General features: G+C 37.7%; 39 protein-coding genes. 19 read left to right on the top strand and 20 right to left on the bottom strand.

Annotated elements, in window-relative coordinates:
* Positions 1–74: 74 nt before the first annotated feature.
* Positions 75–494, bottom strand: a complete 420-nt coding sequence (locus ASE55_RS05680; RefSeq protein WP_056216499.1) for a winged helix-turn-helix transcriptional regulator — start codon at positions 492–494, stop codon at positions 75–77.
* A 131-nt stretch (positions 495–625) separates the two neighbouring features.
* Here ASE55_RS05680 and ASE55_RS05675 point away from each other — a divergent pair, with 131 nt between their 5' ends.
* On the top strand, positions 626–1,756 hold the full coding sequence (locus ASE55_RS05675; RefSeq protein WP_056216497.1) for an alkene reductase: 1,131 nt from the start codon (positions 626–628) through the stop codon (positions 1,754–1,756).
* A gap of 152 nt (positions 1,757–1,908) precedes the next feature.
* On the opposite strand, the gene ASE55_RS05670 is transcribed toward ASE55_RS05675, so the two are convergent.
* Entirely contained in the window at positions 1,909–2,349 is a 441-nt protein-coding gene (locus ASE55_RS05670; RefSeq protein WP_056216495.1) for a hypothetical protein, read from the bottom strand.
* A 199-nt stretch (positions 2,350–2,548) separates the two neighbouring features.
* Entirely contained in the window at positions 2,549–3,037 is a 489-nt protein-coding gene (locus ASE55_RS05665; RefSeq protein ID WP_056216493.1) for an STM3941 family protein, read from the bottom strand.
* A gap of 1,245 nt (positions 3,038–4,282) precedes the next feature.
* On the opposite strand from ASE55_RS05665, the gene ASE55_RS05660 reads away from it, so the two are divergent.
* Together ASE55_RS05660 and ASE55_RS05655 are read left to right on the top strand one after the other, a co-directional pair.
* Positions 4,283–6,277: an ATP-binding protein gene (locus ASE55_RS05660; protein ID WP_056216491.1), complete on the top strand. Its 1,995-nt coding sequence runs from the start codon at positions 4,283–4,285 to the stop codon at positions 6,275–6,277.
* 494 nt (positions 6,278–6,771) lie between these two features.
* The gene (locus ASE55_RS05655) at positions 6,772–7,368 is read left to right on the top strand and encodes a Crp/Fnr family transcriptional regulator (RefSeq protein WP_056216490.1); all 597 of its coding nucleotides are present in this window, start codon (positions 6,772–6,774) and stop codon (positions 7,366–7,368) included.
* A 182-nt stretch (positions 7,369–7,550) separates the two neighbouring features.
* Here the strand turns inward: ASE55_RS05655 and ASE55_RS05650 are convergent, their stop codons facing one another.
* Together ASE55_RS05650 and ASE55_RS05645 are read right to left on the bottom strand one after the other, a co-directional pair.
* Positions 7,551–8,078 carry a hypothetical protein gene (locus ASE55_RS05650; RefSeq protein ID WP_056216488.1) on the bottom strand — a complete coding sequence of 176 codons (528 nt, stop codon included), beginning with the start codon at positions 8,076–8,078 and terminating at the stop codon, positions 7,551–7,553.
* A 28-nt stretch (positions 8,079–8,106) separates the two neighbouring features.
* Positions 8,107–9,258: a zinc-dependent alcohol dehydrogenase gene (locus ASE55_RS05645; protein WP_056216486.1), complete on the bottom strand. Its 1,152-nt coding sequence runs from the start codon at positions 9,256–9,258 to the stop codon at positions 8,107–8,109.
* Positions 9,259–10,018: 760 nt separating this feature from the next.
* Here ASE55_RS05645 and ASE55_RS05640 point away from each other — a divergent pair.
* The 6 genes from ASE55_RS05640 to ASE55_RS05615 all read left to right on the top strand — a co-directional run bounded on the left by ASE55_RS05640 (position 10,019) and on the right by ASE55_RS05615 (position 18,110).
* Positions 10,019–10,588, top strand: coding sequence for a 3'-5' exonuclease (locus ASE55_RS05640; RefSeq protein WP_056216484.1), 570 nt, complete (start codon positions 10,019–10,021; stop codon positions 10,586–10,588).
* A 292-nt stretch (positions 10,589–10,880) separates the two neighbouring features.
* On the top strand, positions 10,881–13,385 hold the full coding sequence (locus ASE55_RS05635; protein ID WP_056216482.1) for a PIG-L family deacetylase: 2,505 nt from the start codon (positions 10,881–10,883) through the stop codon (positions 13,383–13,385).
* Positions 13,386–13,485: 100 nt separating this feature from the next.
* Positions 13,486–15,177 (top strand): sodium:solute symporter, encoded by a 1,692-nt coding sequence (locus tag ASE55_RS05630; protein ID WP_056216480.1) that lies wholly within the window; start codon positions 13,486–13,488, stop codon positions 15,175–15,177.
* Positions 15,178–15,239: 62 nt separating this feature from the next.
* Complete coding sequence (locus ASE55_RS05625; RefSeq protein ID WP_056216478.1) at positions 15,240–15,758, top strand: DUF2911 domain-containing protein; 519 nt, start codon at positions 15,240–15,242, stop codon at positions 15,756–15,758.
* 193 nt (positions 15,759–15,951) lie between these two features.
* Positions 15,952–16,224 carry a hypothetical protein gene (locus ASE55_RS05620; RefSeq protein WP_056216476.1) on the top strand — a complete coding sequence of 91 codons (273 nt, stop codon included), beginning with the start codon at positions 15,952–15,954 and terminating at the stop codon, positions 16,222–16,224.
* A gap of 662 nt (positions 16,225–16,886) precedes the next feature.
* A complete protein-coding gene (locus tag ASE55_RS05615; protein WP_056216475.1) occupies positions 16,887–18,110 on the top strand; it encodes an SIR2 family protein in 1,224 nt (407 codons plus the stop codon).
* Positions 18,111–18,262: 152 nt separating this feature from the next.
* Here the strand turns inward: ASE55_RS05615 and ASE55_RS05610 are convergent, their stop codons facing one another.
* The 4 genes from ASE55_RS05610 to ASE55_RS05595 form a co-directional block, all read right to left on the bottom strand.
* Positions 18,263–19,207 (bottom strand): hypothetical protein, encoded by a 945-nt coding sequence (locus tag ASE55_RS05610; protein ID WP_056216473.1) that lies wholly within the window; start codon positions 19,205–19,207, stop codon positions 18,263–18,265.
* A gap of 477 nt (positions 19,208–19,684) precedes the next feature.
* Entirely contained in the window at positions 19,685–19,957 is a 273-nt protein-coding gene (locus tag ASE55_RS05605) for a hypothetical protein (protein ID WP_128414506.1), read from the bottom strand.
* A 95-nt stretch (positions 19,958–20,052) separates the two neighbouring features.
* Positions 20,053–20,694 (bottom strand): hypothetical protein, encoded by a 642-nt coding sequence (locus ASE55_RS05600; protein WP_056216469.1) that lies wholly within the window; start codon positions 20,692–20,694, stop codon positions 20,053–20,055.
* Between the two features lies 1 nt (position 20,695).
* Positions 20,696–21,607 carry a hypothetical protein gene (locus ASE55_RS05595; protein ID WP_238584999.1) on the bottom strand — a complete coding sequence of 304 codons (912 nt, stop codon included), beginning with the start codon at positions 21,605–21,607 and terminating at the stop codon, positions 20,696–20,698.
* 214 nt (positions 21,608–21,821) lie between these two features.
* On the opposite strand from ASE55_RS05595, the gene ASE55_RS05590 reads away from it, so the two are divergent.
* Positions 21,822–22,625, top strand: coding sequence for a trypsin-like peptidase domain-containing protein (locus ASE55_RS05590; RefSeq protein ID WP_056216465.1), 804 nt, complete (start codon positions 21,822–21,824; stop codon positions 22,623–22,625).
* 420 nt (positions 22,626–23,045) lie between these two features.
* Positions 23,046–23,762 (top strand): hypothetical protein, encoded by a 717-nt coding sequence (locus tag ASE55_RS05585; protein ID WP_056216463.1) that lies wholly within the window; start codon positions 23,046–23,048, stop codon positions 23,760–23,762.
* Positions 23,763–24,089: 327 nt separating this feature from the next.
* Here ASE55_RS05585 and ASE55_RS05580 read toward each other — a convergent pair whose 3' ends face one another.
* Positions 24,090–24,449, bottom strand: a complete 360-nt coding sequence (locus ASE55_RS05580; RefSeq protein ID WP_056216460.1) for a helix-turn-helix transcriptional regulator — start codon at positions 24,447–24,449, stop codon at positions 24,090–24,092.
* A gap of 556 nt (positions 24,450–25,005) precedes the next feature.
* Here ASE55_RS05580 and ASE55_RS05575 point away from each other — a divergent pair.
* Positions 25,006–25,578, top strand: coding sequence for a hypothetical protein (locus ASE55_RS05575; RefSeq protein WP_128414505.1), 573 nt, complete (start codon positions 25,006–25,008; stop codon positions 25,576–25,578).
* 114 nt (positions 25,579–25,692) lie between these two features.
* On the opposite strand, the gene ASE55_RS20735 is transcribed toward ASE55_RS05575, so the two are convergent.
* From ASE55_RS20735 to ASE55_RS05530, 9 genes are all read right to left on the bottom strand, one after another.
* A complete protein-coding gene (locus ASE55_RS20735; RefSeq protein ID WP_262483810.1) occupies positions 25,693–25,827 on the bottom strand; it encodes a hypothetical protein in 135 nt (44 codons plus the stop codon).
* The gene (locus tag ASE55_RS05570; protein WP_128414504.1) at positions 25,827–26,768 is read right to left on the bottom strand and encodes a hypothetical protein; all 942 of its coding nucleotides are present in this window, start codon (positions 26,766–26,768) and stop codon (positions 25,827–25,829) included. The genes ASE55_RS20735 and ASE55_RS05570 overlap by 1 nt, the downstream gene beginning before the upstream one ends.
* A 153-nt stretch (positions 26,769–26,921) precedes the next feature.
* The gene (locus tag ASE55_RS05565; protein ID WP_056216456.1) at positions 26,922–27,803 is read right to left on the bottom strand and encodes a tetratricopeptide repeat protein; all 882 of its coding nucleotides are present in this window, start codon (positions 27,801–27,803) and stop codon (positions 26,922–26,924) included.
* A gap of 5 nt (positions 27,804–27,808) precedes the next feature.
* Positions 27,809–28,297, bottom strand: a complete 489-nt coding sequence (locus ASE55_RS05560; RefSeq protein WP_056216454.1) for a DUF3828 domain-containing protein — start codon at positions 28,295–28,297, stop codon at positions 27,809–27,811.
* A 17-nt stretch (positions 28,298–28,314) separates the two neighbouring features.
* Entirely contained in the window at positions 28,315–30,666 is a 2,352-nt protein-coding gene (locus ASE55_RS20530) for a hypothetical protein (RefSeq protein ID WP_202967104.1), read from the bottom strand.
* 2 nt (positions 30,667–30,668) lie between these two features.
* Positions 30,669–31,373, bottom strand: a complete 705-nt coding sequence (locus ASE55_RS19835; RefSeq protein WP_082474355.1) for a DUF4280 domain-containing protein — start codon at positions 31,371–31,373, stop codon at positions 30,669–30,671.
* Complete coding sequence (locus ASE55_RS05545; protein WP_056216452.1) at positions 31,357–32,400, bottom strand: LysM peptidoglycan-binding domain-containing protein; 1,044 nt, start codon at positions 32,398–32,400, stop codon at positions 31,357–31,359. The genes ASE55_RS19835 and ASE55_RS05545 overlap by 17 nt, the downstream gene beginning before the upstream one ends.
* Before the next feature lie 1,379 nt (positions 32,401–33,779).
* Positions 33,780–34,280 carry a hypothetical protein gene (locus tag ASE55_RS05535; protein WP_056216448.1) on the bottom strand — a complete coding sequence of 167 codons (501 nt, stop codon included), beginning with the start codon at positions 34,278–34,280 and terminating at the stop codon, positions 33,780–33,782.
* Positions 34,281–34,589: 309 nt separating this feature from the next.
* The gene (locus ASE55_RS05530; RefSeq protein ID WP_056216445.1) at positions 34,590–35,420 is read right to left on the bottom strand and encodes an MBL fold metallo-hydrolase; all 831 of its coding nucleotides are present in this window, start codon (positions 35,418–35,420) and stop codon (positions 34,590–34,592) included.
* 569 nt (positions 35,421–35,989) lie between these two features.
* Between ASE55_RS05530 and ASE55_RS05525 the strand changes: the two genes are divergently transcribed.
* From ASE55_RS05525 to ASE55_RS05495, 7 genes are all read left to right on the top strand, one after another.
* Positions 35,990–36,457: a hypothetical protein gene (locus ASE55_RS05525; RefSeq protein WP_056216443.1), complete on the top strand. Its 468-nt coding sequence runs from the start codon at positions 35,990–35,992 to the stop codon at positions 36,455–36,457.
* A gap of 6 nt (positions 36,458–36,463) precedes the next feature.
* The gene (locus ASE55_RS05520) at positions 36,464–43,108 is read left to right on the top strand and encodes an RHS repeat-associated core domain-containing protein (protein WP_056216441.1); all 6,645 of its coding nucleotides are present in this window, start codon (positions 36,464–36,466) and stop codon (positions 43,106–43,108) included.
* Positions 43,109–43,112: 4 nt separating this feature from the next.
* Positions 43,113–43,643, top strand: a complete 531-nt coding sequence (locus ASE55_RS05515; RefSeq protein ID WP_056216440.1) for a hypothetical protein — start codon at positions 43,113–43,115, stop codon at positions 43,641–43,643.
* 736 nt (positions 43,644–44,379) lie between these two features.
* On the top strand, positions 44,380–45,420 hold the full coding sequence (locus tag ASE55_RS05510; RefSeq protein ID WP_056216438.1) for a YhcG family protein: 1,041 nt from the start codon (positions 44,380–44,382) through the stop codon (positions 45,418–45,420).
* Positions 45,421–45,685: 265 nt separating this feature from the next.
* Positions 45,686–46,501: a GLPGLI family protein gene (locus tag ASE55_RS05505; RefSeq protein ID WP_056216436.1), complete on the top strand. Its 816-nt coding sequence runs from the start codon at positions 45,686–45,688 to the stop codon at positions 46,499–46,501.
* A gap of 336 nt (positions 46,502–46,837) precedes the next feature.
* On the top strand, positions 46,838–48,667 hold the full coding sequence (locus ASE55_RS05500; protein WP_056216435.1) for a T9SS type A sorting domain-containing protein: 1,830 nt from the start codon (positions 46,838–46,840) through the stop codon (positions 48,665–48,667).
* A gap of 239 nt (positions 48,668–48,906) precedes the next feature.
* Entirely contained in the window at positions 48,907–50,121 is a 1,215-nt protein-coding gene (locus ASE55_RS05495; protein ID WP_082474354.1) for an alpha/beta hydrolase-fold protein, read from the top strand.
* Between the two features lie 627 nt (positions 50,122–50,748).
* Here the strand turns inward: ASE55_RS05495 and ASE55_RS05490 are convergent.
* Positions 50,749–51,297: a hypothetical protein gene (locus ASE55_RS05490; RefSeq protein WP_056216430.1), complete on the bottom strand. Its 549-nt coding sequence runs from the start codon at positions 51,295–51,297 to the stop codon at positions 50,749–50,751.
* Positions 51,298–51,686: the final 389 nt, after the last annotated feature.

The raw sequence follows: 51,686 nt of genomic DNA, 5'->3' as shown, positions 1-51,686 counted from the left end.
TTATTATTATTATTATTATTATTACCAAACGGGCAGGTCTGATCATGTTATCCTTAAATTCAGGTCAGAATTTATTAACTTTTTTGATCTGTATCCATCATCTGAAGCATATTGCAGACTGATTTTGAGGTTTGGGTTACCCTGGGATTTTGTGTAATGACATTCTCTAAAAAATCCCGGTTTGTATCTCCCCACACATTCATCGCGTCAATGATGGGCATCAGCGACCATCCGATTTCTGTTAATGCGTATTCCACTTTAGGGGGCAACTGATGGTAAATTTTCTTTTCAATCATCCCATGATCTTCCAGTTCCTTTAGCTGCACATTCAGCACACGGCGTGTTGCATCGGGCAAAAGCCTCTGGATCTCACTCGGGCGCTTTACATTCATGGCTATGGCATTCAGCAGTGCTGGCTTCCATTTGCCGTTAAGTACTTCTCTGGTCAGGTGCAGGCCGCAATCTATTGTAAGTGGGATCTTCCTTTCGTACATAACATATTTGTTTATACAAAAATACACATTTAACAGAATCGGTGAATAGGGATAAATTTATCCCTACGGTATTAGTTTACCCTATATTGCTTTAGCCCGGCAGATATCGGAGATTTGCTGAAAAAAAAATAATGGAAGATACAACACAGCCTTTATTGGAAGGATATCAGTTAGGAGACCTGCAATTGAAAAACAGGATCGTGATGGCATCGCTCACCCGTGGGCGTGCCAACAATGCAGAACTCATACCTACGCCTTTAATGGCCCGGTATTATGCCCAGCGCGCTTCTGCCGGTCTAATTATTAGCGAAGGCACCTGGGTAAATGCAAAGTCTATAGGTTTCATTAACGTTCCGGGAATTTATACCCAGCAGCAGGTAGAAGGGTGGAAGCTGGTGACCCGGGCAGTACATGATCAGGGCGGATTGATTTTTTCACAGTTAGGCCATATCGGTTCCGCATCGCACCCGGATTTCTTTAACGGGGAACTTCCTGCAGGGCCGTCAGCCGTCAATCCGCAAACCCGTTCTTTTACGCCCGAAGGCTTTAAAGATTCCCTGGTGCCGCGTGAATTGGCGGCTGCCGAAATTAAACAGATCGTGCAGGATTATAAACAGGCTGCAAAAAATGCCCGGGAGGCAGGGTTTGATGGTGTCGAAGTGCATGCAATAGCCGGAATGCTGATCCCGCAATTTTTAAGCCTTGCTACAAACCGGCGTACCGATGAATATGGCGGAAGCATACAGAACCGTTCGCGTATCGTATTTGAGATTTTAGATGCAATAACCGAAGTGTGGGAGCGTACCCGTGTCGCTGTTAAGTTTGCGCCGGCCGCATTAAGCAGCGTAGGAATTATGACTCCGGATGAAGAAACCATCCCGCTTTTTCAATATATACTGAAGAAACTGAGCGGATATAATCTGGCGTATTTACATATTGCAGGACCTGCAGAAGATCTGAGCGGCACACCTGTAGCAGAATTAGAGGACAATTACTTCAGCCATTTCCGTCAAAACTACAGCGGCCGGCTCATGGCTAACCTGGGTTTTACACAGGAAAGCGGCAATGCAATCCTTAAAGAAGGTACAGCTGACCTGGTATCTTTTGGCGCACCATTTATTGCTAATCCCGATTTACCGGAACGTTTCAGGTATCATGTTCCACTGTCAGAAAGCAATCCGGACACCATCTATACCGGTGGTAAAAATGGATATGCTGATTACCCAAAAGCGGAATACAGCAGTGATATTGATGAGGCTTGAAATAATTGGTAAGGATTATCTGAAAAACCCATTATCATTGACTGCAGTTTAAAATAACCGATGTCCTGAAATCTTCTATGGTCATAACGATCAGAAGAAGGCCAGAGAAGACAGAATAAAAATATTTTATAATTATCGGAAAGATTTTAAAATTAACGGAGAAGAGACCAGATACCCACCCCGATTGCTGCATACGCGGTAATGGTGATAATATCTGCGATGGGTTGTGAAAAGCGCTTTTCTGCAATTCTCTCGCTATTAATCTGGTTCTTGTGGAATTTCAGTGTTTTTTCAGGATGATGAACCGGGTGTGCAACCAAGCTGTCATTTTCCCATCTGTCCACTATTATTTTGTACGACTTACCATCAACATCAATTTTAAAATTTTTGCCGGCTGCAAGTTTTTCCCGGACATTAATCGGGGTGGGTACCTGTTGTACGTTAGAATTCTGAGGAGGGGTATTAACAGAAGCTGTATTTTTTTTAGCGTCTTGTTTATTGTCAGCCGCTGGATCCGGTTGCTTTTTAACCTGGTACGTATAACAGCTGCTGAGAGAAAATAATATAAGGATGAGGTAAAGATTCTTTTGCATGAGCCAAATTTAAGAATTAAACGGAATATTCAGTATTTTCTTTTGAAAGATGCCGTTTTTATATTTTATTTACCCCTTTAATCTGCAGTCATGCACGGGAAAACAGTTCGCGGTTTGGCGTAAAAATAAAATCCTGTCTAATTCAGGATTTTTTCCGTCTGCTTTTGGTTAGATCAGTTAGTATGCCTGCATGCTTTCATTAATTATTGATTCTGTAATGATCCCAGTACCTGTTTACCAGGACAAAAAGCTCTTTATGGGTCATGTTAATTTCATCATTGGAAAGGTATATTAACAGGGTTTTGCGTCCGGACCTGTATTTTCCGTTAATCCTGGAATTGTATCGTTCTGCTACTTCTTCGCCAGTGTGAAGTTCAATACCGTTTATGACCCAAAACCTCTTTGTTTCACGGATTTCGGTAATGTCTGACCAGTAAATGAGTCCTATTTTCCCGGCGTTAATAGTCATTTTGGAAAAGATACCGGCTTCAGATAACATCAGAACGGGTTCGCGATTGAACAGGCGGACGACGCAATAACAGAAAGCAGCCAGGGCGAGGCCGAAAAAGAGTGTAAATGAGCTGCTAAGAAAGGGAGCAATGACTGTTACTGCAATGCCGAAAGCAATGACCAGGCTGAGCAGGATCAGTCTTTTTCTGAGGCTGGGTAATAGTTCTATGGGTTTCATGATGTAATAATAATCCGGATTTAAAAGGGTTCTCCGGATGTGGATTTTTTATTGTTATGCTGATTTGATTGTGATGAGAAGCTTATGTCAGGCTCTAATGTTCAAATATACTTCATAATGTTTATCGGTAATAATGATGGCTGCTTATTTCGGTCTGCATTGTAATTACTTCTTCCTGTATCATTATGTTTGGTTTATCGCTATGTCTTATAGGTCCCGGATTTTTATCTCAATCGGATAAATTGTTTTTTCGTAAGTTTTTATTTTTCTAATAATAGCTGCTTTTTTGATGGATTCTGATTTAACCAAATCTACCAAAAGCAAATGAGAAATAAAAACCACAACATTTATGCTGTGGTTTTAACATTGAATTATTCCTTGTTTTCTTTTGGTATTGGGATTTCCTGGCTTTGGATCAATAGTATATTTTGATGATCAAAGTAATGTTCATTATCCGTATCTGAATTTCTTTTATTGTGAGCAATATTAGCTGTTATTCCTAATTCCAAATCTTTTGAATGCAAATTTTCATCATCAAACCCGGTATCAAAGTTTAAAAGTTAATGATCTCATGGACAGGAGCCTTTGATCTGAAGCCTCTTTTTTCAAACGGGAATATAAGGTGCGATTCTTATTCTATTGTACCTTTCAATACTTTGTACAAAGGATAGGATTTTTTTGGTTTATCGACCTAATTTCCTAATCCCTTTTTTATTTCATATAACTGATATAAATTTATTAAAGTCAGGATGACTTCTGTAAAAATAAAAATCCTCAACTAAAAAGCCAAGGATTTTATTTTCAAAATAGTATTGTGATTGGTATTTTATAATATGCAATTAGTATGCCATACATAAATTATTTTCAATAGATCTGAAATATTTTTCAATTGTCTATTGTATTTGTAGACTAATTGCTTATATTTGCACCCGATTCTCATGTTTAATTGAGTTTTCATGGTTATTAGTTTTTATCCTCGGCTGTGGCCGGGGATTTTTATTTTAGATTAGTCACTCATTTGATGATCAATATTCTTTCTTCTGACAATCATTTTGCAGCATACGGATCAACTTTTCCTTTTCTCCAGTTTGGTTGTTAATATGCTTCCGAAAGTTGGATCAGAATCTTAAAATGAATAAAAAGATTTCCATAAAGAAAGGATATACTGCTTATTTAACTTATCAGGAATTTCATATACCACTGATTAAGGACAATAAAATTACTTTGCATACATTTGTTTAATTTATGATTACCCAAGAAAGTTTGTCCGATAAAAGCTTCAGCATAGATTTAATTCTCCAGGCATTAGCTTCATCGCCGTCACCCACTGCCATTTATTCAGGTGAAGATATGGTCATCCGTTTTGCAAATGCGGGCATGTTAGCATTATGGGGTAAAGACCCATCTGCCATAGGTAAACCGTTGATGGAAGCAATTCCGGAACTGGAAGGACAGCCATTTTTAGAGTTATTGCAAAAGGTCTGGCGTTCCGGTGAAACGTATTCTGTACATGAGGCGCCTGCAAAACTGATCAAAAACGGAGTGGAAACGCTTGATTATTTTGATTACGAATATAAGGCGCTTACTGACCATAATAATGAGACATGGTGCATTCTTAATACGGCACTTAATGTTACCTCGCGCCGTGAATTTGTACAGCAGATACAGCAGAAAGAAGAAAGGGAACATGCGCTCAATGAAGAAATGGCTGCAACACTTGAAGAACTGACTTTCACTAACGCAGAGCTCAGCAATTCTCTAAGACAGCTTGACCAAAGCAGGGAGCATATCCGGACCATCATTGAGCAGGCTCCTGTAGGAATTGCCATGCTGAAAGGGCCGGAACATATTATTGAAATCGCCAATCCGGCCATTCTTGATATTTGGGGCCGTACAGAATCAGAAGTAATCGGCTACCCGCATGAGGATGCGCGGCCGGAACTGCGCGGCCAGTCTGTAAATAAGTGGCTCAAAGAAGCTTATCAAAGCGGAAAGCCTAAAATCAATAATGAGTTCACGGTCAGATTGCATCACCATGGGGGACTGAGGGAAGCTATCGTGAATTCCGTATATCAACCCATATTTTCTGATCGTGGCAATATTTCAGGTGTTCTTATCATTCTTGAAGAAATCACTGAGCAGGTTTTGGCCCGTCGGAAGAATGAGAATGACCAGCAAATGCTGGCGCTGGCTATAGATGCAGGACAGCTTGCCACTTTCTATTACCAACCCGCAACCAATCTCTTTTCCGGAAATACCCTGCTTAAAACCTGGTTCGGCCTGTCTTCTGAAGAACACTTAGACCTGTCTCTTGCGTTAGAGATGATTGTGCCGGAAGATCGGGACCGGGTTACTGCAGCGATTATGAAATCGCTGGATAAAGATGCTGACGGTCATTATTTTATAGAATACAGAATCCAGAATAAAACGGATAGAAAAATAAGGCTGCTCCAGGCCAATGGCCGGGTTTTTTATGATCAGAAAGGAGATCCGCTGAGCCTTAACGGTACGCTCAGGGATATTACGGAACAAAAAAAAGAGGAAGAGCGGAAAGATGATTTTATGGGCATGGTCAGCCATGAGCTTAAAACACCACTCACATCGCTTAAGGCCTATATTCAGATTTTACAGCGATTACCCGTAAATGCAGAAAACTCCAGGCAGGAAAATATACTGGAAAGGTGTTTAAAGCAGACGGATTATATGAACAGTATGATTAATGGCTTTCTCAATGTGTCAAGACTTGACTCCGGACAGCTGCACATGGATAAAAAAGCTTTTGATTTCCAGTTATTATTCTCGGAAATTGAAGATGAAGTACTTTCAATTAACCATAACCGTAATTTTATTTTTAAACCCTCTACACAAACTTCAGTACTTGCAGACCGTGAAAAGATATCGCAGGTGCTCCACAATCTGATCGGAAATGCAATCAAGTATTCTCCTTTTGAATCCGTTATTACCGTAGAGTATTTAACAATTGGGGATAACAGTTTAAAAGTCAGCGTGCAGGATGAGGGAATAGGAATATCTGCAGATGATCAGCAGCGGATATTTGACCGCTATTACCGGGCAAAGGATCTTCACAGTAAATCTATTGCAGGATTTGGCATAGGACTTTATCTCTGTAAAGAAATTATTGAGCTCCACGGCGGTACGATTCAGGTGCAAAGTACTAAAAATAAGAAGACTGTATTCTCTTTTGTTTTGCCGATAGACGGGCAGAAGCTTTTTAACTGATATAACAATAAACATTCTGATGCCTGGCTTTAAATTTTCCTCGCTTTTTTAATTTTCAGAGCAATTCTTTATGTTGTAATGTAAATAAAGGGTTTAACGGTAAGGTTAATCTACAATTCAATTAAAAAATTGAGTAAAGGTCTCATAAAAAATGATCTGTTATATATTTGGTTATATCATTTTATATTCTTTTAATGTACATTCGTGGCCTATTACAAAATGAATCTGGTGAAGTCGTTAATTATAAAGTCAGTTATTTTATTTTTAATAGAAAGATTATTTGAATAAACACGGTTTTTTTTATTGGCTTACTGACCTGCATAAAGGTTTCTGTTGGAATTAATGACTGTTATTTCTACTTAATATAAGCTGTGGGGGAGGGTGCATAAAAGCAGGATTTTATGATGCTGCCTATCAGCTTTAAAATAAGCTTAAAATTAAAATCATAAAAACTGATCATGATTTATATCTAACTTTAATTAAATTTTTTAAACATGGTGATATGTGAGGATTTGTTATTTTCTCATGGTGCTACGGCACAAATTATTAATTCACAGGAATATATTTTTCAGGAAGGAACAACTTCAAAATTTTATTTTCAGATAAAAAAAGGAACTGTAAAGATTAATAATTTTACAGTAGACGGAAAAGAATTTATACATGGTCTCCCTTTTGACGGGCACTGTTTTGGCGAAAGTTATATATTTACCCAGACACCCTATGGTGTTAATGCCATTGCGGTAATTGAATGTGAGGTAATAAAACTTGAAAAAGAAAAATTTGTACAACTCTTATTGTCAAGCCCGCATCTCTTTCTAAAGATAAACAAATACACTGCAGAGCGTTTGCATTTCAGATACTTAATATCTACATTCTTATGTGAAACAGATCCTTTAATAAGAATTACAAAACTCTTGAATTATATGAAAGGATATTTTAAGTGTGTAGATAAATACAGCTTTATTGTCCCGTACACCAGAACCCAACTCGCCAGTTTAACAGGATTAAGAATTGAAACAGTGATCCGGACAATTAAAAAAATGGAGATTTATGGACATGCTAAAATAATAGACAGAAAAATTTATTATTAAGCGTGTTAGTCTCTCAAAATAAGCTGTAAATAGGCATACAATCTGGATTATAAAACATCAGAAGACATATTGTAATAGAACTTCGGAATATAATAACCGCTATTCGCCGTGTTTGGAGCGTGTAATCCGGATAAGGATTTAAAACATAAAAATGGCCGGAATTTATTCCGACCATGAATCGATCAATCGTCGTTTTTCTTTTTAGACGATAGTACGCTTACGGCGACGGCTGTCACCGCAGCAGCTACCGCCACTTTCAGCAGAAAATTCTTTTTATTGTACTTCCATTCGGCTCCCCAACCACGCTCGGCAAAGATATTGGGAAGATGGCCTTTTTTTAAGTCGTCAATAATTCCCTCAAATGCGCCCACGCGGTCTGCCAGTACAAGCGGAAGCCATCTGCCATAGCTGGACTCACTGTAACGGAACGCAAATTTCCGGATGGCTCCGTTAACGCCTTCCGGCGGCGATGCAGTGCCGAAAACAGCGGTTAAGTTCGGACGCTCTACGGATTTCAGAATTTCAACGTCTTCAGGCTGCTGTTGCGGCCGTTCCCATGCATAACCCTCATGTTCTTCATTGGTGCGTTTCTTCATAGGATAAACGGGATCGTTTTCAGGGTCGGCATCTATTCCCCAACCTTTTATATGACTGTAATCTGCCTGTTCGCTTTTTTTAAAGTCGGAAGGCTTTGTTTCGTCTGTAAGCATGTCGTAATATTTTTTTAGTTAAAACTCGTTAAGCGGTCGGCGGAATAAGCACTGTCTTTATGCAGCCGTCCAGCTTGCGCGAAAATATATGATAGGCATCGGCTACTTCTTCCAGCGGAACCCGGTGGGTAATGATTTGTTTCGGGTCAAGAACACCGTTTTTGATATGCTCGATAAGCTTGGGCAGGTGGCGTTTCACGGCTGCCTGGTTGGCCCGGATCGTAATCCCTTTATTTACCACGTTTCCTATCGGTACCAAGGCATCTGTTGGGCCGTAAACCCCTACAATTGACACGATGCCGCCTTTCTTTACCCCATTAATGGCCCAGTGGAGCGCTGTGGTAGAACCACCCTGCAAAAGCAGCTTCGTGCCCAGAACCGTATTCGTCAAATTTCCTTTTGCTTCGCAGCCTACAGCATCTATACAGACATCCGCACCCAGAGAATCGGTTTGGGTTTTGATGAAGACCACGGGGTCGCCGATGCTGTTAAAATTATAAGCTTCACATTGCGCATATTTGGCTACAAAATCAAGCCGGTATTCCAGATGGTCAATCACGATCACTCTTCCTGCACCGAATAGCCACGCAGATTTCGCCGCCATAATACCAATGGGCCCGGCGCCGAAAATTACTACGGTATCGCCTTTCTGAATGCCGGCCATCTCTGCGGCCTGATAGCCGGTAGGCACTACATCGGTAAGCAGCACGGCATCATCGGGATCCATCCAGTCCGGGATTACGGTTGGTCCTACATCTGCGTAAGGGACGCGGGCATATTCTGCCTGCCCGCCCTGAAAGCCGCCTGCCGTGTGGGAATAGCCAAAAATACCTCCTACTGCAGTGGCCATTGAATTGGATTCATGGCAGTTTCCGAAAAGTTCCTGTTTACAGAAGGCGCATTTTCCGCAGGCAATGTTAAAAGGTACCATTACCTTGTCGCCGACTTTCAGTTTTTGTACAGAAGAGCCGATTTCAACCACTTCTCCGATGAATTCATGCCCAAACGTAGTCCCCACACGGGTGTCCGGCACAAGGCCATGATAAAGATGCAGATCAGATCCGCAGATACAGGATCTTAAAACCCGCACGATGGCGTCTTCTGGATGTTCTATTTGCGGCTCCGGCATATTGCGGTCAGCGCGCACGCGGAAGGGTCCGCGGAAATTCATTGCTAACATAAGCGTTTATTTATGATTGGTAGTGCAAAGAGTAAAGCAAAATAAATACCGCCATAAAGCGCTTGGCCATAATTTATGGTTTTTTATATGAGGGAAGACGGGTTTGGTCATGAAGGTAAAGGCTTGTGTTTCGTTACCATAGCAGTTAACATAAATTAATCTGATTTAATTTAAAGTTTCTTTTTACAGTCTTTAATAACAGAATATTTCCTGACGGCAGATTATATAATTGTCATTGATTATAGCATACGTATTGTGCTCAGAAGTGAATCGGAGTTGGTGTATGGAAGAAAAAACAGGAATATATCTTCATTAACCATTTGCTATCAGGTGATGCCGGGAGCGTAGTTCACCCTATGGCATAAAATAAAATCCTTAACTAAAAGTCAAGGATTTTATTTTCAAAATATTAATGTGATTGGTATTATACGGTATGCAATTAATATGCCATACATAATTTTTTTTTATTATAGCTGAATTTAAGTTGTGCAATCCACACTGTCATAACTTTATTTGTAAGGAACAGAAACAGCTTATGTATACCTTTCCAATTATTTATTGGGAGTAAATCAGAAAAAGTATGGATCGATCAATCATTTATCCAGGGAATAGTTATAATGACTTAACAATCAAATCTTAAAAATAAATTTTAAATTAGCAGCTGAAAGATAGCTTTACCAAAGGTTTTATAATCGAATGGGCGCAATTCGTAAATTTGAACGTTAATGGCAGGCAAACTTAAAATACCTAAAACTATAATATGAAATTTTCAAGTGATTTAGTAATTTATGATTTAGAAGGAAGTTGCAGAACTTTTGGGAAAAATGAAATACAGGAAACGAATATCATAGAAATAGGGGCTGTAAAAGTAGATAAGAAAACGGTTGAAATAAAAAGTGAATTCTCAATTTTAATTAAACCGAAACATTTTCCAATTCTACCTGAAATCACTGAGATTACAGGTATTACAAATGAAATGGTTGAAAATGAAAAGTATTTTGATGAAGCAGTTCCCCTGTTCTTAGATTGGTACGGAGAAAAAAATAAATCAACTTTAGCGGGTTGGGGACTGTACTACGATTTACCGCTTCTAAGGAAAGAATTCACGGAATTCGGATTTGATTATAGTACCTATTTTGTAGGTGGGGGTTTTGACATCAGGGCACTGGGTGTTTACTGGCTGGCAAAAAAGAATATTTCTACATCTGGAATCTCATTAGAAAGAGTTTTAGAAAAAATGAATATAAAAGAAGATTTTAAATTTCACAGGGCATTAGATGATGCAAAAGCAACAGCATTAATATTGCAACACATTCTTAATGAAAAATAATTGCCTGCTATTTAAGATTGTTTGTCAATAGAGGACGGAAGTCTAATCCACGTTTTGTACTTCGGTAGTTATTTGTATTTCAGTTAAGCGCTTCGGCTTGAAATATCTGTCATCGCAAAACTCCCAGATATTAGCATTATTTTCCAAGACCCCTCTGAACTGCGGCAACAGACGTTCCGACAGTCTTAATTGCTTCTTTCAACCGCTTTAAATCGTCAGCAAAAGCGTGTTGCTTTTTTTTAAGGCTGAAAGAAAAACGATTTACTTATATTTGCCCCCAAAGCAAATTCAAATGTTCAAAAAAGTATTCATTGTATTGATCCCTGGCTTTTTTACGGTTTTCTGTTCGGCCCAACAGGTCCGGCCCTCAAAATCATCTGAAATTTACCGCGAACTCAAAACCCTTAAACACCTGCCCAAAGTTTTATACCTTGCGGCTCATCCCGATGATGAAAATACAGGATTGCTTTCCTGGCTAATCAACGATCAGAATGTGGAAACAGGCTATCTGTCGTTAACCAGAGGAGATGGCGGTCAGAATTTATTAGGCACGGAACAGGGTGCTGCATTGGGTTTGATCAGAACACATGAGCTTTTAGAGGCACGGAAGTTAGACGGTGCCCAACAGTTTTTTACCCGGGCCATTGATTTCGGGTTCTCTAAAAATACCACCGATACCTTTAAACAATGGGATGCAGAGGTCATTACAGCAGATGTCGTTTGGGTCATCCGTAAATTCCGTCCGGATGTGATCATCTGTCGTTTTCCGCCTACTGCGGCGGCAGGGCACGGACAGCATGCGGCTTCGGCGGTGGTTGCAGAAAAAGCTTTTAAACTGGCAGGCGATAAAAATGCTTTCCCGGATCAGCTGAAATATGTCAATGTATGGCAGCCAAAACGCGTATTGTGGAATACTTTCAGATTTGGTGCCGTCAATACCACTGCCGAAAATCAACTGAAAGTCACGGTTGGGCAATACGATGCGCAGCTGGGAATGGGTTACGGTGAACTGGCAGGATTAAGCAGAAGCTTACATAAAAGCCAGGGCGCAGGAACACAGTCTGTAGCCGGGATCAGAACTGAATATTTTTCCCATATTGACGGCGAGCCTGCCAAAGCAACCCTTTTTGATGGCGTAGTTAAAAGCTGGACTGCAAAAGGAAACACGGATATTGACCAGTCATTAGATAAAATCATCTCAGCTTTCAATTTTAATCAGCCTGATCTCAGCTTGCCTGCTTTGCTTGCTTTGCGAAAAAAGGTCATGGCGCTAAAAGATGCAGACCTGAAAAAGGATAAAATTACGGCACTCGATCATATCATTTTAAGCTGCGCCGGGTTTATGGGTGAGGCAGTCACCAGTCAGGCTGAAGCGGTTGCCGGAGACCGTTATAATTTCAGGCTGAATCTGATTTCAAGGGCTGAAAATCCTGTTGTTTTAGAAAATGTAAAATGGTTAAATCAATCAGAAAGCTTCAACAGAAAACTGTCAAAAGATTCTTTAATTACCATTCAGCATGAGATTCAGATTCCTGCCGATGCAGCACTCACAGAACCTTACTGGCTGGCAAAACAAGCCAAGGACGCGGCAACTTTCTCTGTTCCAAATGATACTTTAATCGGCCTGCCGGAGGCAGAATCACCACTGAATGTTTTGCTCAGCTTAAAAATCGGTTCGGAAAAGTTTCAGGTTCAGCTGCCTTTATCTTTCAAGAAACTAGACCCGGTGCGGGGTGATGTGGTTGAAGCCCTGCGTATTGTTCCTGCATTGGAACTGAAATTTACACAGCCTCTGTATCTGGTTAAAGAAAATGAAGATCTACATTTGAGTTTAAATTTTAAGGTTAATTCCGGTAAAAAATTCAACAATGGTAAAGTAAACCTGATGTATAACGGAGAACGGTTAGGCGGCGGCGAAATAAATGCGATCAGCGGGAAAGACTTTACCGTCGATTATGTTATTCCAAAAGCGAAGCTTGCCTCAATCAAATCGGCCCGTTTACAGCTGGATGCCAATTATGCTGCAGATGGAGCAATGTACAATAAAAAACAGGTATTGATTCAGTACCCGCATTTGCCTTCCTTACAATATTTTGCGCCTGCCACGGTAACGGTAATGAAAGGCGATATTCAGGCAAAGGTTAAAAAAGTGGGGTATATAGAAGGTGCGGGCGATTTCATTCCTGAGTTCTTACGTATTGCAGGCATTCAGGTCGAGGTTCTGAAAGACGAAAATTTTTATGGCAGCTTAGATCAATCCGGCGCAAACGGCAGTCAGAACAGGCTGTCGCAGTATGATGCCATTGTACTGGGTGTCCGTGCCAACAACACAGAGAAAAAGCTGGGCCGCTGGATGCCTTTTTTATATTCTTATGTAAAAGCCGGGGGTAATCTGGTGATGCAGTATAACACCAACCAGGATACCACCGTTAACCAATTGGGGATGTACAGTTTCAGCATTGCCAATAAGCGGGTGACCGAAGAAAATGCTGCGGTTACGTTTTTAAATCCGAATCATAAATTACTCAACTTTCCGAACAAAATTACGGCGGATGATTTTAAAGGCTGGGTACAGGAGCGCGGCGCCTATTTCCCGGACCAATGGGATGCAGCGTACGAACCGCTTTTTGAAATGCATGATACCGGAGAAGAGCCTCTGCAGGGATCCACTTTATATGCAAAATACGGAAAGGGTAATTTTATTTATTCGCCGCTGGCCTTTTTCAGGCAGCTGCCTGCAGGAAATGCGGGTGCGGCACGTTTATTTTTAAACTTTTTATCTGCACAGAAAAACTGATGAACAATCAATTTAAAAACTGGAATACCTGGTACATCCTATTGGCCGTTGCATTGGCAGCCCAGATCGCATTTTATTATCTGTTTACTAAATTCTGGGCATGAGCACTATAGACTGGACCGTTCTTATTTTTACCCTTATTGCCGTGGTGGTGTACGGCGTATATATCGGCCGTGGCCAGAAAAGCAACGCATCATACCTGAAGGCAGATAATAAAATGCCCTGGTATATTGTGCTGATCGGTATTATGGCTACGCAGGCCAGTGCCATTACTTTTCTTTCGGCACCGGGCCAGGCGTATACAGACGGGATGCGTTTCGTTCAGTATTACTTTGGCCTGCCTTTGGCGATGATTGTCATCTGCATCACGTTCATCCCGATTTTCCAGCGCTTAAATGTCTACACGGCCTATGAATACCTGGAAAACCGTTTTGATAAAAAAACAAGGGTGCTCACTTCACTGCTTTTTCTTTTTTCCAGAGGCTTATCAACCGGAATCAGCATTTATGCGCCGAGTATCATCTTATCAAGCGTTCTCAACTGGAATATTTATGTAACCAATGTTTTAACGGGTGGCATTCTGTTGATTTATACCTATGTCGGCGGTGCAAAAGCAATCGCCCACACCCAGAAATTACAGTTTCTTATTATTCTGGGAACCATGGCTTTTGCCGGTTATCTGCTGATTCAGAATATGCCGAACGGAATCGGTTTTAAGGATGCGCTTTATCTTGCTGGGAAATCCGGAAAGCTCAATGTCATCACCACAGAATTCGACTGGAAAGACAAATACAATATCTGGAGCGGACTGATCGGCGGTTTTTTTCTGGCACTTTCTTACTTCGGGACCGACCAGAGCCAGGTAGGGAGGTATATTACAGCGAAAGACAATACCAATGCAAAAATGGGCCTGCTTTTGAATGGATTGGTTAAAATCCCGATGCAGTTTGCGATTCTCCTGATCGGTGCCTTGCTTTTCGCTTTCTTTTCCCTGAAACCGGCTCCGATTTATTTTAACGAACGCTCTTATCAGCATTTAAAGGAAACAAAACCTGAACAGGCTGCGGCTTTTGAAAAAGAGCATCAGGATCTGCAGGTAAAATTCAATGCAGAATCAAAAGAAATTTTAAAGCTGAAAGAAACGCATTCACCGGAGCTTAATAAAACCGTTCAGGATTTTAAAAACACGCAGACCCAGGTAAAGGTACTTCACGGAAGGGTAGAAGAGGCCATCAACCATTCAAACTACAATGCGGAGAAAACGGATACCAATTACATTTTCCTGTATTTCGTAAAAAATACCCTGCCTGTAGGGATGATCGGTCTCCTGTTTGCCGTCATCTTCCTGGCCAGCTGGGGCTCCATTTCCGCGGCGCTGAATTCCCTTGCCGCCTGCTCATTAAAAGATGTCCATCTGATCTTTAAAAAAGAAATTCCTGATGATGCCACCGAACTGAAGTACAGCCGACTGCACACCTTAGCCTGGGGGATTTTCTCCATCGGTGTCGCCATGTATGCCACCCAGATGGGTTCCCTTATAGAAGCGGTTAATGTATTGGGCTCTCTTTTCTACGGCCCGATCCTGGGGATTTTCCTTGTCGCCTTCTACTTTAAAAAAATCAACGGGGCGAATGTATTTGTTTCTGCCATCCTGTCGGAAATTACGGTGATTGCCGTGTATCAGTTCGATATCGTTTCTTTCCTCTGGCTCAACGTCATCGGGGCAGCGGCCGTTATTATATTTTCTGCAGTCGGATTGATTTTTTATAAGCCGAAAGCAGTAACTTCGTAAACGGACAACAATAACAATAACAATAACAATAAACAAAAAAATAAACAATAAATAAAAATAGTATGAATACAATCATTAAGTCTGCTACCGTCCTTGTGGCTGCCATGACGCTTTCCGTAAATGCCTTTGCACAGGACACTAAAAAACCGGCCAGCCCTGCGGCTACTGCTACCGGAAAAATTAAGGATGCCACCATTACCATCGCCTACAACAGCCCTTCTGTTAAAGAGCGTAAAATCTGGGGTGATTTGGTAGCGTACGGTAAAGTCTGGCGTGCGGGTGCCAATGAAGCCACCACGTTTGAAACCAGTAAGGACATTACCGTTCAGGGCAAAAAACTGCCTGCAGGTAAATACAGCTTTTTCTTAATCCCTAAAGAAAGCGGAACCTGGACTGCCATTTTTAACAAAGAGCCAAAACAATGGGGGGCTTATAAATACGAAGAAACCAAAGATGCTTTACGCGTTGATGTTAAAACAAAAGCTTTACCGGCAACACAGGAAACTTTGGTTTACAAAATCAACAAAAATGGATTCACGATGGATTGGGATAAAATCTCTGTTCCTGTGGAGATTAAGTAATTCTAGATATGAAGAATGAAATCCCGGTGAGCCGGGATTTTTTTTGTTTATAATTTTGAGTAGGTATTAAAGATGACTAGGGTAAAATATTCTTTCTGGACAGCCAATTTTTAATTCTCTGTGAAATTGGAAGGCTTGTAAAAACACGACACGTTTTGTCGCATTACTGTAATAGCTTAGCAAAAAATGGTCAATGAAACTCAAAGCAATGATACGGGAAGAAGTACAGGTCAAAGCCAAAAGCATTATTGTAGAATTTTTAGGGGACTCTAAAAAGCAATATTTTGAAGTCCAATGCAGTTTCAGCCCTTATCAAAAGGGGATGAGAAAATGGGATAGCTGGGAACTGAAGATCCGGTTTGAATCTGAAATTTTCACGGAAGCAAAAACAGGAGATAAATCCTATTTTACCCATCTGGTCTGCGATCAAGCTTGGGAGCACAGTTCATTGTTTGGCGTAAAATAAATCCTTTATCGAGAATTGAGTCATCTTGCCTTCAATACCACTTAACAGACTTGAGAACGCTTCATTTACCCCAGACTTTTTGCTGAGTGTAAAACCAAACGTGAAAATCTCAACAGGAGAGGGATGTCTATTTTTCTCCGGTCGTGTTTGATCCAGGTAATTGGAAAAAACGGAAGTTTCAGAAATAAAACCGATACTCGTATAGCTATGGGCAGGAATATTATCGGCTTTCCTCTGTTTTCAAGCAATGGTCTCTGCAATTCCTTTTAAAATAACTGAAAATACGTTCTGCTTTTTGAGTTTTCAGAGCTGATTGTAGAATGGGATTTTGCTCTGATTATAGGAGTAGAACTTACCATTATTCCTATAGACTACCACACATTTATTACCCCTCAAAAGAATAGGATTCTATATTTGCTGTCGATGTAGATGGCTTGGGATTAAGTGGTGAAGTGTTATTTTTGTGCATTGGCTGGTAGTTCAGTACAAATATAATAAAAGGTTAATAAACTTAAAATAAGTCAGAAAACTTCAGAGAGCTGGGATAAGAAAGCAGAATAACTGGAACTAAGATCAGATTTTTTTAATTATAATATCCAATATAGTGCAAAACAGTCTAGAGTCTCGCATTTTTATTTTTCTTACTTTTGTGAAAAACTGAGATGGCTAAAAAGAAAACTCCACAAGAACTTATTGATCAACTGACCAATCCTGTTTGGAATCCTGCAATTCCTGATTATAAAGCATTATATCCAGATTTCTCAAATATTGCAAGAATTCTGGATGTGTCTGAAAATACACGAAAAATCATGGAAGCAATGACAAGTTCCAGTACTTTAATTGACTTGCAAAAAACCTTGAAACAAACTAAGGAAATTTCATTGGCTTCTGAGTATGTAGTAAATAAAAAAGACAGAAGTGTAGATATTAAGGATGTTAATAAAGATTTTAAAGAAGGTAAGTTAGTTTTAGTTTTAGGAGCCGGGGTTTCGATGACATATGGTCTTCCCAATTGGCAGCTATTACTGCAAAAGTTAATGGTTACAACATTAAATAAAAAAGAAAATTCATCATTGATCGCCGAGTTATTTTCATTTATCTTTAGTCCAAATCCTTTGATTGCTGGAAGATACCTTCAAAAATACTATGATGAGAACGAAATTTTATTTGAAGAAGAAGTTAGAAAAATTCTATATAAAGAGATAGATTCTATGAAAGAATCTAAACTCATGGATGAAATTGTTAAGTTTTGTATAGCGGCAGGAAAGAGTCCTAATTTAAATTCTATTATTACTTATAATTTTGATGATTTATTAGAACAAAATATTGATAAACTTAAAATGGATTTGCCATACAAATCAATTTTTGGTAATGGGCAGGAGATTTTGCCGTCAGACTTGCCGATTTATCATGTTCATGGGTATCTTCCTCACAAAGGAGATTTAACCGAACTTAATAGAATTACATTTGGTGAAAATTTTTATCATCAGCAGTATGGAGATACTTATAGTTGGAATAATATCGTTCAAATAAATAAATTTAGAGAGTTTAATTGTTTATTTATAGGAACATCTTTAACGGATCCTAACACAAGACGACTCTTAGATATCGCAAATGAGCAAAGATTTGAAAGGAATGGAAGTCATTATTTAATCAAATCGAGATATAATAGGGAATACATTATAAAAGGTTTAACAAAATGGATTAAAGAAAATGATAAAGAAGCTATTAAGGAAGAACAATTTGATGAATTTGTTCAGAATTTAACAGATTTAATTGAGGTTTTTGAGGAAAATGATTTATTATCTCTAGGAATTAAAACAATTTGGATAGATTCGTATGACGAAATACCTACTATACTTTCAAACATAAGGATTCAAAAATAATAATTTAAACTATAATGAAAATGCGAAGCAGTCAAGACTTTCGCATTTTTTGTTCTTACATTAGGAAAAAACTGATATGAAATGTAACATAAAATTCCAAATCATGTCAATATTAGAGGCTGTCTATTTTAGTATTTAAAAGATAATTTGCTTTAGTTTTTATTTATTTCCTTAATGACCTTTTTATATCGGGGTTTTTCTAAAAATGGATAAGTTTTCTTTCCATCAATTATTTCTCCTTTAAAAATTTGATAGAGAGAAGTTATTTCATCCGATGTATCTTTTTTCTTAGTTTTTTTTATATCGAATAGATTACATAACGAACTCACAAACAATTTCAAGTTACCTTCTTCAAAATCTTCAACCCACTTATTCTCCTTCAACTTTAGAAATAACTCGCAAAGCTGTTGCTGGTTTCCATTCCATATTATTTTATTTTGAAACTCCGGAAAAACACTATTTTTATTTTCGAAAATGATATCTTTTGTTTTTATATTCAAAATTGCAACTCTTTGTTCTAAATACTCAATTAGTAAAAGAATTAATTGATCGTTTATTTTCTTAGGCAATTGTATTGCCCAAAAGAAATCTATCTGTATGCTTTCATTTGAAAGTGTTGATCTATAATGTTTTATTAAATTTAGTAATATGATTTGTTCATCATTAATACCGAGGAAAGAAGGAAATGTTTTTGCGCTTTCTATGAACTTATCAAATTGAAAAACTAACTTAATGAAGTATTCATCTATAAAGAATTCTACAGTTTCTAAACAGTTTTTTGGATCAAAAGATTTTCGTCTTTCAAAAAATTCTTGAATTTGGAAATCGTACAGTTTATTTTTATCCTGATGTTCATCAAATGAACTACCCCCATCTAAAACTTCAAGAGCATTTATAGATATACCAATAAAATCATTTTTGGGAATTATTCTATATGGAAATTCATAGAAAATAGAGCAGTAGACATTATACATTTCTTCTCTAGTAAAGCTTCTAAACAAAAATTTTTCTGCAATTATAGCATCATCCATTTCATTTTCTATTTGCTGAATAATAGGATAAGTTTTTTGGGTAAAATAAATATTATCTGTAATCATAATTTTTTCTTGCAATTTTGAGAATTTATTTCATGTAAACCAATTATTTTCTAATTACGGTAAGTTGTTTTGAAGGTAATTTACAGATATCAGCTTACTTGGATTATAATTTCCAAATATCAAAAAAATCCCAACTTTTGTCAGGGTTTTAATTCTATTTTATTAATAGGATTAATCATCTTCTTCTCGGAGCACTTCTTGTATGTGGGCTTACATAGGTTCCATTTTTTCTTGTGTAGCCTTTTACATGCACTATTCTCCCGCTGCTTTTGCTTGGAGTGTAATTGTACGAAAATGTTGATGTATTGTAGCTTTTAGCCGGTGTGTAAGTGCTATAAGAGGTATAACTTGGGTTATAAGCCAAGCCGGAATAGTTTCGCCATTTTATTTTTTTGTAATTTTTTTTATTCTCTTTAATGGAGATATAGACTTGAGTGTCTTTGGGTATTGTGGTTACAATATTTTCATTATTACGACTTATGGTAATTCTACATATTCATTAAGTTTTGTTTCTAAATCGTAGATTTCCATCTGCTGATATTTTTTCGGAAAATCTAATAATGGACCGGTTATAGATTCAATATTGCTGATTTGCTTTCTTGATAGAAAAACATTTTCAAACTTAATTTCGTCTTCTATTTCTACCAATTCAAGATAATCTGAATCTTTCTTATCATCATAATTTTGTTTAGCTATATTAATAGCTGCGAGTATTAACTCTTTCTCTTTTGTGTCAAAAACTAAAGACATATATCGTTTCTTTATTTTAATTAATATGATAAAGTTACGAAACATGTCAAAAATAGTATTAATGTATTTTAAAATGAGTATGTAAAGAAAGTATTTTAAGAAAATTCTAAATAAGTAGATACCTCTTCTTTTTTTGAATTAATACTTTCTTTTTTTATTGGTAAATCTGAAAAATATGCAGAGCATATCAGATCTAAGGGTGAAATTCTGCGATGAGATTCTGCAATATCTTCAACATTCAAACCATGATCGTCAGCAAAATTTTGTAAATAATTATACTCCTGATGGGTTTCTTCAGTCCACTCAGTATAATCAATATAATTCTCTTCTAAGAATCCTTTGAGAACATTCAGGCAAAACCCTGTACATGTCATTGTTTGACCAATCTCCTTTTCAGAAAAATGTTGACCATTCAAGTCAAAATATTCACCTGTATAAAAGAAACCATATCTAGGATTTGCCTTTTTTTGAATTTGTTTGCACATCATTATAAATGAAGGAATGATGTGTGGATGAATCGTAAAAGTAATTTTATGAAAACAATTTGATCTTATATCTTTATCGTATTTGATAGCATCAGTATCTTCCCCGGTGTAATGATACTGATATGTTTCATTATTATACTTTATAATAAATACAGAATGAAAAGGGTTTCCATCGCCATCTTTCCAACAACCTATTGCAATGAAATCGCTTTTATAATTTTTTTCTGTGGCAGTATTTATGAGCTCCAACATATTACAGTTTGTTCATTTGAAGTTCAAAATTACTTAGTACACTATTTCGTATATTTTTTATGTGTTCATTATCTTTCATGCCCTTACTTATAATCAGTAAGGTTTTTAATTCATTGATATCATCAAATAAATTTATGGAGGCTTTTAACATGGCAGCCATATCAGCAATTACTGAAGGAGAGCTATCAAAAAAATCATATATTAAATCTAATCTATCAATAATATCGTCTTTCTCATGTAATAGATCAACAAAATTTCTAAAACGTGAAATTTGATCTGCAGCTAAAAATGTGCAATGAATAAAAGTTGGTTTTGCTATATCATTTTCAGCAATCTTCTTTTTTACTAAACATGATATATTTTGAAATAAAAAATCTTTAAGTTCTAAAGCTTCAGAAATTGTACAATCAATAGTTTCCTGACCGCCACCAGGATATTCTAAATGATAATTGATGGTTTGCCCACCTACCTCATTAAATTTACCGGTAAGAATTCTAAATTCATTTCTATAAGATTTGTATTTAGATTTTTTTTTGATCTTAGTGGCGTTCTTAATTCTTTCCTCTAGCTTAATATTGGAATAAAAAAATTGATATTGTAAAACATCGTTCTTAATTTCATTCTGAATATCACGAAGATTTTTAGTAATAATTCCATCGTCTGATTTACCTTCTATGGCTTCATCTATTTTCCCATAAATCGTCTGAATTTCATATTTAGAACCATGAACTACAGCCGCCGCAGAACCTTTTTCAATTGAGAAGACAACATTTTCAGATACAGCAGCTGCAATGTTTTTTAACGCATTAGTGACTTTCAAAAACGACTCTAAAGCCGTTATTGACATCTTATCTAACTCGACATCAACATTTTCTGCTAAGTCTAATTTGATCTTTATATTAGTATCTTCCATTGCAATGGTAAATTTATAATAATTTTTCATCCGTAAGACATTTATAATAAAAAACTATAAAAAACTTACATCGTATCAGGAATATATGAGTAACCTTTCACTATGAAGCATGCGGAAAAGGCGTTCGAATTCCTGCAAACTCTCTACGGAAACCTCAACAAGTTGACTATTGAGTGGATAATCTTTTGTATATTGAAAGTAAATAACTAAACACATGAATTATTTAACAAAATGCTCTGTATTTATAGAGTGTTTTTTACATGAAGGATCTGAAAATCCGATCGCGATAGGAACTGCATTTACTGCAAGATATTATAATGACTACTTTCTTGTAACTAACTGGCATTGTGTAACGGGTAAAAATCCAGAAACAAATGCTGATCTAGGCAAGTTCTCAGAACCAGAATATCTTATAGTGCACTTTTTGAAAAAAGGAAGTATAAGTGAATGGGAGCCAAAAAGAATAGATTTAATTGATGAAAATTTCAAACCGACTTACTTGATGCATCCAAGAGGTAATGAAATAGACGTTGTAGCTATAAAGCTTCCTACCTTCAAAGATGTTGAATATTTTAATATTTGGGAAGGTGTTTGGGAAAAGCAGTTTGATAAAGACATTACAGATAATTGTTCAATTGTGGGATTTCCAAAAGGAATTAGTACTTCGGGGAAACTACCTATTTGGAAAACAGGTCATATTGCAAGCGAAATGCAAGTTGACCATGATGAAAAACCTCAATTTTTAATTGACGCTTCTACAAGAGAGGGAATGAGTGGCTCACCTGTATATTCTGTAAAAACAGGTATGATTAATATGGATGGTAAAATGATGGGAGGGCCAGGAGTTGCTGTAAACTTTCTGGGAATTTACGCTGGAAGGTTAGGTGATGACATTGAAATAGGAAGAGTCTTTAAAGAGAAGTGTTTGGAAGAAATAATTGATAATTATTATAAAAAACGAATTTTGAAAAATCCATTTATAAATTATCCCACATCCACATTAAGGTGGTTCAAGTAATGACTTTGCGAATACAACACAATAATAGAATGACAAAAACAATGAATCGTACCTCTTAGCTCTATTACTACTTTTATCGGATATTTAACACATGGGGCTTCGGAGAAGAAGAAAAAGATTCGCGAAATCAATGTTTTCACTTCTGCATCGATTTTTATTGGTCATACATACTTCAAAGGCATTATGTCATATTAAGAGTCTATTGAAGAGAACACAGATGAATGGATGTCTAGAGATTTCCGGACCTCACAAACGGCTTTATTAATCTTTTACTTATTTGAAAGAACCAATAGTCAGGGAAAAGATGAGAAATATTTGTATTGGAGAAATGTAGTTATTGCAAATCCAGAATTGGCTTACAATTCAAGTTTTAGAAAATTTTCGATTACTATTTAATACATTTGTTTGAAAATTAATAATATGTTTGAAAATTTAAATATCTCGCCTGAAATAATCCGGGGTCTTTCCACTGGTATTGGTGGTGCTATTGTATCTGGCATAGCTGTGTATATTATTGAGAGTGCAAAGCAAAGAAGACTAAAGAGAGATAATAAAAAGCTTATACAAGAAGCGGAAGAAATAAAATCTAACTATAATAGACAACTTGAGGAACTAAAACGAGATCATCAATTAGATATTACTAAAAGAAAAAATAGGTATGAAACTAAAACTAAATCTTATATCGAATTTTTTTCCATGTTGGATACTTTAAACTCAAATTTAAATACTAATGGAATTGATAAGTTGAAAGATGTTTTAGAAGAGTATAATAGAAATGCAACTAACGCTAATACAGTGGGCGCAGAAAAAAAAGCATTGATTGTCTTTCAAAAAAAGACTCAAGCATTAATTATTGACTCAAACAAAGATTTAGTTAAACTTAGACACGAAACCAATAGTATTAAAATAACCGCAAGTGACGAAGTTGTAATGAAGTTAGATTATTTGGAAAAAGGTTTTGAAATGCTTCTGAATGAAAGTAATAAATTAGTAAGTAAAATGGCTGTACTAATTATTAACAACAATGAAGAAGCTATAAATATTGCGAAAGAAGCGGTAATGGGAATGGGGATGCAAGTAGAAGAAATAAAAAAAGACCTAATTCGGACAATGAGAATTGAATTAAATGATATATAAGAAGCACGACCTAAGAAAGCTTCATTCGGGAAACAAAATATATGAAGTTAAAATTCTCCAATTCAAGTGAAAGAAGCTCAACATCTTCTATTGTTGTCGACTGAGGAATCCGCTTACCATGCTTTGAAAAAATCCACAAAAAAATGGTCTAACCCTATTCACAATTGTGGCATTGTTCTCAACCAATTTATGCTTATTTTTGAAGAAAGGCTCAGATTATAAAATCCAAGCCCTGACTTTTTGACTTACAGACTTTGTGGTACAGTTTCATTAATTTTAATGTGTAAGGCATTCTTTACATTTATTGTTCTTCAGTTGGATCTAAGATTATAAAAATTTAAATAGTTTTTTAGCTTCTTTTTCGAGGTCTTGATAATACCGTGCTTTTTCAATTGTTAGTTTATCCTCGAGACTTATGCATTCATTAATTGTGGACAAGATAAAATCTAAAGATTTTAATATAAATAAAGAATTGAAGTCAATTGCTAAAGCTTGCGAAACCTTGAATAAATTTTTCCAACTAGTTGAATTCTCATATCTCTCTATTCTTCCTATAGTGGTGTTGTTGGAACCTATTAATAGTCCTAAATCACCTTGTGAGAGTTTTTTTCTTAGTCTTTCAACTTTAACTATACAACCAATTTGTATACCTAAAGCATCAATTTCCTCATTATTATATTCTTGCATTTAGTAAAAGTTGCAATATTTAGCAATATTATTCGATACAAATTTGTGTCGAATACGTGAATTTTTATTATATTTGCTAAATAAGTTACGGTAATGTAACTTTGCGATACTTCGAAGAAAATAGAAGCTATTGCTTAGAATCTTGTCATTGAAAACTGGTAATTTTTAGACACACAAGACAATAAGCAGGAAGCTCACGACCTAGGCGTGGGCTCTCTTATCTGTGTGTAAGGTATACCAGTGCCTCAATGACGGATAATGTAGAGTTCCACGCCGTTTTTTCACGCCGTTTATTACTCTTCATTCTAAGCCGCTTCCTCAAAATACAGTATCAGACTGCACGATACAATGGGGTGTACAACTCATTGCGGCTTTACATTAAAGCTTATAAAAACACAAATTTCATTCATATCAATGCTTTCCGGTGTCTTTTGGTCACTGCTCAAAGACCTTATTATGTCTTTTCTCAAACCAGAAGACACTCAGGAAAGTTATGTTTTCAATGCTATAAATCCATATGGCCAGGAAAACCATTAAATCAAAAAAAACAGAACCTATGAAAAAGAACAGCATAGACTTAGAATCCCGGTTTTGGTCCGGCCGGAACAAGCATTCGGCACTTCCGCTGATGGAGGTATTTTTCCAGTTCCATGACCTGGCGACGGCGAAAGAACGGCTCAACCGGATCATGCAGTACGCGGTACAGGGGAAAACCCGAATCCCGGAAGAGCCTTCCGTGGTCTTCCACTTCCACCAGTCAATGCGGTCGTTTCTCCGGGCAGGGTGGTGCCTCAGGAAGAAAGCCGGGAAATGGATAGGGGAGAGCGTTCCGGAGCACAGCAGCCCAGTGATGTACGGTTCGCTGTCGGAGCAAGAATACCGCGATCCGGTGCAGGTTTTCCGCAAAGCCTTTAAGGAGTACCGCCTGGAGGAATTTGAGGAATTCCTGTCAGACGTGGTGTATTTCTCGCTCGGGACGTTCAACAATGTACCGGAGCGCAATATCGTATGCCCGTATCTCCACCTGATCAAAATGCTGGATGCGGCGTGGCTGATCCTGGAGCGGAAAAACAGCAAAAAGAATCTTCTGCAATCCCACCCACAGAAAGCTGAGGTTCAGTTACCGTAGGAATGCGGCCCCAAATCTTTCTATGCGATTCTCTGATACGATGTTTAGATTCCTGCGGAAATCACAGATTCGACGCAGTCAATGACAAACGGAGTGTTGAGATGATTATTCACTTTAATTGTAAGGAACGGCCATCCGGTGGCTGAGCGGAGCCGAAGCCACGTTATCATCCATGAAAATCTGCGCAATCCGTGGGATATTTTTAGCTGCGAGGAAGCGAAAGATGTTTTTCAGAGTCATTTCGGACATTAGGTACGGATGTCATCAGAACGGTAATCCCGGAACAGAATTTTGCCGAAACTTTTATCGGAGCATAAGGCATTATTCTTTCTGCCGTCTTTCCGGACGGTATTTTCCCCGTATTTGGAAAGGACGATCTCTTTTGACGGTTCGCTGAATCTGAAGGTGATGTATTTTTCCGAAGTGTATTCGTCCGGAACTTCATTGAACAGTTCAACCGTAAAAAACCGGTCTTTCACGACCAGTTTTCTGAAGGAATCCCCGAAACTGTTCGGGTAGATATTTTCGTTTTTCAGAACGTCGTATTTTTTATTCTGGTCATTTAATAAAATCAGTACAGGGGCAGTTTTGGTATCAGGATCCTGAGGATCCAGATCGCGGTTATTTGCCAGAACAACAATTCTGTCGGTAAAATGATCATTGTTCAGATCACCATCTTTCTTCTCCAGAACAGAATACTGATCACCGGCAACAGAGGCGATGACCGTTTTGGCATCCAAAGCTCCGGAGCTCTTCGCAGCCGTATTCCCGAAAAACTTCGGATATGCTTCCCTGACGTTGACCAGATCGACGGTTTCATATTTTCCGTCTTTATAAAACAGGGCATACCAGGGGCTTTTATATTTGGGAATGGCTATGGTCTTATGATCTTTTCTGAAAACAAATACTTTCGTGTCATCGGCATTTTTATAGGCTACTTTCAGAGAATCCAGGTAGACTGATGCTTCAGAAAAATAGTTGTTGGCATCGTCTGCGATGGTGTAGAAATCTTCACCGTTTTTCTTTTTCAGTGCTGCCATCGCCTGATCACCCGGCGAAACGAAAACAATATCCTGATCATTCAGAACCATGGTGTCGGATTTTAAGGGAGCCGATGTTGTTTTTTCCCGGGATTTATTGCAGGCGACAGAAAAAAAGGTAATGAGTGCGGTTAAAAGAAGGTTTTTCATAATGTATTGGTTTATTTCTAAATGATAACATCCGTTTTCATCCCGTATCATCCTCTTCTGACAAAGTGAAAATTAGGGTTTCCGCTTTATACTTTAATAAAAAAACAGTGTTGTTATTTAATTGTACTGTTTCTAACCATAAATCCGATCCTGTTATTTGATTCTGTCATAAACCCGTTGCGGTACTTTTGATAAGTTTTTATTTTGGGATTTCATTAATGACAAATATTTTGTATAATTTATTTTCGCCTGATTCTGATCCTGAATTTTCCAAAGCACATCTGCCAAATTAAGATAAGCAACAATTCGGTCTGGAAATTGACGGATGATTTGCTCTAAGAGAATTTTTGATTGTTGATTGGCCCCAATTTTTTCTAAATTAAAAGCCTGATTGTTCGCTGATTCCACATTACTGATGTTAATATCACCGTCTTTTACATCAGGATAGCTAATAAAGAGATCTTCTGTAGAATATTGAAAATTTTGTGTCGCAAAAGGTATATTTTTAGAATCGTAAATGGACATTGATGAGCTGGCCTGCTCAAAGTTATCCGGAAGTTCTGCGCCTAATGACTGTAGATTTTCATAGGTTTTATTTAACATATTAAAATTGTCAATGTATAACCTATTGATCATCAATCCATCCTGTCCGAATTTTATAATTTCTTTATCTATTAATAAGATTCCTGTATCCGAGTAAATGAAATTATATTTTTCTTTGATTTTTGTTAAAGAAGCATTTTGCTCATATAGTAATGAAAAACCGGTGTTATTAGTTTGAATCAGTTCTGTAGAAACAGACATCTCATTTACCACGAGATTCTTATAAACGGTTTTTTTATTGTTATAGAACACTATTAGATCAGAACCTTCTATTACAACTTTGGGAGCCTGATTTTCCTTATCAGAATTCTGAAGCTTGCTTATAGATTTAGTATTACTATTATGACGGCCTTTTTCCTGATGTTCTGATGGCTTTGCACAAGAACTTAAGAAAATACTAAGTGTTATTATTAATACAAAATGTTTTATCATTGAGTTTATTTAAAATTTAAATGCTCATCATTTATTATACTGTATATCAGAAACTTTCCTGAATCATCCTTTTTTACCAGGACATCAATATTTGTTTTTGCTTCATCTTGTCCACCAAACTGTAAAAAACTTACTCTGTACTCATCATTATTTTTTAAAGGCTTTATTTCTAAGGATTTTTTGATGCTTTCGCCATTATAATCCTGCCCTTTTATAAAAGGATCATAGTCAATAATTAAATTTTCAGGATTCTTAGTCAAACTGTCAATTCTTTTTAATACCCTGCTTGAAACAAAATCCTTCATTGATTTTTTCTTGTCAAGAGGTTCATCTGAGCTGTAAAAATTAAGGTAAAAATCCCTGAGCATCTTAATCGCTTCTTTAGAATGTGTATTTTTCTGTACCATACTTGTTACTGAATGCGGATTTATTTTCGTTTCCTGTTTACAGTAGATAAAGAAAAAAGAGATAATTAAAAATGATATTATTTTCATATAGTTTTGTTTTATAATTAATTATTCCAGCGGTATATAGCATATTTTTTATCTGTTGAATATTGGTTTGCAACCCAGAATGATTTCTGCTTAAAATCAGAGACCCATTGTGTGCCATTCCACATAGCAACATGGCCATAAGGATGTCCTTTCACAGAACCGAAAGCTGCAATATCCCCTTTTTTTAGAGTAATTGAATTTATATCGGTGCCTACCTTAGTGAATCCGTATTTTACCAGCTTATCCGTATCATAATATTCTGTAGCGTGCCCAAAAATATTTGCTATTCCTCCGGCATTTATCGCCTTTCTCACGTACTTTGCACAGGCACCTTCAGATTTGGCTAAGGCATTTTTGTTAATATAATTTACAGCAGCCTCAATATTATATTTTTCCTTGGTTTGTGGTTTTGATTTACTACTGCTTTCCTTACAGTTGCATTCTTTGATTTTTAGGCATTTTTCTATTTTTTCAGCATATCCCTGTATTTTTGCTGCCTGATCTACACCATTAATCACTCTTCTTGCATTATAATAGTCTTTACTGTTATTCGTAATATAATCAGAAAGTTTTTTTCCCGTGAAAACACCTTTCTCACTACCATAGATCATAATCTTCACTGCTAATTCGTGATTAAGGGCATTTTCTCTGTTATCAACAAGATTTACACCAAATTTCTCCTGCATTTTTCTGTAATTCTTTTTCCACGTAAGCTGTACATAACCTCGCCCATAGTATTTTTCACCATCGCCTTCTTTGGTATTTTCATTATCTTTAGCCATCTTTTTACGTTTGTCACTTTTACCTAAAACAGGATCATACATTTCCTGGAAATATTTCTTTCTGACATTTGCGCTTAGCCAGTTTGCTTCTTCCACAGGGTCAAATGTATGCCCGGTTTCCAGTTTAGCAGTAGCTAATAGATAGGCAATATGATATTTATTACAGCATCTTTTCTCGTTAGAATAATACTCGGAAATGCTTCTGAACATTCTTCGCAGACTATTTTTAACAGAATTTGAGAGAGGGATTAGTTTTCCCTGTTTACTTTTTTTAGGAAATTCTAACTCGTAATTTTTAAGAAAATATTCTTCATCTATTATACAGCAATCAGCTTTTTTATCACTTTTTTTATCATCCTTTTCAGGTGTAGGATTAACGGTAGTTGGACTCCTTACTTTTTCCACTTCCATCAGACCATCAGAATTGACACCGAATTTCTGAGATTCCGCCGATACATCAATAGGGATTACCTCAAGGAAATAATTCTGTTTTCCGGAGTCGGAATCCATACTTCCGAAATCTATTCCCTTCCCGAATGTTCCCTGGCTGATGGTAAAGCTGCCGGTAAGAATAAGATCATTTACAACTTTAATTTTTCCGCTTTCGTATACCAGATCATTACTGCCCAAATCATATTCCCAAACTTTGTACTGGACATGTTTGCCCGCCATTCCGCTCGTCTTGATTTTTACCTGGACTTTTTTCCCGACCTGAACTTTTGTTAACTTGCCGCCACCGGCATCTGCAAAATAGGCATCCAGGATTTTGCCTTTCGCATCGGGTTGTTTCGGTGTTTTGCCGGTAGAAGTTGCCGGGAATTTCGGAGAATCCGTTTTCGGTTTAGGCTGATAATCAGGATTGGCTACGAGTACATTTATCTGACTTGCTTTCTCACCTTTACCCAAATAGGTTGCTGTGACATAATATTCGTGGTTGGCCCCTTCGTCGCTGTCGCCCCTCATCAGGAATTTGTTGGCAACCTGGCGCATAATCTTTTCATCCGCACTCAAAAGAATTTTTGCTTCTGCAATACCTTTTTCATTTACCGTTGCTTTAAAGGTATGCGGAATTTTATTATTTTTGTTAACCGCTGCATCATGCCCTTTACCGGCAGCATCATCTTCCCAGAGCTGGAATTCGATCTCCTTACCAAATAATCCTGTACAAAAAGCCTGAGCGACCAGCGTATCCGTGTAATTTGCCCTGTTGATATCTTTTTTCCCTCTGTTGAAGAGAACAACTTTGTCAATCTGTGCGTTTCTGCTGGCGGCAGGGGTGACTTCCAGTTTGCCGAATAACTTTTTTGATGGTTCCACACTGGGTAAGAGACCTTGCACCACCTCGAAAACCCGTATCTCGAAAAGCTCTCCGGCAACAGGTTCAAAGAATTTATAATCTACTTTCATTCCTTTTTTCGGAACTCCGTTTTTTGTAATATCCATCCATCCGCCGCTTTTCTGTTTTTTGAAAAGATACCATTCATAGCTGGCATTGCTACTGATGAAAGGAAGAGCACCAAATAGATTGATCCCATAAGAATTAGTCTCTCCGACTATTGGATTCTGATTGCCTGTAATCGCTCCCATATTTATTCGTAATACAATTGATCCGACTCATTGATTTCTTCCTTGAATTCTTCAAAATCCATCACAGGATTATACGTCTGCTGTTCCCGGGAATCTGCGTTGTTCACATTGCTTTTTCCGGCTTCACTCTGCTGTCCGTGCTTCATCACTGTAATTTTTCCACCCGTTGCACACATCAGTTCAGAGCGTTCTGTCACAGCACTTTTGCCCATCACTTTTACTTTTTCATAAGTTTTTGTCCATTTTCCGGCAGGTGAATAAGCGCAGGGATTACCATTTTTCACACTGCAGGTTCCAAAAGGCATAGCAGTAGGATTAAAGGTAAGATCGTCTTCTGTTACCGCAAGATAATCAGCTTCGCCTTTCTCATCATTCCAATAGTGTTTTTGTTGACTGGTGACTTTAAAGTTTGGGAACTTTGTGCCTTTGTCACAGCATGCCATTCCTTTCTGTACCACAAAATATTTCCCGTCGTGTTCGCTGGAGCTGCTTTCCTCCTTTTTGCCTTCTTCTTTTTTGTCACTGTTTTCCTCAGTCGGTTCCGTGTTTTCTTCATCTGCGGCATCCGGTTCTTCATTTACCTCTTCATCAAAACCATTCACATCACCGTCAACAAGATCATTATCATTTAGAAATGTTGAAAAACCGGGTTGAAAAAAAGCATGGTCTTTTCCGGATACCTTATTTTTGTCAGGATCTTCTTTCATCGTAAATCAGTTTTAATGTTTGTTTTCGGTAAAGCTCACCCTCATTATTTAAAATAACGGAAGCCTCTGCCTGAAGCATTTTTTTTGTTTTCTTATCGGTGCGGTAACGGAATTCTATTGTGCCGTCTGCCTGTTCTTGAGATTTTTCGGTAAATGGTACCCCGCGCAATACTTCCTGGATACTGGAGGGTTCTTCAATATAACCTTTTAGCAGAGTTTCTGCTGTTTCGGGTTCTGTATGACTGTATTCTGCATTCATTCTGCACTTCAGCAAAAAAGAATTCTGAATAAAACAGAAATCTTCCGGCCAGTTACCGGTTTTATGAAACCATTCCATCTTCGGAAAAATCAGCTGATAGAGCAGGGTAGAGGAAAACTGCTTCAAAATATATCCCGAATTTTCCAAATTTGAGGCAAATTTGTCAAGATAGGCCTTGTAAATCTCACCAGTAAAAAAGCTTTCCAGATCGGGTCTTTTTTTCTCAAACTTTTGTTTCAGTTTTTCAAATTCAAAAATCCCGGAGATTTTTCCCTGAAAAGGAATAGTGAAAGTGATAGGATAAATGCTTTCCATACAGGCCAAAGCTATTTCGCTGATCTTATCGTCGGGATGGTTTTCATTTTTTCTGAAGTCATGGCATCGTACATCTGCTGTATAAACTGCGGTATCTGTTTCCTGCTTTCTTTTAAAATTGATGTCCACTTTATATTCAATTTCAATGGCATTCCCTGAGAAACTCAAAAAAGTTTCTGTCACAGAATAACAATCTGCATAAAAATCCTCAGTAAGGTGGGGTGGAGGAAGCTCTTTCTCTCTTTCTGTTTTTAACTGCTGCGGACTTTTATAGTCTTTAGGAATAATGATCTGCTTTATGCCAAACAGATTATCAAACCATACCTTATCCATTTTACCACAATGGCTGTTGTGGAAATCTTTAAGCTGGTCACCGGTTATCCCGATGGCTTTTCCGATTTTCCCAAGGGTATCTCCGGGCTGTACTTCATATAGCAGAATATTTTGGTCCATAATTGTGTTTTTTGTAGCAAGAGATATTTCAGCTTTATAAATTTAGTAAATAAAATGGCAGGAGATTCAAAGAGTAATCAATATTTTGAAAAAAAGTTTAGTGATTCTACAAGGCATTTGCGGATAAATATCGGAACAATAAAAAAAACTTTGAATCCCGGTTTTGTCCGGCCGGAAGAAGCATTCGTCACTTTCGCTGCTGGAGATGTTTCCAGGTCTATGACCCGGTGACGGCAAAAGAACGGTTTAACCGGATCATGCAGTACGCAGTACAGGGGAAAACCCGGATTCCTGAAGAATCTTCGGTGGTCTTTCACTTCCACCGGTCGCTGATCCGGGCAGGGTGGTACCTAAAGAAAAAACCCGGGAAGTGGGCGGCCCATCAGCTTCCAGAACCTGGCAGCCCGTTGATGCACGGCTCGCTGTCAGAGGAAGAATACCGATACCCGGTGCGGGTTTTCCGCAAAGCTTTTAGGAATACCACCTGGAGGAATTTGAAGAGTTCCTGTCGGACGTGGTGTATTTCTCGCTTGGGACGTTCAACAATGTACCGAAGCGTGATATTGTCGGCCCGTATCTCTATCTCATCAAAATGCTGGATGCGGCGTGGCTGATCTTAGAAAGGAAAAAAAATAAAACGCCTATTCCCTGAAGTTTGGCGACCCGGGAAAGCACATGGTTTAAAAAAAGTTTAATTAAAATCCCCAAAAATTATGAAAAATGCTATTATAAATTATTGACTTTAGTTACTGAAACACCGTTGACCTTAAACTTTTAGCATTAAGCAAATTGAAGAGAGGGGCCACAGAGAAACCTTTTATGGTTCGGCGAAACCAATAAAAAACTAAGCACTAATGAGCCAAAAGTTTTATGTCCGAAGCGCGGCTGCAATATTGAATTAAAAAACCAATAACCAATCCGCGCAAACCTGACGGAGTGGTCAGACGACCAATGGGAGTCAATTTTAAACTTTTCAGCGCAGGCTCAATTTGTAGCGTAAAAGTTTGAAGTCCTGATCTTTTGGTTTTTTTGCATCAAGGCAAAAGAACAAATAAAATAAGCATTTACAAAGCAAGAGTTGCTGCCGAATCTTATTAGAAAACAGGGAATTCTCTGTTTACGAAATTTTTAAATAAACATGCTGAAAATTAACAATTCCTTAAATATAAAAGTTAATGCTTTACGGCAGGAATAACCTGCCGGAAATGCCCGATTTTCCGGGTCTTCTTCGACCCTTGTTCGAGAGTTCTTCGGAAAAAGACCCGTTTTTCCGAAGCGGACCCGAAGAAGACTCGAACAAGACCCGAAGAAATACCGGAGGGTACCGGTCATAGGCTGCCAAAACCTGCCAAAACCGGACACAAGCCGCCAGAATTTATTCAGGCCATTGAAAATTGAAAATCCAGATATACCTTCGTTCCGTTAACCCCAAAAAGCAACCCCATGGCAAATATCACAACAGGCATCCTAGGCAGATCCTCAGAAAAAGCAGGAATGACAGCGGGCGCCAAACAGTGCGGACAGGATTTCATCCGGAGCATGCCCAAGCGCCGCTTGGCTGCTGGGAAGCCGCTGCTCCGGCCAGTGAAGTCGAGATGGGTGACCGAATCTGTCCAGCCGCTGAAGAGTACAACAGTGGCCCCGCAGACCGAAAAGATGATCTGTTGGCTTATCAGGATCATCCCGGTAACGGACAAAACCCATGCGGTCTGTTGCAATAAAGTTTCAGTCATTGTTGAAATCTTCGAAGCGCTTGCAGCCAGGGCTGTATGCATTTTACTTCCTGACACTTCCGTCCTGCGCCCAACTTCAGCAATTTGCTTTGAGATTTCGTTACTCTCTCTTTCGTTAAATAATTTATGCAACTCTCCGTCAACCAAGACATTGTGGGATTTTTAGAAAGGGTACTCCGGAATGACTAATTTTATTTCTATTCACATTTTCTTTAACCTCTATTTTCTGATCCTATTTTTGTCTATCGGATAACTTCTGCTTCCGTCTAATAATGTATGAGGAAAACACCATTGAGTATTGAATAAATAGGTATTTGGAGATCGACTTTTTGAAAGGTTAGTTATTGCTATTATTGCCGGAATATGAGTAAAAACAGATATTCAAGAATGTCATAATACATTTAAAATTTCCATAAGGTTTTACAAATCAATAGTATATATTGCCGGAATCTGTTCCTACTTTACAAACCGTCCGTATGAAGGTACGGCCAGTGTGTCGAAATCATCAGCAAGCTTATTTAGGCCAAGTCTCAGTTCCTCACCTTCCATATATTGCCCGTGTCCTGAAATCACAATGGATGGGGATAAATTTCTTAGCCTGGCTACGGTATCCCTGGCTGCCGCCCAGTCTGTAGTTAAGTATCGGGGAGGGCCCTGTACTTCACGTTTCTGAACCAGTACTTTGTAGAATGAATCCTGTTTTACCGTTATAAAAGCATCGGCTGAGATCAGGATATGGTCTTTCTCACGAAAGAAGACCACCTGGCCGGGAGAATGGCCGGGCGCATGGATCCAGTGCCATTCGCTGAGGCCCGGTAATTCACCATGCTCAGGATAATCAGATACACGTCCGGAAATATCTATGGGTTTGTGCGGATAAATGAAAGACAGCTTGGCCAGTAAGCCGCCTTCAACAGAAGTGTCAGGTTCAGGATATTCCTGTTTCCCGGTAATGAAAGGAATTTCCAGAGGATGGGCATATACAGGTACATCCCATTTTTCCAAAATTGTTACAATTCCACCGACATGGTCAAAATGGCCATGGCTCAGGAATATTGCTACCGGCGGCCTGTCTTTGCCATACCGATCTTCAGCAGCGGCGATAATCTCCTCCCCGCATCCCGGCATTCCGCAGTCTATTAAAAACCAATCTTCACCGGGTTTCCCCAGCATTACCACATTCACGATCTGATTGGTATAATAATATACATCATCTGTTACCGATTTACCGTTTCCGCTGGAAAACGACGTCATCGGAATTATTCTGTTGTCATCACTCTGCTTCATATTAAATATTTTTTATGGTTTGTATCATTTTATCTCTTAATAAAGGTAGTATGCATTCAGGGGTGCTGTATACACAAAAAGAAGTGCTTATACCACAATTCAGATAAGTAACTGAATGACTATACATATTTTACAAACAAAAACCATACCTGAACGCAGCCTTTTCAATGTGTTTATTTTAGCATAAAGTTGTAAAAAATATATAATATTTGCAGAGATTTTTGTATTGATAAACGGTGATATATCGGGATTTTTTCAAATCATGTATTGGGAAGAACTTTTACATATAAAATAAATTTAATGCGACAAGTTTTGTCGCACTGCCGGAATATATTTGTATTAAGATAATAAAACAATAAAATTAATGTAATTGGTCGTATTAATTTACACATGATTGTTTCTATCTTATATAAATTTGTAATTTTAAAGCATTAAGCCTAAACAGGTTTGAAAATTGAGTAGTTGATACTATTCATTAATAATCTTCTTTCCTGTGAAAGTACCGTAAGGTATTATAATAGGATAAAAAATTTAAAAACTAATATCAATTTAAACTTAAAATAGTATTCATGAAAAAAAGGACATTTACCCTTGCATCATTAATGATCGGGTTTTTCGGTTTTTCCCAAACCGAGGTCTACTTCAAGTATGACGAAGCCGGCAATCAGCGCTATCGTGGTCCCGATGTATCGGCCAGGCCATCATCACAAACGGCTTCAAAGGATAACAACAAAACTGCAACTCCGCAGCACATACAGACCATGGATGAAAAAACATTCTGGAAGCAGCTCCGCCTGTATCCTGTCCCTGTAAATGATTTCTTAACGATCGACTGGACCGAAGAGGCAGACAGCCTTATTGAATCAGTCGCCCTGTACCAGCACAGTACGGTCCACTGGAAATTCCAGCAGCAGAATATCCCCGGCCTGAACAGGAAACTACAGATCAATATGACCGGCTATGCCTGGGGTGTTTATGTAATCCGCTTTACCCTTAAAGACGGCCGTATTTTCAGTAAAAACATAACCAAAAGGTAAAACCGTATGAAAATCATTAACAGGAAAATTCAGGTCTACTCTTTTTTCTTTCTGCATCTTTTCATTGCTTCATTCTCACAGACATCCACGCCACCAAAGTTCCATGATGCAAAAGGTAATATTGAAATCACCAAAGCAGGGCAGCTGCAGTATACCCTGAATATCGATACGCCACCGGGAGTAAAGGATCTTACACCCAATATCAGCCTTATTTATACCAGCGGAGGACAAAATGGGTTGGCCGGTTTGAATTGGAACTTATCCGGCATGAGTTCCATATCCAGGGTAGGGAGAACTCTGGACAAAGATGGCATTAAAAAAAGTGCTCAGCTTGATTATTCAGACTATTATAGCTTTAACGGACAACGACTTGTCCTAAAGAGCGGAGAATATGGAAAGGACGGGGCAACATACGCCACGGAAAACTATTCCAATACAAAAATAAAATCGGTTGGCCCGGCTGCGGGAATATCCGGCGCATCAGGCCCTGAATACTGGGAAGTGAGCTATCCTGATGGCTCCCAGGCATGGTATGGCGCAACTGCACCGGGTTACAATGCAGCCAAGACATCTATTGACTATAATCTTGTCAAATTAAAGGATCAAAACGGTAATTATATTTCTTATACATATAGTTTTTTATTTAACACGTCTATAATCAGCAAAATAGAGTGGGGAGGAAATGAAATACTGAACAAGTCCCATTTCAATAAGATTGAATTTATATATAGTGAGAGGCAAATTCCTGAAGAAGCGTATATAAACGGTTCGTCTTTGACACAGACAAGATACTTAAATAAGATATTGGTCTCTTCAAATGGAGCCCAGTATAAAAAATATGTGCTCTCCCATGTAGAGGATGGCTCTCAAAGTTTATACAAGCACCTTGAGAAAATATCCGTTCTGAACAGCCAAAACCAGGAGTCTAATCCTATTGAATTTGCATTTGATATTTCCGGATATAATAGTGAGCTTCCTAATATCTATGATATCGGAGGTAATAAAAGCGCGACACTAAAACCAAATAAAGATACCGATGTCGTAGGAGATTTTGACGGAGACGGCAATCTTGACCTATTGCGGTACCATTCTGTCACAATGCCCAATGTACCAACGCCAGGGTTGTATCTGTATACGAATTTTTACAGGCCTGACTATTTTACCAAGTTGGGTAATAAGCCCACATTTATAAACAGTACATTGCAGGAACTAAAGGATTTCATTCCGGTTAACTTTAAAAAGGCCAACCTGATCTACAACCGGCAGGGCATTGTCGGATTCAAGAAAATCAACAATACATCCACCTCCAAGAAGGACCTGCAGCTTTCGTTTTACAGTATTTCAACCGGCAACAGCCTGACTTTAGATTATGTAAAGACCATCCCGGATATCGAAAAATATAATCAAGGTGAAGCTACCGATGAATTTGAGGATTTCGAACCTTTTGGTAATAAAACATTTACGATTTTAGGGCTGGAAACTCATGATTTCAATGGTGACGGGTTGAATGAGCTGCTCCTGCGGCTTAACTTCAGGTACTGTACCCAAGGATCCGGTGGTCCCGGTAATCCGACTACCCAGTCAGAAAATATCACTCCCGGAACACAGTGCAATGATTTTAAGAAATTTATCGCGATCGACCTTGATGAGAATCTGCAGAACAACAGCTGGTTCTATCCTTTTGAATTTAATGACAATAATTACGCTTCTTACAGAAACGGGGATTTCAATGGTGACGGGTTATCTGATTTCCTCAGGATCGATGAAAATAAACGTCCTTTACTTATAACCGTACAGAAAACTACGCAGGGTAAATATGAACCTTTAACATCGTTTTTCGGCTTTGCAAACACTGCTTTGAACGGAGACTGGAACAACAGCTACAGTGGGGATTTCAACGGAGACGGATTAAGTGATATTATGATGCCGGTATCGAGTACTTCCGATATGTGGACTGTTTATACTTCTACAGGCACAGGCTTTACTTTTGATACTAAAAAATTTGTTGCCCCTTATCCTAATCGGTCAATAAATCATTCGGGTGACGGCCGAAACATTACAATTTATAATCCCAGACGTTTTGTAGCCTTCGACTATAATAATGATGGAAAAGCTGAACTCGTTGCAGTAGAAGTGCAGAAAGATTATATAATGAAGATGGAAGAATCAAGTGAGAATGCGGTAAAATATGCAAAAAAATTCTTTATCAATACCGATGTTTTTTCTACAACATCAGGGCTTTACCGCCTTACGGAATTTGGAGGTTATTTACCGGATGTGACCGTTAACGAAAATACGATCAGTGCGGAATTAGCTGTAAAACCGGATGATTTAATGCTAACATCTGCATATCAGTATAAAGGTGTCATGGCACTGATGGTGAGTTCAATCGTTTCTTTTAATCATCTCTTCGGGGATGCCCAGCATATACGTCTAAGTCAGTATAGAGACATTTCAAGGGTCGGCCGTATTACACGTATATCTGAAGGCGGGAAAACTACTGAAATTACTTATCAACGATTGGATAAGACTACGAATCCAGGGTTTTATGATGCCATTAAAACAGAAAATTATCCCTATGTTGAGATCAGCCAGTCAACGGGAATGTATGTTGTTGCCCAACTGCAGCAAAGTACAATGTCCGGCAAAAAATTAATACAGGATTTCAGGTACAGGGGATTGACATCTCATATACTCGGGAAAGGCATGATCGGATTCCGTCAGCAGGCCCGCTCATCCTGGTATGCAGACGGGCTTGAGAATACTAAGATATGGTCCGGGGTAGAGATCGATCCGGTAAATGAAGGAGTTCCCGTAAAAGAATGGTCCATCAGAACTAATAATGAATCTAAAATATTCCCGGCAGACCTTTCGATTGGTAATAATGAGCTGTTGAGCTTCAAATCGACTGCATACAGCATTAAAAAATTATTATCGGATCAGGAGATAACCGGTCCAATAGCGGATACCGATAAGCCGAAAGTGGTTACCGTTATTTTACCGGAAACCACAAAGGCAAAGGATTTCTTGACGGGCTCTGTGGCGGAGAGCACATTTACTTACGGCGACTATTACCTGCCTGCCCAGACCATTGCCAAGATCAATACCTCCTATGCAGTGACAACATCAAATTATATTTATGACCATAATCCATCCGGAGCGGGAGCAGATTACTATATTGGCAGGTTAAAATCTACTACTAAAGTAACCCAGGCTTATGGGGATTCCAAATCGGAGAAGGAAGAATTTACTTATGAAAATAACTGTATCAAAACAGTGAAAAGATGGAATCAGGATAATACAGGTTATATTTTAGATACCTTTACATATGGTGATTTTGGTAATGCAGTCAAAAAAGTGACAGCCAACAGTATTGATTCAAATACTGAAACCACAGAATCCCTGTACGATCCTAAAGGAAGATTTATTATTACTAAAAAGGATAATGCAGGACTGGAGACCCAGATTCAGTATTCCGATTCCGGACAAATCCTGACACAGAGCAATCCGTTAGGTGTGACAGTTACCAACATTTATGATGCCTGGGGCAAGCTGATATCTTCAGAATCCAACCTGGAAGGTACCACGACATATACCTATGACAGAGATACCAACTATAATGCGTTGGTGACAGAGAATCAACCCGATGGCAATGTGGTAAAGACCTATACGAATAAACTGGGGCAGAAATACAAAGTTTCGACCAAGGCATTTGGCCAAGGACAGTTTATATGCATAGAAACGCAGTATGATATTTTAGGAAGAAAAATCAAAGAATCCGAACCTTACTTTGAAGGGCAGAGTGCAACTAAATGGAATACGATTGCCTATGATGATTCTGTATATCCCGCTAAGATAAAAGCATTAGCTTTTACCGGAAAAGAGACGGAGACCGGTGTTGCAGGATTTATTACAACAACCAGGGAAACTACCGGTTATGAAAGGATAACTACCAAAACAGCAGATGCACTGGGAAACATGGTTTCCACAACCGACCCGGGAGGATCGGTTCAGTTTTCTTACAACGCTGCCGGCCAGCAGATTCAGGCTACCTATGCGGAAAATACAGTTACTACGAAGTATGATTCCTGGGGAAGGAAATCCGAGTTCACGGATCCGTCCAATGGAACATATCAATATGAATATGACGGGTTTGGCAGGGCAAAGAAAACCATCAGTCCGAAAGGAACTAAGGAGTATACCTACAATGAAATAGGCCAGCTTGTCTCACAGCGTGAAATCTCTACAGTTGATGGCGGGCAGGCTACCAATAAAACGATTTCCTTCACGTACAATAATAAGAAGCTCCTAGCATCGAAATCCGGTACCATATCGGGCCAGACATTCAGCTTTAGCTATGCCTATGATACCTATGGCAGGTTATTATCTTCTACAGAAAACAGTAATGGCAAAACATACGCTGAAAAGGCGATCATTTATGATAATAAGGGAAGAGTGGCATCTTATGAAAAAGAACTGAACTCTTCAGGAATTACAACCAAGGCTGCAGTAGAGAATATATATAGCCCATGGAATGGCGAGCTGTACCAGATAAAAGATAAGGTTTCCGGGAAGATCCTGTGGGAACTGAAAGAAACTGATGCGAAAGGGATGGTGTTAAGGGCTAAGCTTGGTGCTGCGGATATCACCAACAGTTATGATAACAATGGCTTTCTAAAAGCTGTAAACCATTCGTCTGCTGTAAAGCCGAATATCATGAAGCTGACCTATACCTTTGACGCATTAAGAAATGAGCTGAAAAACAGGAAGACGGAAGGTGATTTCAGTATTGAGGAAAAGTTTTTCTATGACAACAATAACCGCCTTATCAACTGGACGGATCCTGTAACAGGTCCTGTAATAGGACTTGAGCCAGCTTCCCGTAACGTTTATGATATAAAAGGCAGGATCATCCAGAATGACCAGGTCGGTACAATAAAGTTTGAAAACACGGCTAAGATCTACCAGCCTACGGGGATGACCTTAAGTGCTGCCGGAGTTCAGAATTATAATGATGATCTGATCCAGACTGTTACCTATAATGAGAACAATGACCCGGTACTAATCAGTGGTGAGAAAAACCGTGTTCATTTTGATTATGGCCTTGGAAGCATGAGGCAGCGGGTGGATATCACCAAATTAAAGGAAACCGCAGGTGGAGGCGGTGGCAGCAGTGAGTTTTCAACCATGAGCTCAACCGGTATTTGGGATCCGAATGCACCGGTTTGGGAAGATACGGTAACAAAATTCTATAATGAGGATAACAGTTTTGAAATAGTAAGGAATAGAGCCACGAATCAGGAAAAGCATATTTTATATATTGTAGGTACGCCTTATGAATCCAATATTGTATATTTGAAAGACTATGGCGAGGCTACGGGATCTTACAAATATCTGCATAAAGATTACCTGGGAAGCATACTGGCCATTACGGATGAAGCAGGAAATAAGCTGGAAGGAAGGCATTATGATGCATGGGGGAACTTTACACACCTGAAAATAGGAAACAGCCTAGTAATTACCGATAAGGCTATCATAGCTGTAACCGGAACGCTTATTGATCGGGGATATACCAGCCATGAGCATTTTACACAGGTAGGTATCATCCATATGAACGGAAGATTGTATGATCCGCTGCTCAGAAGGTTTCTGAATGCGGATGAAAATATACAGGATCCTACCAATACCCAGAATTATAACAAATACGGGTATGTGATGAATAACCCGATGATGTACAGTGACCCTAATGGAGAATTCTGGTGGATGGTAGTCGGTGCTTTGGTTGGGGGATATCTTAACGGAGTACAGGCCAATAATGGGAACTGGAATCCTGGCAAATGGGACTGGGGGAACAGCTGGAGCGCAGTTTTAGGCGGAGCTATTGGCGGAGCCAGTATTTCCGGAGCTTTAGGAAATATAACGAGTAACCCGGGAGCGATTAAGAATATACTGTCCAGTGCAGTTTCAGGCGGATTAAATTCAGCGTTTAATGGTTCTAATTTCCTCAGTGGAGCGGTTAGTGGTATATCTTATACTGCGGATGTATTCAATAATACTGTAACTTCTACTGACGGAATTGATTATGCCAGAGGCAGATTAAATCAAACATATAATACAGGAACGTCTACAAAAATTGGCAAAAATATACTGGCTGGGTTTTTGGTCGCAAACGGCATAATGCCTTATGATCCTGCCACTTTGATAAGCATGAATAAGATAATATCTTTATTTTCTTCATTTGGAGATTGGATAAAAGTTGGCGATGCTGTAACTGTTGCGGATTTCAATAAAGGATATCTAAATTATACTGTTAATCCTACCACGAAGTATTTAGAATTATCGATTAATGGAAATTTACAAGACCAAGCTTGGGGGGTTACAAATCCTGTTAATGGTAAGATAATATTATCACCACGTCTAATAGATGGAATAAATGATAATTTTTGGGCCGCCTCAGTTGTCATACATGAAAGAAAACATTTTTCTAATTTTAAAATGGGTATTTATCAGGGAAATAATTATATTAATAACCAATTAGATGAATTATCTGCATATATGGAAGCTGCTAGTTGGACAGGCACGATGGAGCAAGAAGGCTATAAACATTGGAAAAATGTAACTGAATATTATTTAAGAATGTCTAAACGTTAAAATTATGAAGAAAATTATTTTATTGCATTTTTGTTTTCTGTTTATTTTTTGTTCAAATCAAATTAAAATAAATACCGGAAAAGATATTGATATTATATTTCCATTAAAACAGATTGATACCCAGGCAACAGATCAGGTTATAGAGGAAATATTAAAAAATAATACTGATAATACCTTTATTATTGACCCTCATGGATTTTATGGTGAATCCTATGTGTTGGAAAATGGGAAAGCATTAGAGCCATATTTGTATTTTAAAAGTGGATATTATGCTAGAAATGATAGATCTTGTCGTGAAGATCTGATTATTTTATATCCATTTCAGACAATACATCATTCAATAATCTTCAACAAAAATAACAGAGCTGTTTATCGATATACGAAGCCAAATCAATATGAAGAAATTATCAAATCTTTTCATGACAGATACAATGCGACAATTTTAGGCTGTGATGATTACATTAAGGAATTGGAGTCTAAAGGCTATAAAGTCTTAGAAGATAGTATAGTTGTCAGAATTCCTTTGAAGCCTTAAAGTCTTTATTGTTAACTGGACACTTTATATTCCGAGATGCTTAATTTAATAAAGATTAGAAAATATTTTGATTTTAAACTATATTTAGTATTATAAAGGTAATCTATTAATAAATAAAGTAGGATTCTTCCTACTTTATTTTTCTGTTTAACAATAGAAATAATACGAAATATCTGGTTTACATATATACATTTGAAGGATACCCTGGAATAGCAATTACAGGACATTATTGGAAATATTATTGGTACCTACCATTCAGGGTAAAATTTAATCAAGATAAAAAAGCTCAAAAGATTATGTCAAGATCTGCAGCTAAAGTTTTATTTGCAAAAAATAATAAATTTAATAGCCAACTAGCTTTTTAAAACCCCTGTATTTTTGAAAAATTAAGGCTATCTGAAAAGATAGTCTTTTTTGTTTTTGCTGTACATCATAATCCATTGCCGGAACTTTACTTCAGATACAGCTATACCTAGTCAGATCATGGCCACTAGTTGCAGATCCAGTAGCCCAAATAAATACTGAATGTTTGGAAAATTATATAATAAGTTTATGAAGAAAGAAAATAAATTTATAGATGTTAAGTTTTTAATTACGATCTTAATTTTTTAAGAAATGTTGTTGAAGATTAGGTCGCAGTGTATATTTTGCTATTTATGATTATAATAAACCAAGGTTCTACAATAACATCGCAGAACCTTTTTGTTATATTTGTGAATAACAAACATGCTTTTAGATGAGTGACAAAATTATACAAAATAATGACTACAAAGATTGGTCAAAATTTATTTTCAATAAGATAGAGGTCGCTCAGACGCAAGCTGCTTTAAAGGTTAATTCCGAAATGCTTACTTTATATTGGGAGATCGGAAATTCAATCATCGAAAAACAACAGGAAAACGGTTGGGGCAGTAAAGTTATAGATCTTTTAGCTGTAGATTTAACACGTAATTTTCCTGATAGCAAAGGGTTTTCGGTGCGTAACCTTAAATATATGAGAAGCTTTGCCGAAGCATATCCTCAGTTTCCAATAGTGCAAGTGCCGCTTGCACAATCTGAAACACAATTTGTGCAAGTGCCGCTTGCACAAATTACCTGGTACCATCACATTAGTCTTCTTACAAAGATAAAGGACGTTACAGAACGAGCATTTTACATTGCAGAAACAGCCAAGAACGATTGGAGCAGGGACGTAATGCTTTTACAGATTCAAAGCAATTTATATACAAGAAGCGGAAAGGCTTTGAATAATTTTGAACAGACATTACCCGAATATCAATCAGATTTAGCAAAGAGTATTTTCAAAGATCCATATCATTTTGATTTTCTGATGCTCGCAAACAAGGTAAAAGAGCAGGAAATAGAAAAGCTTCTGACAAATAAAATAACCGATTTTCTTTTAGAGCTAGGTAAAGGATTTGCTTTTGTAGGAAGACAATATGTGATTGAAGTTGATAACACCGATTACAAAATTGATTTGCTTTTTTATCATACCGTTTTGCATGCATATGTCGTAATAGAACTCAAAGCAGGAGAGTTCATGCCGGAATATGTTTCCAAACTAAATTTCTACATTAGTGCAGTTGATGATAAAATCAAAACACCATTCGATGAGCCAACAGTTGGCTTATTGCTTTGTGCCTCAAAAAGTAATGTGAAAGTGGAATATGCAATGCGGGGACTGGATAAACCTTTAGGAGTTGCTACCTACCAATTGGAGCAGCTGGTAAAAGAAAACATCGATAGATTAAACGGAGATTACAGCGCAGACCAGTAAATATCTCGACCCTAAACCAGCAAAGATCAATTTCAGAATAATATAAGAATCTCAAAAATTAGAATAGGTATAATTAATTTATTAAGACTACATGCTGAATGTCTGGAGTATTATTCAGACTTAGCACTAAAATCAATCAGAAAATCTCAAAAAACGATAATTTGGATGACTTGCTCTTAGACGGAAGCATTGTGGAAGCTATTAAATTTTTCGAGGAAAAACTTTAGAAATTAAATTCTATATTTACGTTCCAAACCTAATAACAATGAAGCTTACCCAGACTTTACTTTTGTTCCTGATTTCATTCCTGACTTTTGGGCAAAACAAACAATTTCTTTACGAATATAAATTCATTCCTGACTCTACGAACAAAGCAGACGTCAAATCAGAAATAATGATTCTTAATGTGTTGAAAGGCAGGTCTGAATATTACAGTGCCGTACGGTACGCTTCGGATTCTGCTCAGGCGGCAGATTTTAAAAAAGGGATCAATTCAATGCCAGCTAACGTTAAATCGGTCAATGAATGGGTTACTAAATACCCCAATTCCAATCAACTTACGCATACTACTTTTCTCGTTTGGGACAAATATAAAGTGAAGCAAGATGTAGAATTGAGGTGGCAACTCACCAACGAATTTTCCAAAATCCTGAATTACGACGTTCAGAAAGCAACGACCGAATTTGGGGGCAGAATATGGACGGCATGGTTCACCAAAAATATTCCTATTCAGGACGGTCCTTATAAATTCAAAGGTTTGCCTGGTCTGATTTTGAAAATTGAAGATGCGACGAAAAGTCATAGTTGGGAACTGAAAGGCATCCGGCCTAATCAGGAAGAATTTGTTTATCCCGACCTTGGCCAATACAAAATTATTGAATTAAATTACAATCAGTTCGTTAAGAAATTTAGAAATTACCGCGCCAATCCAACTGCCGATTTGGTAGGACAGATTCCCGACCAGCCAGATGCTGACGGAACAATGCGTACATCAGCAGAAGTTATCAGGGAAATCAATCAGAAGATTATGGCAAAACTGGCTCAAGACAACAATTTGATTGAGCTGAATTTGTTGAAATAAAAGTTAACTTAATCAAATTACAAAAACCTTCAGACATTTCTGAACGGCTTTTGTTTTAAATGGTATAATAAAATTACGTGATCGCTTTCCATTTTGGTTGTGATGTTAAAATTGAAAGTTACCTAAATTAATAGCCGATCTCCGAGAGAGTGGAAGGTTACGAAATATTGTAGTACACGCCGATTGGGAAAATACAGATGATAATGGTTATATCCGGTGAATCTGATTATAATTTAGCAAATAAACAGCGCTGAAATATAATAATATCTTAGGTTTTCTACGGTTTCTTTCAGGTTTCAAAAGTTAATTTTAAGTATATTTGAAAAAATTAATATCATGAAATTAAAACTCTTAGTATTGTTATCAGCGATCTGTTTTGGTAATTATAGTCAGGCACAATCTGCTTTTCCTTATGAAAGGGACTGGGGGACCTATGTAGGAGGCTCCGGTACGTACCTGGGAGAATTTTCTTTAATCGGGACCTCTTTATTTAAAGATTCCCAGAATAATATCCATGTCGCAGGTGAGACAACGTTTGAAAGCGGCTACAGTGCATCATATTTTAATCAGTTTGTTTCAGGCGGGGGCAATCCTGTAATGCTTACAGGACCATCAAATTATTATTCGGCCAAGTTTTCACCTACCGGTCAGATGCTTAAGGGAGACTATAATGGCCTTGTAAATAATTTTGAACGGATTGTAGGAATTGATGCACTGGATAATGTATATACTTTAAAACATATATCGGGACAGGTTTCAGGTTTAGCTACCCCCGGCGTATGGCTTACCCAAAACACGGATACAACAGGTAACCTGACCCGGATTCTTACAAAGCGGGATCCCAATAATAATGTGATTTGGGTTACTTATCTTCCAAATAATGATCATAATGCCTATTTAAGTTTGAGATTTGATTCAGATCAGAATATCTATCTTCTAGGTAATACACAGAATGATATTCCGGGATTAGGAACACCCGGTGTTTTTCAGGAAAATTATACGAACTACTTAATTTCGGGAATTCAGCAGGATAATTCATATGTCGTTAAATTAAATTCTTCAGGACAGAAATTATGGGGTACATTTTCGATCCCGGAAATTTTTGATTTTAAATTTTATAACGGCGAATTGTATCTTGCTTCTCATTATTCTTCTTTAATGCCGGGAAGCTTTACCAATCCGGGTACATTTCAGCCCAATTCGCCGGCGCAGAATATCATCATGAAATGGAATGCGAATACCGGTAAAAAAGTCTGGGGAACTTTTTACGGAACTCCGCTTAGTTCGATGATGTATAGCGGATCAGGTATCAGTGCCATTGAAGTCAATGCTACAGGCATCTATGTCAGCGGACAAAACGAAGATGACGATCACCCTACCTATTTTGCAACGGCGGGTGCATTTAAAGGGCAGATGATAAACGGAGATTTATTTTTAAGCAAGTTTGATTTAAACGGAAACCGTATCTGGAGCACGTACTTCGGCAGTAATGGGTATGATCTGATTAACGGATCTGACAACTTAACGGTTCTTGATAATAAAGTTGTGATTACAGGATCTCATTATGGTGCCGGCAGCAATGTTTCCACTTCGGGAGCTTTTCTTACCACGGTTCCCAATACTTCTCCCAATCTTACCAATATGTACTTTGCAGAATTCGATGACAACGGAAACAGGCAGTGGTCCTCTTATTATGGCGGAGCCGGCAGTAATTATTTTGGAGAATATATCAATGCAAAATTCTTAAGCAATGGCGCACTTATTTTGTGGGGCCTTACAGGATCGCCTACAGGAATAGGGACCAATGGCGCTGCCTACCCGAATATGACTACTCCTTATCCGGACTCACCTTTCGGTTTTATTGCTAAATTCAGCTCCAATCGTGAATTGTCAACCTCTGATGACACAATTAAAAACACAGACCTGCAACTGTATGATAACCCTAACAACGGTAATTTTGCTGTTTCTGGAAGTATTCTGGAAAAGCAAAAGACGAGTCTTTCCGTATTCGATATGTCCGGAAAATTAGTTTATCAGGCACCTTTTGAGAAGAAGAAAACCAATCACTTTAATTTACAGGGCAGGCTCACCATCGGCAATTATCTGTTAGAAGTAAGATCTGAAAATAGGGAGAAGATAAAGGTTTTCAAGATGACTGTTAAATAGTGAAGAGCATATGGCTCACAACCTGTTAAAATATTCAGCCTGTAGAATAATCTCACAAAACGATTTTTTTTGGTCCAATGACTTTTACGATTTATGGTTAATTTATTCAAAGCATTATAAATAACTGTTTATAAAATATTATTGAATCGTTATAATTTTAGATATATTTGCCCGATATTGTGAGTACATATAATTGATTATTCACTTTATCTACTTATTTTAAATTTGTTGTTTAATCTATGAAATCATTTTTCTGGTCCGTTATTTTTATCCTCTCTTCATCACATTTCTACTCACAACAAAATCAGTTAACAACTGGATCTTCGGAAATAGTACATTCCAGGCTATTGAATGAGGATCGTGAAATACTGATCCATATTCCTAAAAGCAATGGAGGGAAAAATGGTACTGTCCATTATCCGGTCATGTATCTCCTGGATGGAGAGTCCTTCTTTAATTCATTCACCGGAATGATGCAATACTTAAGCAGTATTGGAAAAATACCGGAGATGATCATCGTGGGAATAAAAAATGTTGACAGGAAAAGAGATTTTACCCCGACCCATTATGTTTATTGGTCTGACGGCACAAAGGATGAGCAAGCTCTTGGCAATACCGGTGGAGGAGAAAAATTTCTGTCTTTTGTCCAGAATGAGCTCATTCCCTTTATAGAGGGAAAATATCCAACGGCACCTTACCGTATGTTTGTGGGGCATTCTTTGGGAGGGCTTGCGGTGCTGAATGCATTTGTTAATCACCCTTCTTTATTCAAATCCTATGTTACTATAGATCCAACGGTTTGGTGGGACAACAGATTGATTATGAAGCAGGCAGAAGGTGCTTTGACAAAAGATGCTTATGCAGATAAAAATCTTTTTTATGCATCTGCCAATACAATGGATAAGAAAATGGATACCATAAGAGTGATGAAGGATAATGCCAATGCCAACGTCCATGTCAAAGATAATTTATTGTTCCGCAACATACTGCAACAAGATAAGACGAGTCTGTTGAAATGGAAATGGAAGTATTATGCGGAAGATAATCACGCATCCGTTCCATTCATTTCTGCATATGATGCATTGAGATTTTTGTTTAAAGGTTATGATCTTGAGAAAGATATGGATGATCCAACGTTAACAGGTGAATATATCAGGCTGCATTACCAGGATGTATCGAAACTTCTAGGTTATGAGCTGAAGCCTGAAGAAAGTTTTTTGAATACGGCAGGATATATTCATTTGAGTGAAAAGCGTTATAAGCAAGCATATGACATCTTCAGGATGAATCTCGATAATTATCCCCAAAGTTTCAATGCTTATGACAGTATGGGCGACTATTATCTTGCTGTTGGAGACAGGAAAAATGCCGCCTTAACATTATCGAAAGCTCTTGAGATCCAAGACAATCCGGATACCCTCAGGAAATTGCAGAAATTACAATCTAAAGAGTAGAGTAGATGTTTTTAGTCACAAGCATAATTAAATTGTATCAAAGCATATTTTTTTTGATAAAATTTACCTGGAGTTCAAAAAACGATGGCTGAAGAATCAATAAGAATTATTATCTACAATAATACAGCTTACGAACTTTCAAAGGAACTGTATAAAGATTACTTGAATTAAAGAAGAAGCAAGCAACCTCCCGTTTGCCGGGGATCTGCATGTAGAAGAGCAATTAAATTTTAATCGTTATAGGTCAGTGGGAGAAATCGATTTAAATTTTTGATGGACGATATGTACTATAAATTAGTCTCAAAAAACGATTCTTTATTGTATCGGTATTTCAGAAATTAAACATAATTTTTTATAGATAAAACCCCATACTTAAAACTGACATAAGATCGTGAATTATGTGAATAACAAGAATTGAAAAAACTTTTATCAGTACAAATATCAGGTCGTTTCAGGATTCGTAAACAGGGTCGTTATATACATCTACAATTCCGGTAATAATAAAATAATTTTTTTACATAAAATTAATAGTTTATGTGTGATAAAGCAGTTGAGATAAGCACCCACACGGTGAAAAATAAAAAAACCTCTCAGAGGCGAGAGGTTAACACGAATGATGAATTAAGTTTATTTAGCATAGAAAAATATACCTTCGTATACCCATCCGTTGCCACCTGCCCCTAATTCATTCCAATTAGTTGTATACAAATGTCCATGTTTAGAAGGTCTATAATACCTATAAACTGGTGTAGCATCGGAACCATAAGCATATCCTATTAATTCCGTTTGCTGATAGCCCTGTGCCACAACCGCAGGAATATCATGAGCAAAAATTATAATATTATCTCCATTTCCTGGATGAGTCATGCTATAAAGAGGATCTATATGACCTAATCCAGACTCTCCTGCCAAAATAAAAGCAGTTCCTTCATCTCTCCATCCAAGTGACGGAAATCCAGGCGGTAAGTGATTAGGTGAGCCAAAGTAATGCTTCATCAATGTATTACTGTAATAACGTGTGATAACTTTTTCCCAAGTTTTAGATGCTTCACCTCCTTTATCAGAAATAGATTTATTATTAAGTTTTGTCTCATTTTGAACTTGGATTTCAGAATTATCTCTATCACAAGAATAAATAGTTAAAGCACATATTGAAGCGAAAAGTAGTTTTTTCATAGTTATAATAATTTTTAGTTCGATGCAATTATACAAAAATGATAGTAATATATCCAAATTTATTTAGAACCTGTTTAAAAATTAAATTGAGACTAAAATACTAAAGCAGACAATTACTATAGAAGAATTAAAAGCAACTGGTTCAACTCTCTTAAAAAGAAGATACATTAAGATCCGATTTTCTTTTGAAGTTCTGCTCACCAGGCAGCAGCTGGCTTGAATGACAGGATTGAGGGGTAGAAACAGTAACAAGAACCGTTAAAAAGCTCGAAAAGCAAAATAAACTTGAAATCAGGAACAGAAAAATTTACATTTAACTTCAGACTGTTTTTGAAGGTCACTTCTCAAAGAGACGATAATAATAACAATTAAATTATTAATTTTAGATT

The sequence above is a fragment of the Chryseobacterium sp. Leaf201 genome (assembly GCF_001421435.1).
Lineage (GTDB): Bacteria > Bacteroidota > Bacteroidia > Flavobacteriales > Weeksellaceae > Chryseobacterium.
This window is presented reverse-complemented; position numbering and strand designations above follow the sequence as displayed.

Bases quoted from the DNA above. Each gene is read 5' to 3' on its own strand.
- ASE55_RS05680 (WP_056216499.1), bottom strand. From the start codon at position 494: ATGTACGAAAGGAAGATCCCACTTACAATAGATTGCGGCCTGCACCTG.
- ASE55_RS05675 (WP_056216497.1), top strand. From the start codon at position 626: ATGGAAGATACAACACAGCCTTTATTGGAAGGATATCAGTTAGGAGAC.
- ASE55_RS05670 (WP_056216495.1), bottom strand. From the start codon at position 2,349: ATGCAAAAGAATCTTTACCTCATCCTTATATTATTTTCTCTCAGCAGC.
- ASE55_RS05665 (WP_056216493.1), bottom strand. From the start codon at position 3,037: ATGAAACCCATAGAACTATTACCCAGCCTCAGAAAAAGACTGATCCTG.
- ASE55_RS05660 (WP_056216491.1), top strand. From the start codon at position 4,283: ATGATTACCCAAGAAAGTTTGTCCGATAAAAGCTTCAGCATAGATTTA.
- ASE55_RS05655 (WP_056216490.1), top strand. From the start codon at position 6,772: ATGGTGATATGTGAGGATTTGTTATTTTCTCATGGTGCTACGGCACAA.
- ASE55_RS05650 (WP_056216488.1), bottom strand. From the start codon at position 8,078: ATGCTTACAGACGAAACAAAGCCTTCCGACTTTAAAAAAAGCGAACAG.
- ASE55_RS05645 (WP_056216486.1), bottom strand. From the start codon at position 9,258: ATGTTAGCAATGAATTTCCGCGGACCCTTCCGCGTGCGCGCTGACCGC.
- ASE55_RS05640 (WP_056216484.1), top strand. From the start codon at position 10,019: ATGAAATTTTCAAGTGATTTAGTAATTTATGATTTAGAAGGAAGTTGC.
- ASE55_RS05635 (WP_056216482.1), top strand. From the start codon at position 10,881: ATGTTCAAAAAAGTATTCATTGTATTGATCCCTGGCTTTTTTACGGTT.
- ASE55_RS05630 (WP_056216480.1), top strand. From the start codon at position 13,486: ATGAGCACTATAGACTGGACCGTTCTTATTTTTACCCTTATTGCCGTG.
- ASE55_RS05625 (WP_056216478.1), top strand. From the start codon at position 15,240: ATGAATACAATCATTAAGTCTGCTACCGTCCTTGTGGCTGCCATGACG.
- ASE55_RS05620 (WP_056216476.1), top strand. From the start codon at position 15,952: ATGAAACTCAAAGCAATGATACGGGAAGAAGTACAGGTCAAAGCCAAA.
- ASE55_RS05615 (WP_056216475.1), top strand. From the start codon at position 16,887: ATGGCTAAAAAGAAAACTCCACAAGAACTTATTGATCAACTGACCAAT.
- ASE55_RS05610 (WP_056216473.1), bottom strand. From the start codon at position 19,207: ATGATTACAGATAATATTTATTTTACCCAAAAAACTTATCCTATTATT.
- ASE55_RS05605 (WP_128414506.1), bottom strand. From the start codon at position 19,957: ATGTCTTTAGTTTTTGACACAAAAGAGAAAGAGTTAATACTCGCAGCT.
- ASE55_RS05600 (WP_056216469.1), bottom strand. From the start codon at position 20,694: ATGTTGGAGCTCATAAATACTGCCACAGAAAAAAATTATAAAAGCGAT.
- ASE55_RS05595 (WP_238584999.1), bottom strand. From the start codon at position 21,607: ATGGAAGATACTAATATAAAGATCAAATTAGACTTAGCAGAAAATGTT.
- ASE55_RS05590 (WP_056216465.1), top strand. From the start codon at position 21,822: ATGAATTATTTAACAAAATGCTCTGTATTTATAGAGTGTTTTTTACAT.
- ASE55_RS05585 (WP_056216463.1), top strand. From the start codon at position 23,046: ATGTTTGAAAATTTAAATATCTCGCCTGAAATAATCCGGGGTCTTTCC.
- ASE55_RS05580 (WP_056216460.1), bottom strand. From the start codon at position 24,449: ATGCAAGAATATAATAATGAGGAAATTGATGCTTTAGGTATACAAATT.
- ASE55_RS05575 (WP_128414505.1), top strand. From the start codon at position 25,006: ATGAAAAAGAACAGCATAGACTTAGAATCCCGGTTTTGGTCCGGCCGG.
- ASE55_RS20735 (WP_262483810.1), bottom strand. From the start codon at position 25,827: ATGTCCGAAATGACTCTGAAAAACATCTTTCGCTTCCTCGCAGCTAAA.
- ASE55_RS05570 (WP_128414504.1), bottom strand. From the start codon at position 26,768: ATGAAAAACCTTCTTTTAACCGCACTCATTACCTTTTTTTCTGTCGCC.
- ASE55_RS05565 (WP_056216456.1), bottom strand. From the start codon at position 27,803: ATGATAAAACATTTTGTATTAATAATAACACTTAGTATTTTCTTAAGT.
- ASE55_RS05560 (WP_056216454.1), bottom strand. From the start codon at position 28,297: ATGAAAATAATATCATTTTTAATTATCTCTTTTTTCTTTATCTACTGT.
- ASE55_RS20530 (WP_202967104.1), bottom strand. From the start codon at position 30,666: ATGGGAGCGATTACAGGCAATCAGAATCCAATAGTCGGAGAGACTAAT.
- ASE55_RS19835 (WP_082474355.1), bottom strand. From the start codon at position 31,373: ATGAAAGAAGATCCTGACAAAAATAAGGTATCCGGAAAAGACCATGCT.
- ASE55_RS05545 (WP_056216452.1), bottom strand. From the start codon at position 32,400: ATGGACCAAAATATTCTGCTATATGAAGTACAGCCCGGAGATACCCTT.
- ASE55_RS05530 (WP_056216445.1), bottom strand. From the start codon at position 35,420: ATGAAGCAGAGTGATGACAACAGAATAATTCCGATGACGTCGTTTTCC.
- ASE55_RS05525 (WP_056216443.1), top strand. From the start codon at position 35,990: ATGAAAAAAAGGACATTTACCCTTGCATCATTAATGATCGGGTTTTTC.
- ASE55_RS05520 (WP_056216441.1), top strand. From the start codon at position 36,464: ATGAAAATCATTAACAGGAAAATTCAGGTCTACTCTTTTTTCTTTCTG.
- ASE55_RS05515 (WP_056216440.1), top strand. From the start codon at position 43,113: ATGAAGAAAATTATTTTATTGCATTTTTGTTTTCTGTTTATTTTTTGT.
- ASE55_RS05510 (WP_056216438.1), top strand. From the start codon at position 44,380: ATGAGTGACAAAATTATACAAAATAATGACTACAAAGATTGGTCAAAA.
- ASE55_RS05505 (WP_056216436.1), top strand. From the start codon at position 45,686: ATGAAGCTTACCCAGACTTTACTTTTGTTCCTGATTTCATTCCTGACT.
- ASE55_RS05500 (WP_056216435.1), top strand. From the start codon at position 46,838: ATGAAATTAAAACTCTTAGTATTGTTATCAGCGATCTGTTTTGGTAAT.
- ASE55_RS05495 (WP_082474354.1), top strand. From the start codon at position 48,907: ATGAAATCATTTTTCTGGTCCGTTATTTTTATCCTCTCTTCATCACAT.
- ASE55_RS05490 (WP_056216430.1), bottom strand. From the start codon at position 51,297: ATGAAAAAACTACTTTTCGCTTCAATATGTGCTTTAACTATTTATTCT.